The 56,949-nt window shown below is 62.1% G+C and carries 53 protein-coding genes and 1 pseudogene (2 of these 54 only partly in view); 34 read left to right on the top strand and 20 right to left on the bottom strand.

Annotated elements, in window-relative coordinates; all coding sequences use genetic code 11:
* The 9 genes from SIN04_RS14540 to SIN04_RS14500 all read left to right on the top strand — a co-directional run.
* Positions 1–2,551, top strand: the 3' portion of a protein-coding gene (locus SIN04_RS14540; protein ID WP_341264008.1) for a nitrate reductase subunit alpha. The gene continues 1,193 nt to the left of window position 1, outside the view; only the last 2,551 of its 3,744 coding nucleotides appear in the window; the start codon falls outside the window, past its left edge; the stop codon is at positions 2,549–2,551.
* Positions 2,548–4,062, top strand: coding sequence for a nitrate reductase subunit beta (gene narH, locus SIN04_RS14535; RefSeq protein WP_341264007.1), 1,515 nt, complete (start codon positions 2,548–2,550; stop codon positions 4,060–4,062). Before SIN04_RS14540 ends, narH begins: the two co-directional genes overlap by 4 nt.
* Positions 4,062–4,742 carry a nitrate reductase molybdenum cofactor assembly chaperone gene (narJ, locus tag SIN04_RS14530; RefSeq protein ID WP_134490306.1) on the top strand — a complete coding sequence of 227 codons (681 nt, stop codon included), beginning with the start codon at positions 4,062–4,064 and terminating at the stop codon, positions 4,740–4,742. The genes narH and narJ overlap by 1 nt, the downstream gene beginning before the upstream one ends.
* A gap of 12 nt (positions 4,743–4,754) precedes the next feature.
* Positions 4,755–5,549 carry a respiratory nitrate reductase subunit gamma gene (gene narI / locus SIN04_RS14525; protein ID WP_134490304.1) on the top strand — a complete coding sequence of 265 codons (795 nt, stop codon included), beginning with the start codon at positions 4,755–4,757 and terminating at the stop codon, positions 5,547–5,549.
* Between the two features lie 3 nt (positions 5,550–5,552).
* Positions 5,553–6,344 carry a peptidylprolyl isomerase gene (locus SIN04_RS14520; RefSeq protein WP_134490302.1) on the top strand — a complete coding sequence of 264 codons (792 nt, stop codon included), beginning with the start codon at positions 5,553–5,555 and terminating at the stop codon, positions 6,342–6,344.
* 9 nt (positions 6,345–6,353) lie between these two features.
* A complete protein-coding gene (locus SIN04_RS14515) occupies positions 6,354–6,677 on the top strand; it encodes a hypothetical protein (protein WP_134490300.1) in 324 nt (107 codons plus the stop codon).
* Positions 6,678–6,982: 305 nt separating this feature from the next.
* Positions 6,983–8,572, top strand: a complete 1,590-nt coding sequence (locus tag SIN04_RS14510; RefSeq protein WP_244605822.1) for a carboxylesterase/lipase family protein — start codon at positions 6,983–6,985, stop codon at positions 8,570–8,572.
* Between the two features lie 399 nt (positions 8,573–8,971).
* Complete coding sequence (locus tag SIN04_RS14505) at positions 8,972–9,547, top strand: hypothetical protein (protein WP_134490296.1); 576 nt, start codon at positions 8,972–8,974, stop codon at positions 9,545–9,547.
* Between the two features lie 185 nt (positions 9,548–9,732).
* On the top strand, positions 9,733–9,981 hold the full coding sequence (locus tag SIN04_RS14500) for a hypothetical protein (protein ID WP_134490294.1): 249 nt from the start codon (positions 9,733–9,735) through the stop codon (positions 9,979–9,981).
* A gap of 81 nt (positions 9,982–10,062) precedes the next feature.
* Here the strand turns inward: SIN04_RS14500 and SIN04_RS14495 are convergent, their stop codons facing one another.
* Positions 10,063–10,455, bottom strand: a complete 393-nt coding sequence (locus tag SIN04_RS14495; RefSeq protein WP_244605821.1) for a GtrA family protein — start codon at positions 10,453–10,455, stop codon at positions 10,063–10,065.
* 120 nt (positions 10,456–10,575) lie between these two features.
* Here SIN04_RS14495 and SIN04_RS14490 point away from each other — a divergent pair, with 120 nt between their 5' ends.
* From SIN04_RS14490 to SIN04_RS14480, 3 genes are all read left to right on the top strand, one after another.
* Positions 10,576–11,073, top strand: a complete 498-nt coding sequence (locus SIN04_RS14490; protein ID WP_134490292.1) for a DUF992 domain-containing protein — start codon at positions 10,576–10,578, stop codon at positions 11,071–11,073.
* A gap of 94 nt (positions 11,074–11,167) precedes the next feature.
* Positions 11,168–12,166 carry a thioredoxin-disulfide reductase gene (trxB, locus tag SIN04_RS14485; RefSeq protein WP_134490290.1) on the top strand — a complete coding sequence of 333 codons (999 nt, stop codon included), beginning with the start codon at positions 11,168–11,170 and terminating at the stop codon, positions 12,164–12,166.
* A 129-nt stretch (positions 12,167–12,295) separates the two neighbouring features.
* Entirely contained in the window at positions 12,296–12,643 is a 348-nt protein-coding gene (locus SIN04_RS14480) for a ComEA family DNA-binding protein (protein ID WP_134490288.1), read from the top strand.
* An 18-nt stretch (positions 12,644–12,661) separates the two neighbouring features.
* Here SIN04_RS14480 and SIN04_RS14475 read toward each other — a convergent pair whose 3' ends face one another.
* Together SIN04_RS14475 and SIN04_RS14470 are read right to left on the bottom strand one after the other, a co-directional pair.
* On the bottom strand, positions 12,662–13,303 hold the full coding sequence (locus tag SIN04_RS14475) for a hypothetical protein (RefSeq protein WP_134490286.1): 642 nt from the start codon (positions 13,301–13,303) through the stop codon (positions 12,662–12,664).
* A 12-nt stretch (positions 13,304–13,315) separates the two neighbouring features.
* On the bottom strand, positions 13,316–13,705 hold the full coding sequence (locus SIN04_RS14470; RefSeq protein WP_134490284.1) for a peptidoglycan-binding domain-containing protein: 390 nt from the start codon (positions 13,703–13,705) through the stop codon (positions 13,316–13,318).
* 237 nt (positions 13,706–13,942) lie between these two features.
* Between SIN04_RS14470 and SIN04_RS14465 the strand changes: the two genes are divergently transcribed.
* Complete coding sequence (locus tag SIN04_RS14465; protein ID WP_134490282.1) at positions 13,943–15,442, top strand: phosphomannomutase/phosphoglucomutase; 1,500 nt, start codon at positions 13,943–13,945, stop codon at positions 15,440–15,442.
* Between the two features lie 55 nt (positions 15,443–15,497).
* On the opposite strand, the gene SIN04_RS14460 is transcribed toward SIN04_RS14465, so the two are convergent.
* From SIN04_RS14460 to dgcA, 3 genes are all read right to left on the bottom strand, one after another.
* On the bottom strand, positions 15,498–18,005 hold the full coding sequence (locus SIN04_RS14460; RefSeq protein ID WP_134490280.1) for a glycosyl hydrolase family 28-related protein: 2,508 nt from the start codon (positions 18,003–18,005) through the stop codon (positions 15,498–15,500).
* A 331-nt stretch (positions 18,006–18,336) separates the two neighbouring features.
* The gene (locus SIN04_RS14455) at positions 18,337–20,736 is read right to left on the bottom strand and encodes a glycosyl hydrolase family 28-related protein (protein WP_166795945.1); all 2,400 of its coding nucleotides are present in this window, start codon (positions 20,734–20,736) and stop codon (positions 18,337–18,339) included.
* A 360-nt stretch (positions 20,737–21,096) separates the two neighbouring features.
* Positions 21,097–22,077: an N-acetyl-D-Glu racemase DgcA gene (dgcA, locus tag SIN04_RS14450; RefSeq protein WP_341264006.1), complete on the bottom strand. Its 981-nt coding sequence runs from the start codon at positions 22,075–22,077 to the stop codon at positions 21,097–21,099.
* 137 nt (positions 22,078–22,214) lie between these two features.
* On the opposite strand from dgcA, the gene SIN04_RS14445 reads away from it, so the two are divergent.
* Positions 22,215–23,042, top strand: a complete 828-nt coding sequence (locus SIN04_RS14445) for a DUF4239 domain-containing protein (protein WP_134490274.1) — start codon at positions 22,215–22,217, stop codon at positions 23,040–23,042.
* Between the two features lie 33 nt (positions 23,043–23,075).
* Here the strand turns inward: SIN04_RS14445 and copD are convergent, their stop codons facing one another.
* The 4 genes from copD to SIN04_RS14425 form a co-directional block, all read right to left on the bottom strand.
* Positions 23,076–24,014 (bottom strand): copper homeostasis membrane protein CopD, encoded by a 939-nt coding sequence (gene copD / locus SIN04_RS14440; RefSeq protein WP_134490272.1) that lies wholly within the window; start codon positions 24,012–24,014, stop codon positions 23,076–23,078.
* Positions 24,015–24,053: 39 nt separating this feature from the next.
* On the bottom strand, positions 24,054–24,425 hold the full coding sequence (gene copC / locus SIN04_RS14435) for a copper homeostasis periplasmic binding protein CopC (RefSeq protein ID WP_134490270.1): 372 nt from the start codon (positions 24,423–24,425) through the stop codon (positions 24,054–24,056).
* A gap of 109 nt (positions 24,426–24,534) precedes the next feature.
* Complete coding sequence (locus SIN04_RS14430) at positions 24,535–25,557, bottom strand: hypothetical protein (protein ID WP_134490268.1); 1,023 nt, start codon at positions 25,555–25,557, stop codon at positions 24,535–24,537.
* A gap of 73 nt (positions 25,558–25,630) precedes the next feature.
* Positions 25,631–26,107, bottom strand: coding sequence for a DUF2946 family protein (locus SIN04_RS14425; protein WP_134490266.1), 477 nt, complete (start codon positions 26,105–26,107; stop codon positions 25,631–25,633).
* Between the two features lie 307 nt (positions 26,108–26,414).
* Between SIN04_RS14425 and SIN04_RS14420 the strand changes: the two genes are divergently transcribed.
* From SIN04_RS14420 to SIN04_RS14400, 5 genes are all read left to right on the top strand, one after another.
* Positions 26,415–27,554: an ABC transporter permease gene (locus tag SIN04_RS14420; RefSeq protein ID WP_134492548.1), complete on the top strand. Its 1,140-nt coding sequence runs from the start codon at positions 26,415–26,417 to the stop codon at positions 27,552–27,554.
* A gap of 9 nt (positions 27,555–27,563) precedes the next feature.
* Entirely contained in the window at positions 27,564–28,439 is an 876-nt protein-coding gene (locus SIN04_RS14415) for an ABC transporter ATP-binding protein (RefSeq protein ID WP_134490264.1), read from the top strand.
* A gap of 126 nt (positions 28,440–28,565) precedes the next feature.
* Positions 28,566–29,639 (top strand): MlaD family protein, encoded by a 1,074-nt coding sequence (locus tag SIN04_RS14410; RefSeq protein ID WP_134490262.1) that lies wholly within the window; start codon positions 28,566–28,568, stop codon positions 29,637–29,639.
* 258 nt (positions 29,640–29,897) lie between these two features.
* Positions 29,898–30,449: an ABC-type transport auxiliary lipoprotein family protein gene (locus tag SIN04_RS14405; protein WP_134490260.1), complete on the top strand. Its 552-nt coding sequence runs from the start codon at positions 29,898–29,900 to the stop codon at positions 30,447–30,449.
* 48 nt (positions 30,450–30,497) lie between these two features.
* Positions 30,498–30,890 carry a HEPN family nuclease gene (locus SIN04_RS14400; RefSeq protein ID WP_134490258.1) on the top strand — a complete coding sequence of 131 codons (393 nt, stop codon included), beginning with the start codon at positions 30,498–30,500 and terminating at the stop codon, positions 30,888–30,890.
* Between the two features lie 113 nt (positions 30,891–31,003).
* Here the strand turns inward: SIN04_RS14400 and SIN04_RS14395 are convergent, their stop codons facing one another.
* The gene (locus SIN04_RS14395; protein WP_134490256.1) at positions 31,004–31,993 is read right to left on the bottom strand and encodes a cation diffusion facilitator family transporter; all 990 of its coding nucleotides are present in this window, start codon (positions 31,991–31,993) and stop codon (positions 31,004–31,006) included.
* Between the two features lie 215 nt (positions 31,994–32,208).
* Here SIN04_RS14395 and SIN04_RS14390 point away from each other — a divergent pair, with 215 nt between their 5' ends.
* From SIN04_RS14390 to rplT, 7 genes are all read left to right on the top strand, one after another.
* Entirely contained in the window at positions 32,209–33,570 is a 1,362-nt protein-coding gene (locus SIN04_RS14390; protein ID WP_341264005.1) for an MATE family efflux transporter, read from the top strand.
* Positions 33,571–33,619: 49 nt separating this feature from the next.
* Positions 33,620–34,483, top strand: a complete 864-nt coding sequence (locus tag SIN04_RS14385; RefSeq protein WP_166795944.1) for a DUF937 domain-containing protein — start codon at positions 33,620–33,622, stop codon at positions 34,481–34,483.
* Between the two features lie 300 nt (positions 34,484–34,783).
* Entirely contained in the window at positions 34,784–36,181 is a 1,398-nt protein-coding gene (locus SIN04_RS14380) for a glutamate--cysteine ligase (protein ID WP_134490252.1), read from the top strand.
* A gap of 390 nt (positions 36,182–36,571) precedes the next feature.
* Positions 36,572–36,901 (top strand): SWIB/MDM2 domain-containing protein, encoded by a 330-nt coding sequence (locus tag SIN04_RS14375; protein WP_134490250.1) that lies wholly within the window; start codon positions 36,572–36,574, stop codon positions 36,899–36,901.
* Positions 36,902–37,098: 197 nt separating this feature from the next.
* Positions 37,099–38,043: an aldo/keto reductase family protein gene (locus tag SIN04_RS14370; RefSeq protein WP_134490248.1), complete on the top strand. Its 945-nt coding sequence runs from the start codon at positions 37,099–37,101 to the stop codon at positions 38,041–38,043.
* Positions 38,044–38,277: 234 nt separating this feature from the next.
* Entirely contained in the window at positions 38,278–38,478 is a 201-nt protein-coding gene (gene rpmI / locus SIN04_RS14365; protein WP_134490246.1) for a 50S ribosomal protein L35, read from the top strand.
* A 52-nt stretch (positions 38,479–38,530) separates the two neighbouring features.
* The gene (rplT, locus tag SIN04_RS14360) at positions 38,531–38,896 is read left to right on the top strand and encodes a 50S ribosomal protein L20 (RefSeq protein WP_341264004.1); all 366 of its coding nucleotides are present in this window, start codon (positions 38,531–38,533) and stop codon (positions 38,894–38,896) included.
* Positions 38,897–38,967: 71 nt separating this feature from the next.
* On the opposite strand, the gene SIN04_RS14355 is transcribed toward rplT, so the two are convergent.
* Both SIN04_RS14355 and pheT read right to left on the bottom strand, forming a co-directional pair.
* Positions 38,968–39,384 carry a hypothetical protein gene (locus SIN04_RS14355; protein ID WP_341264003.1) on the bottom strand — a complete coding sequence of 139 codons (417 nt, stop codon included), beginning with the start codon at positions 39,382–39,384 and terminating at the stop codon, positions 38,968–38,970.
* Positions 39,385–39,388: 4 nt separating this feature from the next.
* Positions 39,389–41,821 (bottom strand): phenylalanine--tRNA ligase subunit beta, encoded by a 2,433-nt coding sequence (gene pheT / locus SIN04_RS14350; RefSeq protein ID WP_134490244.1) that lies wholly within the window; start codon positions 41,819–41,821, stop codon positions 39,389–39,391.
* Between the two features lie 249 nt (positions 41,822–42,070).
* On the opposite strand from pheT, the gene SIN04_RS14345 reads away from it, so the two are divergent.
* The 5 genes from SIN04_RS14345 to SIN04_RS14325 all read left to right on the top strand — a co-directional run bounded on the left by SIN04_RS14345 (position 42,071) and on the right by SIN04_RS14325 (position 45,639).
* A complete protein-coding gene (locus SIN04_RS14345) occupies positions 42,071–42,514 on the top strand; it encodes a hypothetical protein (RefSeq protein ID WP_341264002.1) in 444 nt (147 codons plus the stop codon).
* A 145-nt stretch (positions 42,515–42,659) separates the two neighbouring features.
* Positions 42,660–43,169, top strand: a complete 510-nt coding sequence (locus tag SIN04_RS14340) for a TerB family tellurite resistance protein (protein ID WP_134490240.1) — start codon at positions 42,660–42,662, stop codon at positions 43,167–43,169.
* Between the two features lie 152 nt (positions 43,170–43,321).
* Positions 43,322–44,125 (top strand): SDR family NAD(P)-dependent oxidoreductase, encoded by an 804-nt coding sequence (locus SIN04_RS14335; protein ID WP_134490238.1) that lies wholly within the window; start codon positions 43,322–43,324, stop codon positions 44,123–44,125.
* 29 nt (positions 44,126–44,154) lie between these two features.
* Entirely contained in the window at positions 44,155–44,880 is a 726-nt protein-coding gene (locus tag SIN04_RS14330; protein WP_134490236.1) for a glutamine amidotransferase, read from the top strand.
* Between the two features lie 309 nt (positions 44,881–45,189).
* On the top strand, positions 45,190–45,639 hold the full coding sequence (locus tag SIN04_RS14325) for a DUF3597 domain-containing protein (RefSeq protein ID WP_134490234.1): 450 nt from the start codon (positions 45,190–45,192) through the stop codon (positions 45,637–45,639).
* 166 nt (positions 45,640–45,805) lie between these two features.
* On the opposite strand, the gene SIN04_RS14320 is transcribed toward SIN04_RS14325, so the two are convergent.
* From SIN04_RS14320 to dapF, 4 genes are all read right to left on the bottom strand, one after another.
* Positions 45,806–46,756 (bottom strand): tyrosine recombinase, encoded by a 951-nt coding sequence (locus tag SIN04_RS14320; protein ID WP_134490232.1) that lies wholly within the window; start codon positions 46,754–46,756, stop codon positions 45,806–45,808.
* 224 nt (positions 46,757–46,980) lie between these two features.
* Entirely contained in the window at positions 46,981–47,124 is a 144-nt protein-coding gene (locus tag SIN04_RS14315) for a histidine kinase (RefSeq protein ID WP_134490230.1), read from the bottom strand.
* A 21-nt stretch (positions 47,125–47,145) separates the two neighbouring features.
* Entirely contained in the window at positions 47,146–48,405 is a 1,260-nt protein-coding gene (gene mtaB, locus SIN04_RS14310) for a tRNA (N(6)-L-threonylcarbamoyladenosine(37)-C(2))-methylthiotransferase MtaB (protein WP_244605985.1), read from the bottom strand.
* 56 nt (positions 48,406–48,461) lie between these two features.
* Complete coding sequence (gene dapF / locus SIN04_RS14305; protein ID WP_134490226.1) at positions 48,462–49,334, bottom strand: diaminopimelate epimerase; 873 nt, start codon at positions 49,332–49,334, stop codon at positions 48,462–48,464.
* 178 nt (positions 49,335–49,512) lie between these two features.
* Here dapF and SIN04_RS14300 point away from each other — a divergent pair, with 178 nt between their 5' ends.
* Complete coding sequence (locus SIN04_RS14300) at positions 49,513–50,238, top strand: GyrI-like domain-containing protein (RefSeq protein ID WP_134490224.1); 726 nt, start codon at positions 49,513–49,515, stop codon at positions 50,236–50,238.
* A gap of 200 nt (positions 50,239–50,438) precedes the next feature.
* On the opposite strand, the gene SIN04_RS14295 is transcribed toward SIN04_RS14300, so the two are convergent.
* From SIN04_RS14295 to SIN04_RS14285, 3 genes and pseudogenes are all read right to left on the bottom strand, one after another.
* On the bottom strand, positions 50,439–51,686 hold the full coding sequence (locus SIN04_RS14295) for a cupin domain-containing protein (RefSeq protein ID WP_134490222.1): 1,248 nt from the start codon (positions 51,684–51,686) through the stop codon (positions 50,439–50,441).
* 275 nt (positions 51,687–51,961) lie between these two features.
* A pseudogene (locus tag SIN04_RS14290) lies at positions 51,962–52,196 on the bottom strand (helix-turn-helix domain-containing protein); the annotation flags it as partial.
* A 51-nt stretch (positions 52,197–52,247) separates the two neighbouring features.
* Positions 52,248–52,679, bottom strand: coding sequence for a hypothetical protein (locus tag SIN04_RS14285; RefSeq protein ID WP_166795943.1), 432 nt, complete (start codon positions 52,677–52,679; stop codon positions 52,248–52,250).
* Between the two features lie 243 nt (positions 52,680–52,922).
* On the opposite strand from SIN04_RS14285, the gene SIN04_RS14280 reads away from it, so the two are divergent.
* Both SIN04_RS14280 and SIN04_RS14275 read left to right on the top strand, forming a co-directional pair.
* Positions 52,923–56,279 (top strand): ATP-binding protein, encoded by a 3,357-nt coding sequence (locus tag SIN04_RS14280; RefSeq protein ID WP_134490220.1) that lies wholly within the window; start codon positions 52,923–52,925, stop codon positions 56,277–56,279.
* Positions 56,272–56,949: the 5' portion of a response regulator gene (locus SIN04_RS14275; RefSeq protein ID WP_134490218.1), read on the top strand. It continues 237 nt past the right edge of the window; 678 of the gene's 915 nt are visible here — the first part of the coding sequence; the start codon lies at positions 56,272–56,274; its stop codon lies off the right edge, out of view. The genes SIN04_RS14280 and SIN04_RS14275 overlap by 8 nt, the downstream gene beginning before the upstream one ends.

The raw sequence follows: 56,949 nt of genomic DNA, 5'->3' as shown, positions 1-56,949 counted from the left end.
CAAATGGAACCTGGAACAGCGGCGCAGCGATGGCGCGGACGCCTCGCTACAGCTCAGCCTGATTGACGGTGGCGCTACGGAAGAGGTGGCGTTTCCCTATTTCGGCGGCGCCGCGACCAATGGCTTCGTTGCGACTGAACACCCAGATATCGTGACACGCACCGTTCCGGTACGCACCCTGTCGCTGAAGGACGGGGCGACGCCGGTCGCGACCGTGTTCGATCTTCTGTGCGCCAATTACGGCCTGGATCGAGGCTTGGGGGGCGGCGGCGTGGCCTCGGACTACGACCAGGACGAGCCATACACGCCGGCCTGGGCGGAGCACGTGACCGGCGTGCCGCGCGCCCACATCATCCATGTTGCGCGCGAATTCGCCGCCAACGCCGAAATCACCAACGGCCGTTCCATGGTGATCCTCGGCGCCGGGGTGAACCATTGGTACCACATGGATATGACCTACCGCGGCATCATCAATCTTCTGGTGCTGTGCGGCTGCGTCGGCCAGTCTGGCGGCGGCTGGGCTCATTACGTGGGGCAGGAGAAACTGCGGCCGCAGACCGGCTGGCTGCCTGTCACCTTTGCGCTCGACTGGAGCCGCCCGCCGCGGCACATGAACGGCACGTCGTTCTTCTATGCACACACCGACCAGTGGCGTTACGAGACGCTGAAGGTCTCGGAAATTCTATCGCCGACGGCGCCGGATGGCGACTGGTCGGGATCGATGATCGACTACAATGTGCGCGCCGAACGCATGGGCTGGCTGCCGTCGGCGCCGCAGCTCAAGCAGAACCCGCTGACCATCGCCACGCGCGCGAAGGAAGCGGGCCTGGAGCCGAAAGACTATGTGACCAAGGCCCTGCGCTCCGGCGAGCTTGAGATGTCCTGCCACGATCCGGATGATCCTGCGAACTGGCCGCGCAACATGTTCGTGTGGCGCTCCAACCTGCTGGGATCGTCGGGCAAGGGGCACGAATATTTCCTCAAGCACCTGTTGGGCGCCAGCAACGGCGTGCTGGGCAAGGATCTCGGCGTCGAAGGCCGCGAGAAGCCGCAGGATGTGAAATGGCGCGATAAGGCTCCCGAAGGAAAACTGGACCTTCTGGTGACCCTGGATTTCCGCATGTCCACCACCTGCGTTTATTCCGACATCGTTCTGCCGACGGCCACCTGGTACGAGAAGAACGACCTGAACACGTCGGACATGCACCCGTTCATTCACCCGCTGACCGCTGCGGTGGACCCGGCTTGGGAGTCGCGCACCGACTGGGACATCTACAAGGGCCTTGCCCAGACATTCTCCGATATCTGCCCGGAAGTACTGGGCCGTGAGACCGACGTCGTGCTGACGCCGATACAGCACGACACGCCGGGCGAACTGGCGCAGCCCTACGGCGTGACCGACTGGATGCGCGACGGCGCCGACCCGGTTCCTGGCCGGACGATGCCGTCGGTGGCGGTGGTCGAACGCGACTATCCGAACCTGCATGCGCAATTCACCGCCATCGGACCGCTGCTGAAAGCGTCCGGCAACGGTGGCAAGGGAATCGCCTGGGATGCAGCGCACGAAATCGATTTCCTCGCTACCCTGAACGGTACGGTTCGCGCCGGAGTGGCATCGGGGCAGCCCCGCCTTGAAACCGATGTCGATGCCATCGAGGCCATCCTGAGTCTGGCGCCGGAGACCAATGGTGAGGTTGCCGTGAAGGCCTGGGAAGCGCTTGGCCAGATGACCGGGCGCGACCACACCCATCTTGCGCGGTCGAAGGAGGACGAGAAGATCCGCTTCCGCGATATCGTCGCGCAGCCGCGAAAGATCATCTCGTCACCGACCTGGTCGGGAATAGAAAGCGAGACAGTCTGCTACAACGCAGGCTACACCAATGTCCACGAGCTGATCCCCTGGCGCACCCTGACCGGGCGCCAGCAGCTTTACCAGGATCATCTATGGATGCGCGCCTTCGGAGAGGCGCTGGTCACGTGGCGGCCGCCGGTGGACACCAAAGGGACGGCGGCGATCCGTGGCAAGCACGACAACGGCAATCCGGAGATCGTGCTGAACTTCGTTACCCCGCACCAGAAATGGGGCATCCATAGCACCTACACAGACAATTTGTTGATGCTGACCCTGAGCCGCGGCGGCCCGTGCATCTGGATCAGTGAGACGGACGCGCAACAAGTCGGCATAGCCGACAATGACTGGGTCGAAGCCTACAACACCAATGGCGCGCTGGTGGCGCGGGCGGTGGTCTCGCAGCGGGTCAATCCCGGCATGGTGATGATGTACCATGCCCAGGAGAAGATCGTGAACATGCCGGGCAGCGAGGTGACTGGCCAGCGCGGCGGCATCCACAACTCGGTCACTCGCGTGGTGCTCAAGCCCACGCACATGATCGGCGGCTATGCACAACTGAGTTTCGGCCTGAACTACTACGGCACGGTCGGCTCCAACCGCGACGAGTTCATCATCATCCGGCGCATGGACAAGGTGGACTGGCTGGACGGCGCCCCCGTCACGCAGCAGTCATCCCGCCAGAAAGAGGTCGTGTCATGAAAATCCGAGCGCAGATCGCGATGGTGCTGAACCTCGACAAATGCATCGGCTGTCACACCTGCTCGGTCACCTGCAAGAACGTGTGGACCAGCCGCGAGGGGATGGAATACGCGTGGTTCAACAATGTCGAGACCAAACCCGGTGTTGGCTATCCGAAGGACTGGGAAAACCAGAAGCGCTGGAAGGGCGGCTGGACGCGCCGGAAGAACGGCAAGATTGAGCCGCGCATCGGCGGCAAATGGCGCATCCTGTCCAACATCTTCGCCAATCCAGACCTGCCTGAAATTGACGATTACTACGAGCCGTTCACGTTCGATTATGGACACCTGCAGACCGCGCCCGAGGGCAAGGTCATGCCGACCGCCCGCCCACGTTCGCTGATCACCGGCGAACGGATGGAGAAGATCGAATGGGGTCCGAATTGGGAGGAGATCCTGGGCGGCGAATTCGCCAACCGTTCGAAGGACAGTAATTTCGAGGGTGTGCAGAAAGAAATCTACGGCGCCTTTGAGAACACCTTCATGATGTATCTGCCGCGCCTGTGTGAACATTGCCTCAATCCGGCCTGTGCCGCCGTCTGCCCGTCCGGCGCCATCTACAAGCGCGAGGAGGACGGCATCGTCCTGATCGATCAGGACAAATGCCGCGGCTGGCGCATGTGCGTTTCTGGCTGCCCCTACAAGAAGATCTATTACAACTGGTCGTCGGGCAAGTCTGAGAAATGCATCTTCTGCTACCCCCGCATCGAGGCCGGGCAGCCAACGGTGTGCTCGGAGACCTGCGTTGGCCGCATTCGCTATCTCGGCGTCATTCTTTACGACGCCGACCGCATCGAGGAAGCGGCCTCGGTCCCGGACGAAGGCGATCTCTACGAGGCGCAGCTCAAGGTGTTTCTCGATCCGCACGATCCCGCCGTGCAGGAACAGGCCCGGCGTGACGGCATTCCGGAGGCCTGGCTGGAGGGTGCGCGGAAGTCGCCGATCTGGAAAATGGCGATGGAGTGGAAGATCGCCTTCCCGCTGCATCCCGAATACCGCACCCTGCCGATGGTCTGGTACGTGCCCCCGCTGTCGCCGATCCAGGCCGCCGCCGCGAAAGGCGATCTCGGCACCATCGGCGGCATGCCTGATGTGAAGTCGCTGCGCATCCCTGTGGAATACCTGGCCAACCTGCTGACCGCTGGCCGGACCGAACCGATCACGGCCGCCCTGGAGCGAATGCTGGCCATGCGCGCCTATATGCGCGCCAAGACGGTGGACGGCCTGATCATCGACTCGATCGCCGAGCGTGTGGGGCTGTCGGGCCAGGACATTGAGGACATGTACCAGCTCATGGCCATCGCCAACTACGAGCACCGATTCGTCATTCCCACCGCCCATCGCGAGACCGGTGAGGATCCTTTCCAAATGCGCGGCTCCTGCGGCTTCTCGTTCGGCGAGGGCTGTTCCGGAAAGACCGGCTTCGGCCTGTTTGATTCGAAGAAGCCGAAGACCCCGATGGAGGTGGTGTGATGGCCCGCACCTATCGCGCCCTCGCGGCTCTGATCGCCTATCCCACCGAGGCGCTGCAAGCCGCGACGGGCGAGATCGCCGCGGTGTTGGCCGAGGAAGATCTGGTGCTGGCGCCGCGGCGCGCCGCCATCGGCGATCTGCTGACCGAACTGGCCGGGCGCGACATCTATGAGTTGCAGGAGCGGTATTTCGCGCTCTTCGATCGCAGCCGCACGCTGTCGCTGCATCTGTTCGAGCATGTGCATGGTGAAAGCCGCGATCGCGGGCAGGCGATGGCGGACCTGATCGCGCTTTACCGCGGTCATGGATTCGAACCGACTGCCAGCGAGTTGCCCGACTTCCTGCCGCTGTTCCTTGAATTCCTGTCATTGCTTCCAGGACATGAAGCGCAGGCGCTGCTAGCCGAGCCGGCTGGCATTCTTCGGCTCCTCGCGGAACGGCTTGTCACACGCAAGAGCGCCTATGCAGCGGTGTTCCAGGCGCTCGCCACGCTGGCCAACGCACCCACGATCGACGGACCGGATACCGCCGCCGAAGACCCCGACGATCTCGTGGCGCTGGACGCGGCATGGGAGGAGGCAGCGGTCCATTTCGGACCCGGCGAACAGATCGACAGTTGCGGGACGGATCGTCTGCGGACGCGGCTTCGTGCAGCGACCCGTGACGCCGCAGCCGTCTGAGGAGATGGAACGATGAGCGATTATCTGAACAGCGCCCTCTATGGCTGGTATCCCTATGTGTGCCTGACCGTGTTCGCTCTTGGCAGCCTGGTGCGCTTCGACACCGCGCAATACACGTGGCGCAGCGGGTCGAGTCAGTTGCTGCGGAAGCGGCAGTTCCGCTGGGGCTCCAACCTGTTTCACGTCGGCATCCTGGTCGTCATCGGAGGCCATTTCGCCGGCTTCCTGATGCCCGACTGGGCGGTGGACTGGCTGATCAGCCCGGCCCAGCATGAGCTGCTGGCCATGGTGGTGGGCGGCCTCGCCGGCCTGATCGCGATCGTCGGACTGTCGTTGCTGATCCACCGGCGATTGACCGACCCGCGCATCCGCGCCACCAGCCGGCGATGGGATATCGCGATCATCCTGATGCTGTGGGCGCAGCTTGCCCTCGGCCTGCTGACTGTTCCGGTCTCGGCGCTACATATGGATGGCGCGCTGTTCCTGACCTTGGTCGCCTACATCAAGGGAATCGTGCTGCTGCATCCTGGCGTGGCCGATCTGCTCCTCGGCACGCCGTTGATCTACAGGCTGCATATCCTGCTGGGCTTCACCATCTTCCTGGTCTCTCCGTTCACCCGCCTGGTGCATATATGGAGCGCCCCGGTCTGGTATTTCGGCCGCCCCGGATTCCAGGTCGTGCGCAGCCGGGAGAGCGTCGGAAATCGGTCCCGGGATCAGTCGCTCACAGTGGTCGATCTGGTGACGCGCGCCGATTCGGCAAAGCCGGCTGGCGCGAAGTTTCCGCAATCCGTCAGGGGGAACTGAACCATGCAAACCGTCACGGTGAACGACGTTGCGATCCCGCACGCGACCATCGCAAGGGAAGTGCAGAACCACCAGGCAGAGTCGCCCGCCGTCGCGTGGGAACAGGCGACCCGGGCCCTGGTCATTCGCGAATTGCTACTCCAACGTGCGCGTGCGCTGGATCTTGTGGCCGATCCGCGTACCGAGGACGGCGCGCGGGAGACCGACGAAGAATCGCTGATCCGGTTGCTGCTGGAACGTGAGGTCATCACGCCAAAGGCCGATGACGCCGTCTGCCGCCGCTACTACGACAGCAACCCGGCGCGTTTCCGCAGCCCGGATCTGTTCGAGCCGGCGCATATCCTGTTCAAGGCTCGCCGCGACGATACCGATGCCTACGCTAAGGCCGAGGCCCAGGCTGCCGCGGTCCTCGCGGATCTCCAGCAGCACCCGGGCAGGTTCGACAGCCTGGCGCGCAGCCTGTCCGACTGCTCGTCCGCGACGGAAGGTGGGCGGCTGGGACAGATCGTGCGGGGCGAGACGACCCCCGAGTTCGAGACATTTCTGGTTGCCATGGAACCTGGCCAAATCTGCCCAACCCTGGTGCGCACGCGCTATGGCATGCACGTTCTCCGTCTGGACCGCAGGATCGCGGGCGAGACTTTGCCGTTCGACGCCGTCCGTACCCAGATCGCCACCTATCTGGAAGAGCGCACATGGCGCCGCGCGGTTGCGCAATATATCGCGCTGGTGGCGGGGCAGGCGCGGATCGCCGGGTTTGATCTGCCGGCCGCCACCTCGCCGCTCGTGCAATAGGAGGCGAGCATGCTCGGCAACATTCTGGGCGCCCTGACGGATGCCATCTCGGCCGAGGAAGCCCTGGCTGCCGTCGGCGACCCTGGCTTGGTAGAGCGCGTTTGGCTGGGCGCCGCGGCCGAAGGTGTCGGCGTCGGCGAATTCGTGGCCAGCACGGTCCGCCAAATGCTCGACTATGCGGAGGAGGATATGTGGCTGGATCTTCTCGGCCGCATGTCAGGCTCGCCGCGACCCGGCGTCGCGGCATTAGAGGCCATGCTGGTCCGCGCCTTTCCCGAACCAGCCATCAGCCGCTCGCGCGCCGGCTTACCGCGTTCTTCGTCAGAAGGGTAAAATTTCCTTCACAACAATAACAATCGCGTGATACCAGAGGGACAGGTAAAGGAGCCTGACTGTAGCTGCACAATAGAACGAGAGCCAAATTATAATAAAGATCTGACTTTCGTGGAATACAGCGCCGGGTCTCCATCCTTATGTTTCCGCGGGCCAAAGAAATGGTCCATGAACAAGACGAAACATAAGGGGGAAACATGTTCAAGCTGTCGAAGCTATGGCGAAGCGCGCCCTTACGCGCCGATACGTCACGAAGATCAAGGAAAATCAATCTCGGCCTCAGCCTCATATTTGCGGCTGGAGCGATGTGCGCGTCCTGGCACGGCGCAGCCGCCGCGCCCGGTCCGATCGTCACCACCAAGGAAGGAAGGGTCCAGGGCTTCGTCCAAAATGGCGTCGCCCAGTTCCTCGGTGTTCCTTTCGCCGAGCCGCCAGTCGGCAATCTGCGCTGGAGGCCGCCGCGCAAGCATGCGCCCTGGACCAGCGTTCTAAAGGCGACGTCCTACGCTCCCATCTGCGCGCAGATCACGACGCTCGGCGTGTTCGCGGGCCCCGCGAACAACAACGAGGACTGCCTTTATCTGAACGTCTTTACGCCGAACCTTGATCCTTCCGCGAGGCTTCCGGTCGTCTTCTGGATTCACGGCGGCGGCAATTTCGACGGCGAAACTCCCGGCTATGACGGGAGCAAGCTGGCCGCGCAAGGCCACACGGTTGTGGTCTCCGTTGAGTACCGGTTGAACCTTATGGGCTGGCTCGCGCATCCCGCATTGGATGCCGAAGGTCATCTCTTCGGCAACTACGGCATCCTTGACCAGCAGCTCGCGCTGAAATGGGTGAAGCACAACATCGCTCAGTTCGGCGGCGACAAGAACAACGTCACAGTCGGCGGCCAGTCCGCGGGCGCGGTCGACACCGGCATCGCCATGGTATCGCCGCTGGCCGCGGGCCTGTTCCACCGCGCCATCTGCGAAAGCTTCTGCCCCAGCACGGTGCCGACCTTGGCGTCAGCAGAGGCGACTGGCGTCGCCTTCTCGGTCGCGGCCGGCTGCGGCTCCGGCACGGACGCGGCCACCGCCAAATGTCTGCGCAGCCTGACCGCGGCGCAGGTTGAGGCGCTTGCAGGAACCGCGAGCGCCACAAGTCAATACATAGTTGGCCCCATGCAGGACGGCACGGTCATACCCGAGCAGCCGATCACCGCCTTTGCCAACGGCCATTTCAACCATGTGCCCCTGATCAACGGGAACGTGGAGGATGAGCAGAACTTCAGTCTCGCCATTACGGAGTACTTCTCCGGACCGCCGCGCACACCGCCGACCGCGGCGCAATATTTGAACTACGTCAACACCACCTTTGTCCCGCCGCGTTATCCGGCCGGGTCGGCGGCGAAGGTTCTGGTCCGCTACCCGCTCAGCGCTTTCGCGACCCCGCAACTGGCCTGGGATAGGGTGGGGACAGACGTGGGAATATGCGGTCAACGGCGCATCGACAGAGTCCTGGCTCCGCAGATACCGGTCTATGCGTATGAATTCTCCGACCAGACGGCGCCGTTCTACTTCCCGAAAATGCCTGGGTTCCTCTCTCTCGCCTACCACACCGCCGACATCCAGTATCTGTTCCCGTTGTGGCATGGCGGACCGGACGGAATTCAGCATCCGCTCAACAACAAGCAGGAGGATCTCTCCGACCAGCTCGTAGCCGCCTGGACGAATTTCGCCTGGACCGGCAACCCGAACGGGCTCGGCAACTACCCCTGGCCGCGCTACACGAACAACGCGGTCAAGCCGGCCTGGCTGATCGAGGATCTCCCCGTCCTGTCGACGCTGACGGACACGCAGTACTCGGCGCTCCGTAAATGCAATTTCTGGGATTCGCTCACTGTGACCAACTGAGCCAGTGTGAGTTTTGGCCATACGCGTCAAACCGGCAAGGCTGACGCCTAAACAACAGTAAGGCGGACGCCTAAACAATAAAGGTGACGGCCATGGTCATGGCCGTCACCTCGTCACATCGTTCCTCTCCACGCCCAGCGGTGTCGATAGGATTAGTCATTTGCCTTCCCACCGGGGGTGCCGTATCCTCAAAAGCGGTCGCACCACGTAGTCAAGTCGGCGGCAATTGACGGCCCTGGAATCGATGGCTCTGGTCAACTGACAGGGTAGAAAATGAAATCGCGCGGATGGGCCATTCTCATTGCGGCTGTAGGGCCTTTTTACGCCGGCGGCGCCAACTGCCAAGCGCTCGGCCCGAGCAGGCAAGGAGCTGGCCTGGCGCAAGATGAGCAAAGCGCCATGGCGGGGGGGCCTGCCGGAGCGCAGCTCGCCGATTCAGGGTCCCTGCGCGAAGCCGCCGTGACGCCCGTCCCACGGCCGCGGTTCAATGGCAATCCGCTTTGGGCGACTCCGCTGGAATCTTTGCGCATGACCCGTGAGCGGCCCCTTTTTTCGGCCTCGCGCCGTCCTCCCCCTCCGATCGCCGCGGCGGCGCCAAAGGTTGTCGCTCCGACGTCAGCCGAATCAGCGGCGTCGTCGGAAAACCCAGGGATCACTCTCGTCGGCGTCGTGCATGGGGCCGACGTCGATCTGGGCGTTTTCGTCGACGACACAGATAAATCTCTCCTCCGGCTTCGCGTTGGCCAATCCATCCGCGGTTGGGTCGTTCATAACGTTGACGTTAGAACGACAACGCTAAAAAAAGCCGACGAGCAAGTGAAGCTGGAGCTTCCTGCGCGCAGCACGGAGACGGCCGGCTCGCCGCCTGCCGTGACGGTAGAGACGGCCGCCTCGCCGCAGCCCCGCACAGCCGCTGTGGCCCAAAGGAGTGCGGTCGGACGATTCAAACAATTCGCGACGGCCGGCCGGCCATAGGTCATCGCGAAGCCAAGAGAAGCTCGGGGTAAGCCAAATGCCCGCCGTTCCTGGGCATGGAAAGACAGCGATGGGCCACCGCGGCGGCCAGCGATTTTGGGCAAAACCAAAATGAACTCTTGGGCGGCTTGCGCGTTCTTTTTTCGGTGAAACGCGCGGACGCCTGATGGGCGTTGGAGAGTTCAATGAAAGAGCTTGGGAAAGTCGTCGTCGGTGCGGCGGTCGCCTGCGCCTTTTCGAGCGGGGCCATCGCTCAAGTTCGCACCTTCGGGCCAGCGGCTCCCTACCTCGTGACGGGCCGAAGCGTCAGCGTGCCGCCCTATGAGCATCACGCTCAAAAACCCTACGAACAGGCGGGCGCGCAAGGGCGATTGGACTCTGGAACCGGCGCCGGCCAGACCGAGACGCCGAGCGGCGAGACGCCGTCCCGGTAGGTCTTGCCCGCCGTCAATCCCGCGCGGGGAAAGCGATTGCAACGGGCGCCCGGGCATTGCCGGGCGCCGCTCGGGCGCGTGTCAGACAAACGTCCATAATCTGTGCGCCAGAAACGTCCACAGCACGACGATGCCCGTGGTCGCGACCTGGGCCGGCAGATAAGGCGCGCCACCGACCTTCACAAACAGCGTCATGAACAGATAGGTTAGCGCCGCCGCCCCAACGGCGACCAGCGCGAAGCGCCCGCCCGCGCGCCGATGCGGCAGGTCCGAACGAAATGTGTGGCGTCGATTCAGCGCATAAGAGACGATCGCGCCCGCGATGCTTCCGGCCAGGGCCGCCGGAGGCGCCGCCGCATGGGCCAGCTCGACCAGTCCGATCAAGATTGAATAATGGACGCTCGTGGCGACGAGGCCGACGCCGGTGAAAGATGAAAACTGGCGCAAAAGCTGAGGCATCGCTATAGATCGCATCTCCGCTGGAATCGTTCGAATCCAGCGGGATTGTCGTGTCTTAATGATTGCCGCGCTTTGCGGCGTTGGTCCGGCCGCACCCGAACGCGGATTTGGCTGGATCGTCAAGGAGGAAATCCAATGAACGCAATTTTTCGGCCGAGGCTGGCCGCATGGCTTGCTGGCGCCGCCATGATCGGCATGATGGCCGGCGGAGCCGAAGCGCGTCCGCGCGCTGGACTGCTCGAATGCAATGTTTCGTCTGGCATTGGCTTCATCGTCACCTCGAATCGGGCTTTGTCCTGCGTCCTCACTCCGCGCCGCGGCCCGCGGCAATATTATGTCGGAACCATTCGCAATTTCGGCCTTGACCTCGGCTTCACGTCTGGCGGCCGGTTTGCCTGGGCTGTGTTCACCGCGGGCAGCGCCCTGCCGCCATTTGCGTTGGCGGGCGAATTCGTCGGCGCGAGCGGCGGCGCCTCGTTCGGCGGCGGCGTCACCGCCAATGTCCTCGTCGGCGGCAACAACAGGTCGATCAGCCTTCAGCCTCTCTCGCTTGGCGTGCAGGCCGGCGTCAATCTTTCGGCCGGAGTTGGCGCCCTCTCTCTCGAACCGAGCGCCCCGCCGCCCGGTCGCTGATCCCCGGGCGAAGGCCCAAGGTTGCGGCCGGGGCTTCGGCTGAATAGATTTCAAATCTGGCCGCCCCGACCGCTCAACCGTCGAGAAGATTTTCATGTCTGCTTCCCCCTCCAGAGGGACCCCGCATGCTCAAGGGTCCTCGCACGCGAAAGTGATCATCATAGGGTCGGGTCCCGCCGGCTATACGGCGGCGATTTACGCTGCGCGCGCGCTGCTGGAGCCCGTGCTGATCGCCGGTTTTGAGGCTGGCGGCCAGCTGATGATCACAACGGACGTCGAAAATTATCCCGGTTTCGCCGAGCCTATTCAGGGTCCCTGGCTGATGGAGCAGATGAAGGCTCAGGCGGAGAATGTCGGAACCCACATGATCTCGGACCATATTGTCAAGGTCGAGCTTGGTCATCATCCTTTTCGTCTTTTCGGAGACAGCGGAGAGGCTTACGTCTGCGACGCCCTGATCATCGCGACGGGCGCCAAGGCCAAGTGGCTGGGCCTGCCCTCGGAAGACAAGTTCAAGGGCTATGGCGTTTCGGCCTGCGCCACCTGCGACGGATTTTTCTATCGCGGCAAGGACGTGATCGTCGTCGGAGGCGGCAATTCGGCGGTCGAGGAGGCGCTCTATCTCAGCCATCTCGCTTCCAAGGTGACGGTGGTGCATCGCGGCTCCGCCTTCAGGGCCGAGCGGATCTTGCAGGAGCGGCTGTTAAAGCGGCCGAACGTCGAAGTTGTTTGGGACCATGTCGTGCATGAGATCCACGGCTCGGAAGAACCTTTGGGCGTCACCCATGTCAGCCTGAAAAACGTCAAGACGGAGGCTGTCCGCGTTGATGATACGCATGGCGTCTTCGTCGCCATCGGCCATAAGCCGGCCTCCGATCTGTTCAGGGGCCAGCTCGACATCAAGCCGAACGGCTATATCAGGACAGAGCCGAATTCGACGGCGACGAGCGTGCCGGGCGTTTTTGCCGCGGGCGACGTCACGGACGATATCTACCGCCAGGCGGTGACGGCGGCCGGAATGGGCTGCATGGCCGCGCTTGAAGTCGAGCGCTGGCTTGCCGCCGAGAATCACCGGCGCGTCGCGGCGGAATAAATCGATTTTCCGACTGGGCCGAAGGCTGGCGTTGCGGATTTTGAAATTCAGCTCATTCTCTTGTGAAAAGAGCGAATCGCCGGTTTCAACGGCGTTTCTTCCGGGATGCGACTACTTTGAGGGACCGCCATGAGCTTCTGCCGTAAATCTATCCTCGCTTTATCATTCTGGGCCGCCGCCAGTCTCGCCGGCGCCGCTTTCGCGCAAACGGCTCAGCCGGCGGCCCCGGCCAAGGCGCCCCCGGCGGCGCCCAGTTCATCCATGTCGAAGGCGGCTCCGGCTCCCGCCGCGCTGCTCGACATCAATTCGGCGAGCGAGGCGGACCTTCAAGCCCTGCCCGGCATCGGCGACAAACGCGCCGCCGACATCATCAAAAACAGGCCCTACAAGGGCAAGGACGAGCTGGTGCAGAAAAAGATCATCCCGGCCGCGGTCTACGCCAAGATCAAGAGCCAGATCATCGCCAAGCAGAAGTAACGATGGGCTCTTAAGAGCTCATTCGTCGCGGCTCAATATGCGATCTATGCCCTTCGCCATTTGAAGGGCGAAATAAGCGTAGCTGTCGGCGTTGCGGATGGCGAATTGGACCGGCAGCTTCTTATATTTGTCTGGATCATCCGATTCAGCTCCAGAGCGGTCGCGGTAAGCAAAATCCTGGAACGCGTCGCTGACGAAATGTGCGGATTCATGGACAAGGCAATGAACCTGGCTTAACGCCCCTATGGAGAGATAATAGGGCGTTATCCGGAACGTCCCGTCCCTTTTCTGCGGCACAAAGGCGGGCGCCATCCCGGTATCTTCGTCGCCGCCGCCAGCGGGCGCATCAGTAAAGGCCGATGAGGCTTTGCCGAGCGCGGACAAGATATCGAAATAGCGGAAACGGATTTCGATCAATATTCGGAGCGTCGGATCGGCCTCGTCGACGAAAGGCAGCAATGACAGAAGCTGATCGAGCGTGCTTGGAGCCGGCCCCAGCTCAACATGGAAGTGCGTTTGCAGAGCCTTGAACTGACTGAGATTGGCGATTTCCGAACGGCGTCCGTTGAAGCCGATGACGGCGTTCAGCGCGTTGATCGAGGCGCCGACCCAGCGCTGAGCCTCCGGGACATTGCCGAGAGCCTTCTCCTTTGGCGTCATGGTCGCTGAGCCTTAAAGAGGCGGAATCGTATTGGCGCTGGCCGAACGGTTCTCGTCGCGGTTGCAAAGACGGCTGCTTTCGCTTTTTTCGAACTTCAACATCTCTTGGTCGAGAGAGGCGATGGTCATTTTTCCAACGATGTTGTCGGCCTGTGTCTGGTAGCTGTGATTGATGATCGAGCGCTTTTCTTTATACGCCTTTATGGCCGCCGCCGTGGACGAGCCATAGGAAGACTGCTCGGTCTCGCCGGAATCGATCTTGGCGTCATCCAGCAGCATCAGGGCGGACTGTATTTTCAGAACATGTGCGCCGGAGGCGCCAAGCAAAACATGCGCGGAGTCCTGCCTCGCCGCCGCTTCAAGTTTGGCGTCGCCCCTAAAAAGCTTCGATTCCAGACTCATGCAGGCTCCCGACGGACTGGCGACGATGGAGGTTATCTTATACGCTCAAGGCAAGGGCGTCCCTCTAAGGCAAGCCCGTTCTATCGTCAGCTTCTGGCGCTTTTCCAGGCTAGCAGTCTGCGCCGCCATGTCGTCGTTCGTCAATCGTCACAGTCCTCTCTTATGAGAGGGATGATAATCCCTCCGCGGGATTGTCGTTTCCACGCGAAAGCGGCGCCCGTCGCAAAGGATCAACGGATGTTTCCAAAGCCTGAGCCCCAATTGTTCCCGAACACGCTCGCCTATGAGACGACGCCGATGGTGAAGCCCACCGGCTTTCGCGAATATGACGCGCGCTGGCTGTTCGAAAAAGAAATCAACCTGATGGGCGTTCAGGCTTTGGGGCTTGGCCTTGGCGCGCTTTTGCATGAGATGGGCGTCAGGCCCGAACTCGTCACCGGACATGATTTCCGGTCCTATTCTTCATCGATCAAGCTGGCGCTCATCACCGGCCTGATGGCTGCGGGCGTAAAGGTCCATGACATCGGCCTTGCGCTCTCGCCGATGGCCTATTTCGCCCAGTTCGAGCTCGACGTTCCGGCCGTCGCGATGGTCACCGCCTCGCACAATGACAATGGCTGGACCGGCGTCAAGATGGGCGCCCAAAGGCCGGTCACCTTCGGTCCCGACGAAATGGGCCGGTTGAAAGAGATCGTGCTCTCGGGCAAATTCCGCTATGCGGATGGCGGCTCTTATCGCTTTGTCGAGAATTTCCCCGCCCGCTACATCGCGGACCTCACCAACCGGCCGAAACTGACGCGCAAGCTCAAGGTCGTCGCCGCCTGCGGCAATGGCACGGCGGGAGCCTTCGCGCCCGAGGTTCTGGAAAAGCTCGGCTGCGAGGTCATTCCGCTCGACACGGAGCTCGATTTCACTTTCCCGCGCTATAACCCGAACCCCGAAGACCTCGAAATGCTGCACGCCATGGCGGCTAAAGTGCTCGAGACGGGCGCCGACGTCGGCCTTGGCTTTGACGGCGATGGCGACCGCTGCGGCGTCGTCGACAACAAGGGCGACGAAATTTTCGCCGACAAGATCGGCGTCATGCTGGCGCGGGACCTCTCGAAGCTTTATCCGCAGGCGACTTTCGTCGTCGATGTGAAGTCGACAGGGCTTTTTGCGACCGACCCCGAACTTTTGAGCCGCGGCGTCAAGGCTGATTACTGGAAAACGGGGCATTCCCACATCAAACGCCGGGTGAGCGACCTCGGCGCGCTCGCGGGCTTTGAAAAATCCGGCCATTTCTTTTTCAATGCGCCGGTTGGGCGCGGCTATGACGATGGCCTTCTCACCGCCATTCATGTGCTCGACATGCTGGACCGCAACCCGCAAAAATCGATGGCCGAACTCTATGAAGCTCTGCCCAAAACCTGGGGCTCGCCCACCATGTCGCCCCATTGCGACGATGAAAAGAAATATGGCGTCGTCGACAGGACGCTGGAGCGGCTGCGGTCGATGCAGCAGCAGGGTGCGGCGCTGACAGGGCAGAAAATCCGCGACCTCGTGACCGTCAATGGCGTGCGCGTCACGGTCGAGGACGGAACCTGGGGTCTTGTTCGCGCTTCCTCGAACAAGCCCGAACTCGTCGTCGTCGTGGAGAGTCCGGTTTCCGAGCTTAGAATGCGGGAAATGTTCGCCGCTGTGGACGCCATCCTGCGGGAAAGCCCGGAGGTCGGCGCCTATAATCAGACGATCTGACGCCCGGAGGAGAGGCGCCGGCTTTATCGCGGGCGGGCGCGTTTCTGATGGCGGGTCAATCGTTGCCGACAACGGTCCCGACCGAGGCTGTCTGCGAGCTATTGGTCATCGTGAGATCGGCGAGGGATTTTGCCGCGACGCCCGGCCACGCCACGTTGAGCGCATTCCAGATGGTGGCGTTGACTATTCCGGTGCTGAGCGTGTAGTCCGCCGGGCAGTTGATACAGCTATTGCCCTGGAAGACCGCCCCGATGATCGCCCCCTGGTGTTGGTCGTTGTAGACTTGGCCGCCGTAATTCTGGAAGGACGTATAGGCTTGATAGCCTTCATGGAAGAAATAGTAGAGCCCGCTGGCGCGCGCGCTTATACGGTTGTTTCGTATCTCCGCGCTCAACACGCTTTTGCCCCAGAAATCCGCATTGTTGATCATCACGAAGTTGAGCGCGATGTAGGAAGGAAATACGCCGCTTGTGTCTGTCAGGATATTTCCTTTTATTTCCAGATTTGCTGCAGTGTCGAAGGCGGGCTCCGTGAATGACGTCGAAAGCTGCTCGTGGGAAACGAGGTAGATTCCGCCGTTGTTTGTGAGCTGGTTGCCGATGACAGACACGTTGAGATAGGCGCCGTGGTACATGGCGATGCCGACGGGATTGCCGGTCGCCGTATTGTTGCTGATCAACGTATTCTCATAAGCTGGCACGGTGATGGAGAAATGATCGCCGGGCGCTGGGATGACGTCAAAGGGTTTGTCGAGCGTGAATGTATTGTTGTTCTGCGCCATGATATGGCGCCATTGGCCGGCGCCGGCGCCGCTGACGATGACCGCCATTGAATTGGGATAGATCTTCCAGGCGCAGGTCCCCGAACATTTGGAATTATCGGTCACACTCTGGCTATCGGCGGCCGTGACCGTTCCCCAGTCCTGCCGCACATTCTGTCCGCCCGCCTCGTTGAGGATGGTTTCGCCGTCATTGTGATTGGTCAAAATTACGCCGTCGGACACGTCGAAGAGATTGTTCTGCACGACGATGTTCTTGCCGAAATTGATCGTCAGCTGGCGCCCCATGACCCGCGCGACCTTTTGGCCGGCCCGGACCGGCTGATTGATATAGGGCCATGACCATGAAGCCTGCGCAGGGCCGGCGATGAGCGTGTCTGTCGCGCCGCGCGTGAAATGATTGTTCTCGATGATGGCGTTGACGAGATCATTCATCGAGTTCTGGTCCGTCGACCATTTGACGATATTGTTCAGGAAGTGAAGGTTGCTCAGCTGTGAAAAATATAAGGGCCCGACGCCGCCGGTTTTCTGGGCGACGCTCCCGTTTTGGTAGTTCACCCCCTGCGTGAAGATGGAATTCAGGATCGCCACCCGGTCCCCCGTGAGGTAGATCGGAGCGCCGGAGCCAAGATTCCAAACCACCCGTTGAATGAAGAACCTGCTGATGGGCCGGCCCCACGTGCCGATATTGGTAATGGGGTTGCTGGACAGATCGACGTTCTGGATCGTCAGATCAGCAAATCCCGACATGCCGCCCGTATCGACGATAAAGCCGGCCGGCGCGGCGGGTCCGAAGGTGATTTTCGTCAAGAAGGAGCTTTGGCCCTGCAGCACGACGCCTGGCTTGAGGTCGATTCTCATCGATCCCAGATTGTATGTCCCTGCCGGGAGATAGACGACGCCGCCATAGGCTGCCGCTTTATTGATCGCGCCCTGGATCGCCGCCCCGTCGCTGGCGACGCCGTCGCCTTTGGCGTGGACCCCGAGACTCGGATCCGTCTTGACGTTGAAAAAGTGGTGGTCGGCCTGGTTCGTCCCCGTAGTCCCCGCCTGGTAGCCGGGGCCGTCCTGATAGACGAAATCATAGGCCCAGGGCTGGCCGATGAGGAAATGATCGATTCCGGGCGCGTGCCCCTGAATGGAGTCGTCGAGGAGGGCCGTCGCATAACCGTTGAAGACGCTCACCTTGTAGCTGTGGCCGGCGATAACGCCCAGGGGCGGCTGAACGTCGAGGACGTAAGGGGAGCTCGTCGGCAGGTTGACGACCGCCTTCAGCGTCGCGTTCGTCTGCTGGTCGATGAAAGTGGCGGTGGGGACGAGGCCGTTGACATAAAGATTGCGGCCAAAGATGCGGACATGCGCGCCGGGAGCAATCTCGGCATTGTCGAAATGCAGCGGCTTTGGCGCATTGAGGTAGATATGGGGACTCGTTGCTGAGCCGTTCGCAATCCACACCTCATAGAGATCGAAGGGGATAGTCCGCGGCGCCGCGACGACGACGGTCCCGTCGTCGGCCGTCTTTGTCGCCAGCGTGATCGCCGCCGCCTGGTGCGAAGCTTTCAGAAAAACCTGCGGCGTGGTTCCAAAGCCGCTGCCGCCCAGGCTGATGACATCGCCCGGATTGGCGGTGAACGGTTGATTGATGATCACCGGATCGGCCGAAGCGGCAACCGCGGCGAAGCTCCAGCAATAGGCGGCATAGGCCAGCAGCCGGACGTGCTTACGGCGCCGTTTCCGCAGAGGCATGCTTAAAATAAAAGTAGAAATCATGGAAAATATAGTCATATCCTGCCTCCATTCGCAGAAAATTAGACTAAATATTCAATGTACAATCAAATATAAGTCTATATCCGAGTGAGTGGCCATGAGACATGACATCTATTTCGGTCGTATCTATCCGAACGAAGTGTATTGATGGATATTGTCGCGCAAATTGTACGCGGTTTGGAGCTTACGCTACGAAAGCGGAGCCATGACGTTGGGGAGCTTTCGGACAATGAGGGGAGGCGCCGGCGGCTTTGAATCCGCGCCGGGGCGGGAGGGAGGTCTGGCTTGCCTCCCGCTTCACCAGCGTCGCGGACCCGCATGGCGCGGGGCCGCGGCGGTCGGTTGAGACTCAATCGTGGCCGACCAGCGTTCTGATCGACGCAGCGGCCCCGGAGCCGAGCATGGGGGTGTCTTTTAGAAAAGTCGATGTGACGCCGGGGCTGTTTGAGGTCGCCGCGTTCCAGATGGTCGTGTCGGTTGCGCCGGTTCCAAGACTGTAGTTCACCGTGCAATTCGCGCAGCTATTGCCCTGGAACACCGTCCCGAAGAATGCTCCGCCCTGTTGTTCGATATAGGCCGCCGGATAGGCCTGATAGAATGAGAAGGCTTGATAGCCTTCGGCGAAAAAATAATAGGGAGTGCCGGTGTGCGCCGCGATGCTGTTGTTCCTTATTTCGGCGCCCATCACGTTCCTGCCCCAGAAGGAACTTGGATTGATCATGAGATAGCCGAGCGCGATATAGGAGGGCCAGGCGCCGGTCGTATTCGTCAGGGTATTGCCGTTTATCTCCATATTTCTGGTGGCGTCGAGGCCGGGTTCCGAGCGCGTTGACGAGAGCTGTTGCTCCGCCATCAGATAAATGCCGCCATTGTTGGTCAGCTGGTTGCCGGTGACGGCGACATTGAGATAGGCGCCGTGATACATTGCGATGCCGACGGGATTCCCCGTCGCCGTATTATTGCTGATAATCGCGTTCTCGTAAGCCGGGACGGCGATAGAGAAGCGGTCGCCGGCCGCCGGAGCGACGTTAAAGGGCGCATCGACCGTGAATGTGTTGCCGGCGTGCGCGGTGATGTGCCGCCATTGGCCGGCGCCGGCGCCGCTGACGATGATCAGCATTGAATTCGGATGAACCAGCCAGGCGCAGGCGCCGGAGCATTTCGAGTTGTCGGTGACGCTGATGTTGTTGGCCGTGGTGACGGTTCCCCAGTCCTCCCGCATGTCTTGTCCGCCCGCCTCATTGAGGATGGTTTCGCCGTCATTGTGATTGACGATGAGAACGCCGTCCGACACGTCGAAGAGATTGTTTTGCACCACGACGTTCTTGCCGAAGTTGATCGACAGCTGGCGTCCGTCGACCCGCGCAACCGTCTGCCCCGCGACGACCGGCTGATTGGTGAAGGGGAATGTCCACGAAGCTTGCGCCGGGCCGGCGACGATGGTGTCCGAGGCGCTGCGCGTGAAATGGTTGTTTTCGATGATGGCGTTGACGAGATCACTCATCGAATTCTGGTTGGTCGCCCATTTAACTGCGTTGTTTTTGAACTGAAGATTGCTCAGCTGTGAGAAATACAAAGGTCCAAGGCCGCCGGTTTTCTGGGCGACGCTCCCGGTTTGATAATTGATCGCCTGCGTAAAGGTGGAGTTCAGGATTGCAATGCGATCGCCCCTGAGAAAGATCGGCGCGCCGGAGCCAAGGTTCCAGTTGACGCGTTGAATGAAGAACTTGCTGATCGGCTGGCCCCACGTGCCGATGTTCGTGATGGGCTTGCTGGAAAGATCGACATTCTGGATCGTCAGATCAGCAAATCCCGACATGCCGCCTGTATCGACGATGAATCCGGCCGGCGCGGCGGGCCCGAAAATGATTTTCGTGTTCGAGGCGCTTTCACCCTGCAGCACGACGCCAGGCTTAAGGTCGACCCTGACCGATCCGATATTGTACGTCCCGGCCGGGAGGTAGACGACGCCCCGATGGGCGGCCGCCGTATTGATCGCCCCCTGAATCGCCGCGCCGTCATTGGTCACGCCGTCGCCCTTGGCGAGGATTGCGAGGCTCGGATCCGTCCTGATGTTGAAGACGTGATGATCCGCCTGGTTCGTGCCCTTTACGCCTGCCTGGTAGCCTGGCCCGTCCTGGTAGACGAAATCATAGGCCCAGGGTTGCCCGATGAGGAAATGATCCGTGCCGGAGGCATGCGCGACGATGGAGGCGGCGCTGAGCGTCGACGCATAGCCGTTCGACACATTGACCTGGTAACTATGGCCGGGAATGACTCCGAGGGAGGGCGTCACGTCGAGGCTGTAAGCGCTGCTGGTTGAGGTTGTGACCGTGGCGATCGCCGGCGCTTTGGTCGCCACGTCAACCAGTGTGACCGTCGGCGGAATATTGTTGACGTAGAGATTGCGCCCAAAGATCCGGAAATGCGCCCCCGTGGCGATCTCGGCATTGTCGAAATGCATCGGCTTCGGCGCGTTCAAAAAGACATGGTTGCTCGCTGTCGCGCCATTGGTGATCCAGACCTCATAGACATCGAACAACGCAGCTTTCGGCGCCTGTACGACAACGGTTCCATCGTCGGCCGTCTTCGTCGCCAGCAGGGTGGGGATCAACTGTTTCAAGGGCTTCATGTAGACCTGCGGCGCGGCGCCAAATCCGCTCCCTTGCAGACTGATCACGTCTCCGGGCCGCGCCGAGAACGGCTGGTTGATGATCACGGGAGCGGCCAGCGCGGCGGCGGCGCTCAACGCCCAGCAGCAGGCGGCATAAGACGCGCGCGCAACTGGCCTAAAGAATTTTACGCGATTTTCGTGTGAAATGCAACTTGCAATAGATAATCTGTCAATCATGAGTATTCTCCAAAATAACGCGGAGCGTCAACTTGGCTGTTGAATTGATGATTTCAACTTTTGCGGGGGGGGGGATATCTGCGGAACTAAATTGACGATTATTAGTTTATATCACAGATAATAATTTGTGGAGCCTATTTAAGAAATAAATTTTCCACAATTCATGTTTGCCTCGATAGCAAACAATATAAAGAATGCAATATATCAGGCACAGCATGCCCGTTGTGTCAGCGTAATACTTTGCTCTGCTTAATAACATCAGCCCCAGAGCGCGGGCGGCGCGGGGCGAATAAGCGAGCCCTCGTAGACGAGGCCGTCCGGCCGGTCTCGCGCCAGCAGCAGGGGGCCATCAAGATCGACGAAGAGGGCGCGGCCGGCGACAAGCAGCGCGGGCGCCATGGCGAGCGACGTCGCGACCATGCAGCCGATGAAGACGCCAAAGCCGATCGCTTCCGCCTGCGCCGTCATGGCCAGCATCTCGGTCAGGCCGCCTGTCTTGTCGAGCTTGATATTGACGGCGTCATAGCGCTCGCGAAGGTCCAGGAGTCCGTGCCGCGCATGGGCGCTTTCATCGGCGCAAACAGGAATAATGCGCTCGATCCTGCCAAGCGCGGCGTCGCGCCCGGCGGGCAGCGGCTGCTCGACCAGCGCGACACCGGCCCTGGCGCAGGCCGCGAGGTAGCCCGGAAGATCGGAGTCCGTCCACGCCTCGTTGGCGTCAACGATCAGCACCGCTTTGGGCGCGGCGGCGCGGACGGCCGCGATCCGCGCTGGATCGCCCTCGCCCGCGAGCTTGATCTTCAACAGCGGCCGCGCGCTCGCCCTTTCCGCCGCCGCCGCCATTTCGTCAGGGGTTCCGACTGAAATGGTGAAGGCCGTCGTCACCGTGACCGGCTCCGGCAGGCCGGCCAGCGCATAGGCCGGCCGGCCGCTCTGCTTCGCGGCGAGATCCCACAGCGCGCAGTCGAGCGCGTTGCGCGCCGCGCCCGCGGGCAGAAGCGCCTGCAGCTCATCGCGGTCCGCGCCGGCCTCGATCGCCGCCCGGACAGATTCGATCTGCGAAAGAACGGATGCGACGGTTTCGCCGTAGCGCGCGTAGGGCGTGCACTCGCCGCGCCCTCTCGCCCCGGCGTCTTCGAGCACGGCGAGGACGACCGCCGCCTCGGTCTTTTGCCCCCGGGAAATGACGAATTTCCCCGCGATGGGAAAACGCTCGACCGCAACGCTGAGTTTTCGCATGGCCGCCTGATCGCAGAATCGGGCGGGCGAAGCAACCGGCCAACGCGGCCGGCCTCAAGCCGTCGCGGCTCATTGCCAAAATCCGCCGGCGCCCGCACTGTTCGTCCCGGCAAGCCCCTCTCCAGCAAAGCGCCCTCATGATCGACGCCTGGCTCACCCTATCTCTGCCTTACATGGTTTTCGCCGTGGCCGGATTTTACACCGCTACGGCGGCTTTTCTCTTCTGGCTGAGTTTTGGCCGCTTAACGCGCAGATGGATGCTTTCATTCAATGGCGCGATCGCCGAGCTGTTCAGCGCCATCATGGTGATCTTCGGCATTCAGATCGGTTTTGTCGCCAGCGATATCTGGGACCGCAACCGGCGCGCGTCGGCGGCTGTTGAGACGGAGAGCGCCAGTCTCACCATGCTCAACGCGCTCGCCTCGGCCAGCGGCTTGCCGGCAGACGGCATTCGCCAGGCCATCCGTGTTTATGTGATGGCCGTCACTGGAAAGGAGTGGCCGAGCATGGCGGCGAGCGGCATGGGCGCCCCAGAGGCCGAAGATGCGCTGGGAGGCCTGCTTCGGACGGTCGCCGCGACGCAGCACAATTCCGGCGACGCGAGCGCGAAATTCGATGCGTTGCTACTCGACATGGCGCTCAAAGTTCAGGCCGCCCGCGCCGATCGTCTCGTGCTCAGCGCTCCTTATTCGGAGAGCATCAAATGGGCCTGCGTTCTGATCCTCGCGCTTACGGGACAGATCAGCATCGCCATGCTGCACCTCGATCGGCCGCGCCCGCACCTTGCCGCAATGGTCATTTTCACCTCGAGCCTCGTCCTGATCATCGTCTTGATCGCCGCCAATGAAGGGCCGTTCCAGCCGCCGCTCGCCATCTCGAGCGATCCGATCGCGCGGGTTCTGGAGCTTCTGCCGAAGCAAAGCGGGGAGCCGCCGGCGCCGGCGCCGCCTTCGAAGGCGATTTGAAGGCCCTTCAGCGAGGGCGGGCGCGAGTTCTCGTCATTGCGGCGGCGGCGTGACGCCAAGCGCGGCGGCGGCTCCGAGCACAGCAATGCCGAGAGCGAGTTCGGCGCCGACGCTTGTGCGCAGCCGCGCCGCCTCCGAAGGGCTTTGAGAGGAGGCTCGGCGCAATCTCGCCGCGCCGACAAAGCGATTGAACGCCGCAAGAGCGAGCATCAAGGCGACGAGCGCCAGCTTGGCGAACAGGGTTTCGCCATAGGGCGTGTCGAGCAGCCTGCCAAATGACGCGCCGACGCGAAAACAAAGATTTGCCAGTCCGGCGAGAACGATCAGCACGACGGCGAGGAAGCCCATCGTCGAAAAGCGGTCGAGAATCTTCAAGCTTCCGCTGCCTGGATCTTCTCCGCGCTCCTCGGCGAGGGCGAAAAGCAGCGGCGCAAGGCCGCCGACCCAGGCGCCGGCGGCAAGCACATGCGCGCTATAAGCGACGATCATAGCGTCGCCGCGAAGGCCGTTGTCCCCCTGCGCGGCATGGCCGAGCCACGCCTGGCTGACGAGAAGAGCCGCGCCGATGGCGGCGAGGGCGGCGAGGAAGCCGCGTTGCGGCCGGCGCAGGGTGACGACGCCAAGCGCCGCGGCGAGCAGCACGAGGCGCAGACCCGAAACCGCGCCGAAATTCGTCTCGAAGAAAAACAGCCGCCAGACCTCAAAATCCCGGAGGCTGGCCCATTCGGGCGCCGGCGACGAACTGGTCATATTGACGACGATCCCGGCAAGCCAGGCGAGCCCCGAGAGCGCCGCCGCCAGCGCGGCGAGGCGAAGCAGACGAAGCGTCGCCGCGAAAGCTCCGGGCAGGCGAACCGGCCCCGGCGCCGCGCCGCCGCCAGCGTAAAGCCAGAACAGCGCCGAGCCGAACAGCGCCGAGACCGAGACGAACTGAACCCAGCGCGCGATGACGAGGAACTGGAAAATCGTCATTGCGTCTCAATTCCCGGCGCAAGTTGCGGCGCGTCTTGCTTAAGGGGCGATGGTAAAGGCATAGGAGCCATCGGTGCGATGGGTGTCGACCGAAACCACATGCCAGGTGACTTTATATACGCCTGGCTTGAGCGGCTGGTTGAGCCGCACGTGAAGGACGCTCGGGTCGGCGGGGTCAGGCGTCGCCTTGCCCGCCGCCACGGGGGCTCCCTGCGCCGTCGCAATCTGCACGCTGGCGAAGGCCGGCGCGAGCGCCTCGGAAAAGGCGAGCCTCACTTCGGCCGGCGAGGCCGAAACGGTGGAGCCGACGGCTGGAACCGCTCGATCGAGGAAAGCATGCGCGAACGCATGCGGCGCGGCAAGGCCGCAGGCGAAGAAAGCGGCGAGACTGATCGTCAGAAAACGTTGCATGGCGTCCTCGTCTAAACGTCATTCAAGCGAAGCGTGCGCCGGTTTGCCTGAATGACTGTGATAAAATTAAAGAAGTGACGTCCGGCCTCTTGCGAAATCGGATCATGATTCAATGAAGGTTGGCGATGCGGGGCTGAGGCGGGCCGAACAACGGTTTGCCGAGCGAATCCGGCAGGATGTCATCGAGAAAGAAGTCGAGCACGGCGACCGCCCCCACATGCTTGCCGCTGGCCCGGTTGATCGGAAGCTGAGCCATGACCCCGATCTCGAAAGATTGGCCGATATAATAAATGGAAGGGCCGACCACTCCGGTCGTCGCATGCGTCCAGTTTCCTGGCGCGGAAGGACCAACGTTTGACACCGGCGAACTGAAGACGCCCTCAAACGCCGGGATCAGGCGTTTGAAAAGATCCGAGACTTCGTAAACGAAAGAGTTCGCGTAGAGCAGGCTGTATTGCAGCGTTGCGCCATAGGTCAGGACGCTCGGCGTCTGGTCGAGGCCAATGATGTTATTGCCATAGGCGTCCTGCGTCAGAAACGCGCTGACCGGATGGGTCGGAATATTGTAGTCCATTTCGCCGGTGATCGCGAATGGACGCAGCCAGTCGACCGGAGCGTCGCCGAAGCCCTTGCCGACGTAAATTTTAGGCGTGATCGTCGTGTAGGGATCGGAGGGAAGCGATGAATTCTGGCCGCTCCCCGTGTGTCCCCATTCGACATTGGCCGCCCCCGCGATGATGAACTCATGCTCGGGGTTCTGGTAGAAAACATATTTGACTTGGGTCTCGAAGTTCGCCCATCCTCCGGCGCTGGGGTTTTTCTGCCACGTATAGCCGCCGGAGCCGATGTAGACGGCAAGGTCCGCCGTGATCGTTTTCGAGTATTCCCAGCCGAGCGTGTACGAAATCGGTCCTGCCGTTCCGTCGTAATTCGCGGCGGCCATATAGCCGAAGGTCGGCAGCGCCAGTTCATCGTTGACGCCGGGATCGTCGATGGTGAGCGTTGCCGGAAACACCCGGTTGCCGACGATGGTATGCGCGAGCGCGGGACTGACGCAGGCGGGACTGAAGCTGGTGAAAATGGCCGCGGCGCCGAGCGCGCGCATGAAGGCCAGGCAAGCCTTGTGAGACATGGATTTTTCTCGATCTAAAAAGAAGAACAGCGGGCGTCTCCCGGAAGCGGGACAGCGCCGGGCGAAATGCTCGTCAGATCAGATGAGGAGGCGCGCGGGGCCGTCCCGCCAGCGCGCGCGGCGCCGAGAGCGCCGGCGCATTTGTTGAGGCGAAGAGTGTTTCGATCACGCGCGCCGGATAGGCGGCGAGCGTTATCTCGCGCGATGGCTCGAGCGCCGCGCCATCGAGGAATTGGCAACAGGGACAATCGTCATGATGGCTATGGCCCGGCGCCTGATCGCCAGGACCCTCGTCCTTCGCGCTGGCATGCGCGCAAAGAGCCACATGAGCCGGAGGCCCAAGCGCCGCTTCGAGGCTGAGGCTCTGCGCGGCGAAACGCTCCGCTGAACAGCAAAGGTTGAGTGGGGCGAGCACCACAGCCAGAAGGGCCGCGAGCGCGAGAAAGCGGGCGGCGGCGCGCTGAAAGCCTCCGGGCAGGCCGCGAAACACCATTCGCGCGGCATCGCCCCGGCGCGGATGGGTCAAACGGCTCGCTTGCAAAAGAGGCACTTTCGCCCTTTAAGGTTTTATATCGATATTTACTCTATGACCCATGGCGCGGGTTTCGCAAAGCCGGGCAAACGCGCGCGGGGCAGCTTCCGCGGTTTGGACCGGCTGCGCCGATCCCTCGGGGGCGATTTGTGCCTGCCTGTGACATTGTCGCCACAGAATGGAGACCGGCGGGAAATTGCAAGAACCTCGCGGGCTGCCGCACAAAAGTGCTAAGGCGTTCGCCTCGACTTCGCCGCGGCCGGCGCGCAGCGAGCATTCCACGCGAGATCTGGCGCGACGAGCGCGCGTGCGGCGGGACTGAATGATGGATGTTGCAGAAGGTCCGACATTTTCGAGCGAGCGGTCGGGCGACGCCGTGCGGCTTCGCCTCGCCGGACACTGGACGCTCGACGCTTGCACCGGAATCGAAAAGGGCGCCGGCGCCCTTGTGAGCGAGGCCGGCGCCGCCCGGCGGGCGATCATCGACCTTGCGGGCGTGCAGCGTCTCGACACCGCGGGAGCGTGGCTGATCGACAAGACGCGTCAGGAACTGAGCGCGAAGGGCGTCGACGCGGAATTCCAGTCGATCAGCCCGGAATTCGGCATTTTGCTGAAAGAAGCCCATTTCCGGACTTTCGACGCGCCCCCGCGCCGCAAGGGCTCCTATCTAATGACGATCTTCGCCGACGTCGGCGAGAGCGTCGTCATCGCCGGCCGTGATCTCTTCAACGGCGTCGAATTTCTCGGCGAGGTCGTCGCCGCGATGGGCAAGAGCCTGTTCAATCCGGCTCATTTCCGCGCGACGTCCGTCGTCTCTCACCTCGAGACGATCGCTTTTCGCGGCGTTCCAATCGTCGTCCTCATCAATTTCCTTGTCGGCGCGATCGTCGCCCAGCAGGGCATCTTCCAGCTGCGGCGCTTCGGCGCGACGATTCTGGTCGTCGATCTCATCGGCATCCTGATCCTGCGCGAACTTGGCGTCCTTTTGACGTCGATCATGATCGCCGGCCGGTCGGGGTCCGCGATCACGGCGGAACTCGGCTCCATGAAGATGCGCGAGGAGATCGACGCTCTCGTCGTGATGGGCCTGAGGCCGATCGAAGTGCTGATCGTGCCGCGCATCCTCGCGCTCATCATCAGCCTGCCGCTGCTGACGTTTCTCGCCGATATGTCGGCCGTCGCCGGCGGCATTCTCGTAAGCTGGGTCTATGGCGGCATCACGCCGAAAAGTTTCATCGCGCTGCTGCCGGCGGCGATCGCCGTGCATACCTTCCTCAGCGGCATCATCAAGGCGCCTTTCATGGGCCTCGTCATCGGCCTCATCGCCTGCGTCGAAGGCCTCGCCGTCGAGGGCTCCGCCGAATCCCTCGGACGCCAGGTGACCGCCTCGGTCGTCAAGTCGATTTTCATGGTCATCGTGGTCGACGGCATCTTCGCTGTCTTCTTCGCCGCCGTCCGGTTCTAGGCGGCGCGGATGCAAAAAAATCTGCCTTCGCCTGTGAAAAAGCCTTTCACGCTGTTGCGGCGCGGCTCGGCGCGGGTTACGCGCGGCGCGGCCCCCGAGATTGCGATCAGCGTCCGCGACCTCATTGTCGGCTTTGGCGACAATCTCGTCCTCAATGGTCTCGACCTTGACGTCCGCCGCGGCGAAGTGCTTGGCTTCGTTGGCGGCTCCGGGACAGGCAAATCGGTTTTGACCCGCGCCATTCTGGGGCTGACCCCAAAGCGCGCCGGCCGCATCGAATTGTTCGGCTCAGACATCGATCACGTCTCGCGCGCCGAATATGACGCGCTCGAACGGCGCATCGGCGTCATGTTTCAGGGCGGCGCGCTGTTTTCCGGCCTGACCGTGAAGCAGAACGTGCAGGTGCCGATGCGCGAACATCTGAAGCTCTCGCCGCGGCTTGCCGACGAACTCGCCATGCTCAAGATCGAGCTGGTCGGGCTGAGTCTTGACGCGGCGGACAAATTTCCGTCTGAATTGTCTGGCGGCATGATCAAGCGGGCGGCGCTGGCGCGGGCTTTGGCGCTTGATCCCGAACTTTTATTTCTTGATGAGCCGACTTCGGGACTGGATCCGATTGGCGCCGCCGAATTCGACGATCTGATTTCGACATTGCAGAAGACCCTCGGCCTCACGGTCTTCATGGTGACGCATGATCTCGATAGTCTTTATTCCATCTGCGACCGGATCGCCGCGCTGGCTGACGAGAAAGTGATCGCGACCGGGCCGATCGAAACCATGCTCGCCTCCGACCATCCGTGGCTGCAGGCCTATTTCCACGGCAAAAGGGCGCGCCAGTTCGACCCTTCCGTGATCAAGCGGGGGGCCAACGGCGCCGGCCTCTAAAGCGTGATCCCCGAAAAGTCGCCGACGTTTTGGATTAGATCATGCGTTGAAACAAAGAGATAAGGAGCATGATGATGTCCTTTCGGAATCGTCATGCCTGAAAGCGTGAACAGGATGAGCCGATAGATGGAAACCCGCGCGAATTATGCCTTGATCGGCGTTTTCACCCTGGCTGTGATCGCGTCCGCCTTTGGCTTCGTCCTCTGGGTTTCGGGCGGCGACAAGCCGGGCGCCGAGCGGGCCTACAAGATCGTATTCGCCGGATCGGTTTCGGGGCTTTTGCGCGGCGCGCCGGTTCTGTTCAACGGCGTCCGGGTCGGCGACGTGACGAATGTCGATTTCATGCCGAACGATCCGAGCCATGTTTACGCCATCGTGGAGGTGGACGGACGCGTGCCGATCCACACCGACACCAAGGCGCGGCTCGAGTCGACGGGCCTCACGGGCGTTGCATCCGTCGAGCTCTCGGGCGGAACTGAGGCGGCGCCGAAGCTTCAGTCCGGCCCCGACGGCGGCCCCCCGGTGATCATGGCGGAGCGTTCCGATTTCCAGGATCTGATCGAAAGCGCGCGCAAGATCGCGGGGCAGGCGACCGAATTTCTCGACCGGACCAATAAGGTGCTGGATGACAACACGGGCTCGATCACGGCCTCGGTGAAGAACATTCAGAAATTCTCGGATGCGCTCGCATCCAATTCCGACGGCATCAAGGATTTCATGTCCTCGATCGCGGACGTCGGCAAGGCGATCAAGCCGCTCACGGTGAAGCTGGAGGCCCTGAGCAGCGACGCCGACAATGTCGTCAAAGCGGTCGATCCGGCGCAGGTGAAAACCATCATTTCGGACTTCGCCGCCATGTCGGGCAAGCTCAACTCCGCCGCCGACAAAGTCGACGGCGTTCTGACCAATCTTAACGGATTTTTGGCGACCGGCGACAACAAGGGCGTTTTCGCGGAGGTCGCCGCCACGGCGAAATCGATCCGCAAGCTCGCCGACGACATCGACAGCCGATGGAAGGATATTGGCGCGAACCTCACGCGCTTCACCGGCTCGGGCCTGCGCGAATATGAGGCTTTGGCGGTCGACGGCCGCAAAACGCTCGATCAGGTCAATCAGGCGATTCGTTCAATCGAGCAGAATCCGCAGCAGTTCATCTTCGGCAGGAAGCAGCAGATCCCCGAATATACAGGCGCTCGTTAACCACTTGCGCCAATGATGGTTCGCGTCGCGGCGCTTTGGCCGCCACATGGCTTGATTTTTGGAAGCCTCTTTGATGCAACGTGGTTTTAGAGCATGAGCCCGAAAAGTTGCGAACTTTTTGGGTCCCGTGCGCAAGCAATATGCTTTGGAGCAATGCGTCGATTCTTGATCCGATTTCGGCCGCGAAGGGCGGGAGCCGCGACGGGTGGCCTCGCGCTTTCACGAGAGGGGGGTGGGCGCCCCCGTCGCCGTGGATCGATGGCGGTTGCCTGCGCGTCGGCGGGTTTTGTCGCCGCCTGCGCCTCGGCTCCGCTCGCGACCTATGATCTTGGCGCGGCCGACGGCGGCTTTTCCGCGCGGCGGGAGCGGCCCGGTCAAATCGCCATCTATGAGCCAACAGCGCTGCCGCCGGTCGATTCGAACCGGATCGTCGTGCGCATGGGGCAGGATCAGATCGCTTATCTCAGCGGCGCGAAATGGACGGATCAATTGCCTTCGCTCGTTCAGGCGCGGCTGATCGCGACGTTTCAGAACGCCCATATCGGCGTCGCGCGTCTCGGCATGCTGGCCGATTATAGCCTGCGCGCCGACATTCGCCGCTTCGAGTTCGACACCGGCCGCATGCAGGTCTTCGTCGAAATAGCGGCGCAGCTCACGGCCTCCTCGACCGGCCGCATCGTCGGCGGCAAGGTCTTTTCGGCCAGCGCGCCGGCGCCGCGAGACGATGGCGGGACTGTGACGAGAGCGCTGGATTCAGCGCTTGGCGACGTCATGCGGCAAATCGTGATCTGGGCTGCGCCGCGGATTTGAACAACTTCTGCAAGCCGCGTAACCCGCAATTACAAAGGTAGCGACATCGTGGACTATGAAAGCTTACTTTATGATTTCGCGGATCGAACGCGTCACAATTTGGAGGTGATCCAACAAGCTAAAGAAAAAGGGGAATGCGTCTACGAGGTGACGCAGCTTATCAACTCGTTACTTGGGCTACTGGTTCTTCCAAATGAACGTTTCACCGACATTATTCCAAAGACCCCTTTAAGTGAGCTTGTTGAGCAAGGATGGCCTGTTCCAAGCGTGAGCGGCGAATTTCGGGAAGCAACAGATCTTCGCGAACTCGTGAGATATTTGCGTAATGCGATATCGCACTTTAATATTGATTTTCATACAGACAGTAAGAGTGCGCTTTCAGGAATTACGGTGTGGAATTGTGAAACGAAGACTAAAAAAAGGTATGGGAAGTTAGTTTAGAGTTAAGTCAACTTCGACAAATAGTGTTGCTGTTTGTCGAACTAATTTTAAAGAATCATGCTGTTAAAACGCACCAAACTCGTCAATCTTAATGCCAATGCGGCCCTTAAGTATTAGACCACCTCGTCGGGCGCGAGGGCGCAGGCCGTATCCTCGTCGGTCTCGATCTGCAAGGTCACGTGGCCGATGCGATAGCGCTCATGCAGGCGTTCCGCCGTCTTCATCAGAAATTCATCGCCCGGATGGCCCGCGGGCATGCACAGATGACAGGTCAGCGCCGTGTCGCTCGTGCTCATCGACCAGATATGCAGATCATGCAGCCCTGCGACGCCGGGCAGGCCGACGAGAAAGCCGCGGACGTCGGCGGGAACGATTCGCTCCGGCGCCGCGCCAAGCGACATGGCGACGCTTTCGCGCAAGAGGCTCCAGGTTCCGGCGATGATGACGGCGTTGATGATGAGGCTGGTCAAAGGATCGAGCCAGAGCTGACCGGTCAGAAGGATCAGGAGACCGGCGACGATGACGCCGGCCGAGACCGCCGCGTCCGCCGCCATGTGCAAAAAAGCGCCCCGGATATTGAGGTCATCCTTGCGGCCAGAGGCGAACAGCGCCGCCGTCAGCCCGTTGATGACCATGCCCATCGCCGCGACGATCATCATCGTTTTGGCGGCGACAGGCTCTGGCTCGAAGAAGCGGCGGATCGCCTCATAGCTGAGCGCGCCGACGACGAGAAGAAGGAAAGCGCTGTTGAACAAGGCCGCGAGGATCGACGTTGCCTTGAGCCCATAGCTGAAGCGTGGAGAAGGCGCCCGCGCGGATAAAATTGCGGCGGCGAAAGCGACGCCAAGGCCCAGCACGTCGGACAGATTGTGCCCGGCGTCGGCGATCAGCGCGACGGAGCCCGAAATGATGCCGTAAACGAGCTCAAGCGCGACGATGAGCATGTTGAGCGCGATGCCGATGACAAAGCGCGGCCCGAAGCTCGCCGGCGCATGAGAATGGGCATGGCCTTTATGCGAATGAGCCCCGGCGTGGGAGTGCGCGTCCGCCGCCGCTTGGCGGTGCTCGTGGGCGTCGCCGCCGTCCTGATGAGAAAGGCTCATAGTCTTCTGCATTCTCCAATCGCTGCGTCTGCCTAGCATGGCGTCCTTGACGATTTAAGGACAAAACGGAGCGCGGCAAAGACTGTCTGCGAGGCCGGAGCTTTCCTCCCCCTCGATTTGAAGCAATAAGGTTGCGCGGCGCGAATCCATATGGAAATGCCAAACCCGGCTCTCGACGGGGGATTGTTGGCGAGGGCGACAAAACAAGTGCGCATATGACTCTGAGTTCAGAAACTTCAAAGCCGTCCGCCATCTTCACCGAGGGCTCGACGATGCGGCACGTGCTCGCCATGACGGGCGCCGCCTCCATTGGCTTGATGTCGATCTTCGTCGTCGATCTGCTGTCGCTTCTTTATGTCTCGCGGCTCGGCGACCCCGATCTCACGGCGGCCGTCGGTTTTGCGACACAGGTGCTGTTCTTTTCGGTTTCGATCAATATCGGCCTCGCCATCGCCATCGGCGCCCTCGTCTCGCGCGCGATCGGGGCGGGACAGCGGCCGGCGGCGCGGCGCCTCGCGGCGTCGGGGCTGGTTCACGTTTTTGTTATCTCGGCGCTTGTGAGTTGCGCCGCCCTGCCGTTTCGTCGCGACATTCTGGAGTTGCTCGGCGCCAGCGGCGAGGCGCTCGACGTCGCTTCGACCTATCTCCTCTTCACCCTGCCGGCGACCGTCGGGCTTGGCCTTGGCATGGCGCTGGCCGGGCTGTTGCGCGCCGTCGGCGACGCGCGCCAGGCCATGTATGTGACCCTGTCCGGCGCCGTCGCCACGGCGATCCTCGACCCGATCTTTATTTTTGGCCTGGGGCTTGGCGTCGAAGGCGCGGCGATTGTCACAATTTTTTCGCGCATCATCTTCGTCGTCGTCGGACTCATCGGAGCCGTTTACAAACATGATCTTATCGCCCTGCCGCGGGGCGGGGCGGCAATCTCGGACGCGCCCGCGCTGATGCGCATCGCGATCCCGGCGATTTTGACCAATGTGGCGGCGCCGGCGGCGAACGCCTATTCGATGCGCATTTTTGCGCATTTCGGCGAGCCCGTCGTCGCCGCTTTCGCCATCATGGACCGGATTACGCCGGTCGCATTCGGCGTGCTCTTCGCTCTTTCGGGATCGGTCGGGCCGATCATGGGCCAGAACCTCGGCGCGCGCCTTTATGACCGCATCCGGCAAATCCTGACCAATAGCTTCGCCTTCGCCGCTGTTTATGTGGTCGCCGTCGCTTTGATCCTCAGCCAGGCGTCGCCGCTCATCATCGGCGTTTTCGCTGCGCGCGGTCAGACGGCGGAGCTGTTGAACTTCTTTTGCCTGACCTGCGGCGGCCTGTGGTTCTTTCTCGGCGGCATTTTCGTCGCCAACGCCTCTTTCAACAATCTCGGCTTTCCGGTGCTCTCGACCCTTTTCAACTGGGGCCGCGCCACAGTCGGCACCATTCCTTTCGTCACCATCGGGGCGGCGCGTTTTGGACCGGAGGGCGGGTTCATCGGCCTCATCGCGGGCGCAACTCTTTTTGGCGTATTCGCCGTCGTCATGGCATATTTTGTCACAGCAAGGCTCGCCAGAGACTCAAAGGACGGCTAGCATCAAGGCGCGATGATCCGGCGTCCCGCGGGGCGCAGAAAGGATGCCGATGTTCAATCTCTACGAGATTTTGCAGAATGCCCAGAACGGGCAGGCCGTCGATAATCTGGCGAAGCAGTTCAATATCTCGCCGGAGCAGGCGGACGCGGCCGTCAAGGCGCTGATGCCCGAAATATCGAGCGCCTTCCTGAAACGATCGGCGGAGCCGGCGGCCTTTGGCTCCATTCTTGGCGCGCTCGGCGACACTCAGCATATCGCCGCTTTCGCTGACGCGGCCGCCGCGCAGACGCGCGAGACGACGCAAAAAGGCGTCGAGGTGATGGGCCAGTTGTTCGGCTCCGCCGCGACGAGCGCCGAAATCGCGCAGCATGCCGCCAGCGTCGCGGGTCTCTCGCCCGCGCTGCTCCAGCAGATGCTGCCGGTGATCGCCTCGATGGTGATGGGCGGCCTGAGCAAAGGCCTCGCCAATCAGGGCCTCGGCGGTCTTTTCGGGCAGCTCGCCGACGCCGCCGGACAAGGCGGCCTTGCGACGATCCTCGGCAGCCTGCTCGGCGGCGCTCCGGCGGCGCAGGCCAATACGCAAACAGGCGCGGGCGCCGGCCCGCAAGCCAATCCAAACGCGGCCGGAACCGGCACCGCCGGGGGACTCGGCGGCCTCGCCGGCATGTTCGGAACGATCCTCGGCAGCTTCCTTGGCGGCCAGCAGCCTGGCAATGCGCCGCCCACGGGCGGAGCGGCCCCGGGCCTGCCGCACGGCTTTGACGCCAGCGCGATTCAGGCGGGGCTTGAAGCGCTGACCAAAATGCTGCAGCCCGGCACGGCGCCGCCGGCGCCCAATCAGCCGTCGCAAGGCCAGCAATCCGGGCTCGAGAATGAGATCGATTCGATCCTCGATGGAAAAAAACGCTCCTGAAGCCGGCTGCGGCTCAGGCATCGACCTTGGGCGTGAAATTTAAGGAAAATCGCCCGCGATCCCTTGTTTTCGTGCTCATTTTGCCGCGAGTTGACTGCTTCGGCAGAAGATGTCGGAGCGCCGCCAGCCTCAATTCGCACGCCAGGGCGCGCGCGGAGACGATGGCCGCGTTGCGCTGCGCCGCGGAGCCGCTTATGTAGCTCTGCCACGCCCGGGGCGAGGATCGATTTCCCACGATCTTCCTGAGGCGCCTCGGCGTGATCGGGCCCGCTTATGCGGCGCAAATGGATAGTTGAGCCAATGGCACGCGACGTTTCGGATTCCACGCCTATCACGTCGCGCGATGAACTCGTCGCCTGGTTCGAGGCCGGTTCGACGCCGCCGGAGCGCTTCGCCATCGGCACCGAGCACGAAAAAATCCCGTTCTATCGCGCCTGCCATTCCGCTGTGCCCTATGAAGGCAGGCCGACCGACTGTCCACCCGCCTCAAGCTTTGCCGGCGTTCGCGGCTTGCTGGAAGGGATGCGCGCAAAGCTCGGCTGGGAGGCGATCTGCGACGGCGCCCATATCATCGGCCTTTATGACGAATGGGGCGGCGGCGCGATCTCGCTCGAACCGGGCGGCCAATTCGAACTTTCGGGGGCGCCGCTCGCCACTATTCATCAGACGGAGGCGGAGCTCGACAGGCATTTTGCCGTCCTGCAAGGCGTCGCGGCGGCCTTTGGCATCGGCTTCCTCTCGCTTGGCATGAATCCGAAGTGGCGGCTCAGCGAAATTCCGACGATGCCGAAGCAGCGCTACGCCATAATGGCGAATTACATGCCGAAAGTCGGCGAGCGCGGGCTCGACATGATGTTTCGCACCTCGACCGTGCAGGCCAATCTCGATTTTTCGAGCGAGGCCGATATGGTCCAGAAGCTTCGCGTTTCGCTCGCGCTGCAACCCGTCGCCACCGCGCTTTTCGCCAATTCGCCTTTCACCGAAGGGAAATTGAACGGCTTTCTCTCGGCGCGCTCCGAAATCTGGCGGCATACAGACGCGGCGCGCACCGGCACGCTGGCCTTCGCCTTCGAGCCGGGCATGGGCTTCGAGCGCTATGTGGATTACGCGCTCGACGTGCCCATGTATTTCGTCAAGCGAGGCGAGACCTATATCGACGTCGCGGGGGCGAGTTTTCGTGATCTGCTCGCGGGCAAGCTCGCCGCCTGTCCCGGCGAACAGGCGACGCTATCAGACTGGGCCAATCATCTGTCGACGATTTTTCCCGAGGTGCGGCTGAAGCGCTATCTCGAGATGCGCGGGGCCGACGCCGGGCCGCGGCCGATGCTGACCGCGCTGCCGGCGCTCTTTGCCGGCCTCTTTTATGATTCCGCGGCGCTCGATCAGGCGCATCAGCTGATCAAACCGTGGACCGCCGATGATCGCGAGAAGCTGCGCGCGGATACTCCGCGCCTTGGGCTCGACGCGAAAATCGCCGGCCGTCCGCTCCGCGACGTCGCGCGCGACGTTTTGAGTCTGGCGCGCGTGGGCCTCAAGCGGCGCGCGCGTCTCGACGAGCAGGGCCGCGATGAGGCTTATTTTCTTGATCCCCTCGATGTGATCGCCGAGGGCCGGACGGAGGCCGAACGGCTGATCGACCTGTTCAAGACAGAATGGGGCGGCAGCGTCGAGCCGGCTTTCGAGCAATGCGCCTACTGAGCGCTTCGGATTGATCCTTCGGAAGATGCCGGTTGGCGCCGTCGCGGAGCCCTTTCGTGGTCCAAAACGCCTCGTTTTCCCCAGGACTTTTGCCTCGTTTTAACGATCCCGCGTGATTTCATTCAACATGGCGGACTCTGGATTTGATCAAGGCGCCGCAGCGAAACGCATTCAGATCAAAGCCCTTGCATTCGGCCCCGGAAGCCGGAGCAAGCGCCGCGCGAGCGCTCCCCAGCCGTTCCGCGGCGACAAAACTTTGGTTCCTCGCTTGACGGAGCGCGAAGGTTGGGGTTCCGTCAGTCGAGCATGTGAGAAAAGAGTCGGAATCAGCGTCCAAGGCTGGATTTCTCGCTGAAAATTCCTCGCTGAATAATATGGAAGGTCGACGGGATGACGAGTTCAAGCAAGAAAGCCGCTCCGGCGAAGAGCGCCACGACGGCCAAAGCCGCGCCTAAGGCGGCGGCGAAAGAACCGAAGGCGGCGAGCGCGTTCGCAAAGCCCCTGCAGCCCTCGAAGGAGCTTGCCGAGGTCGTCGGCTCGGCGCCCCTGCCGCGCACCGAAGTCGTGAGCAAAGTGTGGGAATATATCAAGAAGCATAAATTGCAGAACGAAGCGAACAAGCGCGAGATTCTCGCCGATGACAAGCTGAAAGCCGTGTTCGGCAGAGACAAAGTCACGATGTTCGAGATGAACAAATATCTCGCGCAGCATTTGAAGTAGGGTTCTCGCGCCAGGGAACGGCCGGCCCGGCGCCGGTCCCGGCCTCGTGGCAGAGCTTGAGGAGAGCCGCTGTTTTCCGGTTCGGCCTCAGGCAGCGCCGCCGCGCCCCGGCTAACCACGCGAGCGAAAAACCGATCGGTTCGCCTTGAAGCCAACCGCCGCCTGCGGAGCCTTATCGTCGTTCGAGGAGGTCTGCGATGAAATATCGTCGGCTTGGCGGCAGCGATCTCAACGTATCGGTGATTTCGCTCGGGTCCTGGCTGACCTATTCTGGCGGCGTTGAAAAAGCGGACGCGATCGCCTGCGTCCGCAAGGCGCTCGACCTCGGCGTCAATTTCATCGACACCGCCAATGTGTACGGGCGCGGCGCGGCGGAGTCTTTACTGGGCGAGGCGCTTCAGGGGGTCGAGCGAGGCTCCTATTTGTTGGCCACCAAAGTCTTTGGCGCGATGAGCGATACCGACGAGGGCCTCTCGCGCAGGCAGATTTTCAAACAGATCGACGCTTCGCTCGCTCGCCTCAAAACCGATTACGTCGATCTTTACCAATGCCATCGCTATGACGAAGACACGCCGCTCGAAGAAACGATGCAGGCTTTGACCGAGGTCGTCCGGCTTGGCAAGGCGCGCTATATCGGCTTCAGCGAATGGCCGCTCGACAAGATCGAAGCGGCGGCGGTGCTGAAGGGCGTTGCGCGTTTCGTCTCCAGTCAGCCGCAATATTCTTTGCTCTGGCCCTATCCGCAGACCGATATTTTTCCGCGCTGCGCGGATCTCGGCATCACCCAGATCGTCTGGTCGCCTCTGGCGCAGGGGGTTCTGACGGGTAAATACAGCCCCAAGGCGCCGCCGCCGCCGCGTTCACGCGCCACCAGCAAGACAATGGGCTCGATGCTGCCGAAACGGTGGCTCGAGGCGCCCGTGCTGGAGGCGGTGCTCGAGGTCAAGCGCGTCGCCGAGGAGGCGGGGGTCAGTCTCGCTCAATTCGCGCTCGCCTGGGCGCTGCGCCAAAAAAACGTCTCCTCCGCCATCATCGGCGCGAGCCGGCCCGAGCAGGTCGCCGAGAATGTCGTGGCGGCGGATATTGCGATCGCTGAGGATTATTTCTTCCGCGCCGAGGAGATTTTGGAGCCCGTCCGCTAGCTCTAACTGATTGACGGGAGACGGATTCAAAGTCATCCGACTCTACGCATTCATCAAAGCGTCGCCAAAAGCCATTGCTTTTCGCCGCGCTTTCTTTATAAAACGCCGCTTCGAACCGACCGGCTCAAAGGGCTGCCGTGGCGGTTCGTTCGCTCGTTCGGAAACGAACGGGAGTGGGGCGATCCCACTCGATCAAACACATTGCGGGGTTGAGCCCCGACGGAGACGAGCAAAATGCCCAAACTGAAGACGAAATCAGGCGCGAAAAAGCGCTTCAAGATCACCGGCACCGGCAAAGTGCTTTATGCGCAATCCGGCAAGCGTCATGGCATGATCAAGCGGACGAACAAGCAGATCCGGAATCTGCGCGGCACCAATGTTCTGTTCAAGAGCGATGGCGACAACATCATCAAGTATTTTCTGCCGAACGGCTGAAAACCGCCCCATCGCCTGTCAGTTTTTCATTTAGCCAGTCCGGAGATTTATCATGGCTCGCGTCAAACGCGGCGTCACCTCGCACGCCAAACACAAGAAAACGCTCGAAGCGGCGAAGGGCTTTTATGGCCGCCGCAAGAATACGATCCGCGCCGCCAAGGCCGCCGTCGATCGTTCCATGCAATATGCGACGCGCGATCGCCGCGCCAAGAAGCGCGTCTTCCGGGCTTTGTGGATCCAGCGCCTCAACGCCGCGGTGCGCGAATTGGGGATCACCTATTCCCGCTTCATCGATGGTCTCGCCAAGGCCGGCATCGAGATCGACCGCAAAGTGCTTTCCGAACTCGCCATCACCCAGCCCGAAGCTTTCAAGGCGATCGTCGAGCAGGCCAAGGGCGCACTGCCGGCGCAGGGTTGAGACGCTTTTAGGAACTAAAAAAGAGGGGGCGCAAGGCCCCCTTTTTTGTGTCCTTCGCAGGGCTGCACGCTTCAGCGCGTCTTGGCGCGACCTGAAATCACGTTGAAGGCGAGCGTCTTGCCCTTGTGATGCGTCTCGGAGGCGCTGCTGTGCGAGCGCCCGTGGTAGTGTCCGTAATGGTGATAATGCCGCGTCGCATGGCTGCGGTAATGGCGCCCGTGCGACGTGCGCCGCTCCTTCGCCGGAACCGAGGCTTCGGGGTTCGCCGTCTCGACGACGTCCGCCGCCCCGCCGGAGTCCCCATCGCCGCCGAAATCCCTGGCCGAGGCGCTATGGCCCCGCGGCACCGGGCCGAACAGGGCGAGGCATTGATTATAGGCGTCGGCCGCCTGGATCTTCTCGCAGTCGCTGATCGAACTCGGCGCCGCCATCGCGGGCAGCGCGAGCCCGAGGATCGCCGCAAACGCTATCGCTGGAAGAATCCGCAAATCTTTATCCTCTCAAGGTCGCGCCCGTTTTTTGCGCCACGTCCGCGATGATCCTCGACGCGACCGCCTCGATTTCCGATTCGGTCAGCGTTTTATCGCGCGGCTGCAAAGTCACGGATATTGCGACAGATTTCTTGCCTTCAGCTATCCCGGCGCCTTCATAGACGTCAAACACCTCGGCGTCGGCCACAAGTGTCCTGTTGCTCGCCAGCGCCGCCTTAAGGATCTCGCCGGCGAGGACGGTCCGATCGACGACAAAGGCGAAATCGCGCTGCAAAGGCATGAATTCCGACAGTTCAAGCTTTGATTTTGTCTTTGTCGGCTTCGATTTTGTCACTGGTATGTCATTCAGCAGGACTTCAAAGGCCGTAATCGGCCCTTCCGCGCCCATTTTTTCCAGAACGCGCGGATGAATTTCGCCAAATGCGCCGATTTTGTTTTTCGGCCCGAACTGCAGGGTCGCCGACCGGCCGGGGTGCAGCCAATCCGGGCCGCCCGGCACGATTTGCAGCGCCGTCGCCGGCACGCCGAGCGCGGAAAGGAGCGCGAGGACATCGGCCTTGGCGTCGAAAACATCCGCCTTCGCGGTTGACGCCGACCACTGGCGTCCCGCCCCGCTTGTCTTGTTCGAACCCTGGCGGATCGCGGCGGCGGCGATCTTTTGATCCGCCTCGCCTTCGCCCTTGAAAATCTGGCCGACTTCGAAGAGGGCGACGTCGCCGTGGCCACGGTCGGCGTTGCGTTGCGCCGCCGCGATCAGCCCCGGCAGCAGGCTAGGCCGCATGTCGGACAGGTCCGCGGCGATAGGGTTCGCCAGCGTGAGCGCAGGCTCGCCGCCGCCAAAGGCTTCCGCGCGCGCATGGGAGATAAAGGACCAGGTGACCGCCTCCACAAGCCCGGCGGCGGCGAGCGCGCGCTTTGCGGTTTTGACGCGTCTTTGCAGCGGCGTCAGCACGGGGGCCTGCACGGCCTCGCGCTCGCGCGCGAATGGGCGCGCCATGACGCGGTCGAGGCCTGCGATGCGCACGATTTCCTCGACGAGATCGGCCGGCCCTTCAATGTCCGGCCGCCAGGAGGGCGCCTTGACGACGAAGCGGTCGCTATTGCCGGGGGAATAGCTGAGCTCGAAGCCGAGATGTTCGAGGATGCCGGCGATTTCGGAAGGCGGCAATTCCAGCCCGGTGAGACGCACGACTTCGCCGAGGAAAAAGACGATGCGCTTGTCGGGCTGCGGAATTTTGCCGGCGACGCTGGATTGTGAGGGCTCGCCGCCGCAAAATTCGAGCACGAATCGCGTTGCGAGATCAAGGCCGGGCAGCGTGAATGCCGGATCGATCCCGCGTTCGAAGCGATAGCGCGCGTCGGAGACGATGCCGAGCCTGCGGCCCGTGCGGGCGATGTTCACCGGGTCCCACAAGGCCGCTTCAATGAAAACGTCGGTCGTCGTCTCGTCGCAGCCGGACGCCGCCCCGCCCATGATCCCGGCGAGCGACAGCACGCCCCCCTCATCGGCGATGACGACCATCTCGCCGTCCAGCGCATAGGTTCGGCCATCGAGGGCTTCAAGGCTCTCGCCAGACCTTGCCCGGCGGACGGCAAGATCGCCGCGCACCTTATTGGCGTCGAAAACATGCAGCGGACGGGCGCGGTCGAAGCTGAGATAATTCGTAATGTCGACAAGCGCGTTGATGGGGCGAAGCCCGATCGCCGCGAGCCGCTTTTGCAGCCAGGCCGGGCTTGCCCCATTGCGCACGCCGCGCACGAGGCGCAGCGCGAAGGCCGGCGCGAGATGGGCGTCCTGCGGTGAAAGATCGAGTCGCGGCGTCACGGGACAAGGGAAGGCGCCCTCGATCGGCGTGATCGCGCGGCCCTTAAACCGGCCAAGCCCGGCTGCGGAAAGATCGCGCGCGATCCCCTCGACGCCCATGGCGTCCGGGCGGTTGGGCAACAGGTTGATTTCGATGACGGGATCGGCCAGTCCCGCGAAGGCGGCGAAATGCTGGCCGATGGGCGCGCCCTCCGCCAACTCCATAATGCCGTCATGCTCGCCGGAAAGGCCGAGTTCTTCGCCCGAACACAACATGCCGTTCGATTCGACGCCGCGAATGACGCCTTTGCTCAAGGTGAGTTTCTTCGCCGGAATGACGGCGCCGGGCGGCGCGAAGACCGTCTTGAGGCCGGCACGCGCGTTTGGCGCGCCGCAGACGACCTGCACATGGCTGTCGCCGCCGACGTCGACGAGACAGACCTGCAGCCGGTCGGCGTTGGGATGCGGCTTCGCCTCGATCACCGAGGCTATGACGAAATCTTGAAGCGCGGCGGCGGGGTCGTCGACGCGCTCGACCTCGAGGCCGATCTTGGTCAGCGTTTCGACGATCTCGTTCAGAGGGGCGTCGGTTTCGATATGGTCCTTGAGCCAGGAAAGCGTGAACTTCATTGCGGTTCCAGAGGGCAGAACGTCGGGGAGGCGCGCGCGCCACGGCGCACCGGCATGGGCAAGCGTTGGAAGCCTATTCGCCTTTCTCTAGTGGCTTTCTTCGCGAAGGGGAAATTTTCTCACCGCGCCGGCGCAATCTCCGTCCTGGAGGGGAAGCCTCAAGGCTTGCGATGAAGCGGATTTGTAGGCAAAGGTTGAGGCGCGTCGCGTGGTTTGGACCGCAGCCACGCAAGAGGAGGGACGGCGCATATGATCGCTAGCATGATTGGCCGCATCGCAAGAGGCATGGGAAGCAAAAGCGGGCGGCCGCCGGCCGCATTGCCGCCAATCGTCTTGGCATCATGCTGCCTGTCATTTGGCCTTGCCTGGGGCTTGTCTTCTCCGGTCCGCGCCGCCGATTACGCCGCCGGGCCGGCGCTGGCCGCGCCCGAGGGCGGCGTCGCCTGCTCCATCGGTCAGCCCTTCTGGATTCCGAGCGGCCCGACGGCGGAAACCCTGCCGTGGCCGTCGGTCTATTACGGCCATTTTTCCGGCGGAAGGCCTTATGTCGACGCGTTTGGCCGCACCATCGTCGATTGGCGCGACGAACATGTCTGCTTCCCGACGAGCGCGCAATGCCGCGCCTGGGTGAAAGCTTCCTACCGCACGTATCACCAGCCGGAAGGCTATCGCGGCTGTCTGTTGCTGCGTTAGGACCGCTGCGTCCGAGCAGAATCTCTTAAGTCTTTGTTTTGACTCATATGTGGGTCTGAAAGGCCGGCAAGTTTCCGGCGTCATGCTCCAGGCAGAGTCAGGCGAAGACGCGGCGGCCGCCCTTCAGGCTTTGCGGAGACAGTCGATGTTTGATGCGTTGAAGACGTTTATCGCCGAGATCAGCGGCGCGGCCTCGCCGTCGAAGTCCTTCAATGAGGATGACTATCGTCTCGCCGCCGTCGCTCTCCTGGTGCATGTCGCGGCCGTCGACGGGGAGACGGACGATAAGGAGCGGCGCCGGCTGAAGACGCTGATCGAGGAGCGCTTCGGGCTCGACGATTCTGCGACCGTGCTTTTGATCGAGCGCGCCGAACAGAGCGACCGCGACGCCGTGGATTTCTATCAGTTCACGAGCGTGCTGAAGCGCACGCTCGACGAGGACGGCCGGCTGAAAATCGTCGAGATGATGTGGGATATTGCTTTCGCCGACGGCGAAGTGCATGAATTCGAGGATAACACCATCTGGCGCGTCGCCGAACTGCTTGGCGTTTCGACGCGCGACCGCGTTCTCATGCGTCAGCGCGTTGCTGTCGAGATCGAGGCCGAAGCCGCCCCAAAGGGGCCCTGGTCAAAGGCGGACGACAAGAAAACGTGAGTTCGACGCCCGCTGGACGAAGGATAGACGACGCGCCAGCTCGGGCTAAAAAAATCGCCGGGGGCGAGCGGCGGTAAGCCTCCATTCAGGAAGAACGCGGTAGGCTCGGTCTGGCTGAGGGCGCAATTACGCGAAACAGCAAAAGGGCAGGCATGAGCGAGGATCCTGGCGGCGGCGAACGCCGCGTGACCTTGATCACCGGCGCCTCGGGCGGCATCGGCGCCGATCTCGCCCGCGTTTTCGCGCGGCGTGGCCACGATCTCGCGCTGGTGGCGCGCAGCGCCGACAAGCTTCATCTGCTCGCCGATGAAATCGAGTCCTCTTCCGGCAGGCGCCCCCTGATCCTGACCTTCGACCTGACGAAGCCGGATGCGGCCGAACGCATCGCCGCGGATCTCGACGCGGCTCGCGCCAGCCCGGAGATTCTCGTCAATAATGCCGGTTTCGGCCTCATCGGCGATGTGATGGAGCTGGATGGCGACGAGCAGTTACGCATCATCGACCTGAACGTCCGGTCCCTCGTCGATATAACGTCACGCCTGCTGCCGCAGATCCGCACCAGCCGCGGAAAGATCTTGAACGTCGCCTCGATTGCCGGCTTTTTTCCCGGCGGCCCGGGAATGACCATCTATTACGCGTCCAAGGCCTTCGTTCTTTCGTTTTCACGCGGACTGGCGCAAGAATTGCGTAACGATGGCGTGATAGTATCAGCCCTCTGCCCTGGCGCGACCCCGACCGGCTTTCAGGAGCGGGCTGGTTTCGGACCGCACATCCTCAGAGGCGTTCCGATGACAAAGTCAATCGAGGTAGCGGAGGCGGGCTACAGGGGATTGATGGCCGGCAAACGCGAAATCATCCCCGGCTGGTTCAATAAACTGGGCGCAGCGGTCTTGCCCTTCGCGCCAAAAGACGTGATCTTAATGTTGATTTCGCGCGTGCAGCAAAAACGTCGTTGATGTTGATTCTATTTTAGAACTTGCGAGCAATGCCCATCGGACAGGAATCATCAGGCAGGGTTCTCATCATCCTGCATCAGGAATGTTCAACGCCCGGCCGCGTCGGGCGCCTCCTGCGTGACGCCGGCCTGCATCTCGACATCAGGCGCCCGCGCTTTGGCGATCCGCTGCCCCAAACCCTCGCGGACCATGATGGCGTCATCATTTTTGGCGGCCCGATGAGCGCCAATGACGATGATGACTGGATCCGCCGGGAAATCGATTGGATCAAGGTGCCGCTCAAGGAGGAAAAGCCGTTCCTCGGTATCTGTCTCGGCGCGCAAATGTTGGCCCGCCACCTTGGCCATCGCGTTTGTCCGCATCCGCAAGGACGGGTGGAGGTCGGGTATTATCCGATTGATCCGACGGAGCATGGCCATAAACTGTGCGATTGCCGCTTTCCGACGCGCGTCTATCAATGGCATCGCGAAGGGTTCGACCTGCCGAATGGGGCGACGCTTCTGGCGAAAGGCCACGACTTCGAGGCGCAGGCTTTCCGCTACGGACCGGCCGCCTACGGGTTTCAGTTTCATCCCGAAGTCACCTTGCCGATGATCTGCCGATGGTCGGCGCGCGCGCAGGAGCGTCTCAATCGCCCCGGAGCGCGTCCGTTGCATCGCCATCTCGAAGGATGGCTCCGCCATGACCGCGCCATCGCGCGCTGGTCCAGCGCATTCCTGCAAAGCTGGCTCGCCGGAGGCGGGCTCGCGTGCTGAGGCATTAGCCGGGCGCCCGGTCGCGCGATTTCATCAAGTCGTCGCGCCAGCGGCCTAGAATGCGTGAAGGAGCGTCCGAGGCGAGGCTGGCGCTGGACCTCGCCGGTCTTTTTGTCCTAGCATTGATTTGGTCGCCGGCTTCGTTTTGCGATCAATGAGCCGTTTATCGCGGAGAAACAGCGTCGATGCGGCTGGCGCCTCTACCGGCGCCCTGCATCGCTCGTCCGGCAATGAGACGATACGGAAACGTCGCGTCTGAATTTTTGCCTCCTCTACGCCTTTGGCCAATCATAAAGAGGAACGTCTTCCATGAGCATCTTCGGCAATATCGTATCCAAGCTTTTCGGCCATTCCACAGCTCATGCGGCGGAGAGCCCGGCGGCTGCAACGCCGGCGTCGCCCGCCGGAACCACCCCCGCAGCCGGGGCGGCGCCTGCGGCGTCCGCGCCCGCGACAGCTCCCGCCACCGGAACCGCGTCCACGCCTACTGCGTCTTTGCACGAGGTGGACGTCACCTCGATCCTCGACGGCCTCGTCGTCAAACATGGGCAAAAGCTCGACTGGCGTCATTCGATCGTCGATCTTCTGAAAGCGCTCGACCTCGACAGCAGCCTTTCAGCGCGCAAGGAACTGGCCGGTGAGCTGCATTACACCGGCAGCACCGACGACACCGCGACCATGAACGTGTGGCTGATCAAGCAGGTGATCGCCAAAATCGCTGCGAATGGCGGCAAGGTGCCCGCCGACCTCGTGCATTAAAGCATGGCCCCGAAAAGTTGCAGACTTTTCGGATAAGGCCATGCGTTGAAGGAGACCATGGCCCCGAAAAGTTGCAGACTTTTCGGATAAGGCCATGCGTTGAAGGAGACCATACCCCGAAAAGTTGCAGACTTTTCGGCCCCGAAAAGCTTGCGGCTCTTCTGGGCTAATCCTCGTCATCGGCAAGCGGGTGCAGATCCCGCACCATGGATTTCAGCCGCTCGTCGAGCACATGGGTGTAGATTTGCGTCGTCGAAATATCGGCATGTCCGAGCAGTTCCTGCACGACGCGCAGGTCAGCGCCGTTTTGCAGGAGATGACTGGCGAAGGCGTGGCGCAGCACATGCGGGCTGATGCGCGCGGAGGCGATGCCGGCGGCGGCGGCGCAGCTTTTGAGGTCCCGCGCAAACGCCTGCCGGGTCAGATGCCCGCTCTCGCTGTCGGCCGGGAAAAGCCACGGGCCCGCCGCGGCGCCGGGCTGCGTTTTTTCGAGAAGGGCGCGATAGGCTGAAATCGCCGCGCGCGCGGCGCTCGAGATCGGCGCCAGCCGGTCGCGCCCGCCCTTGCCTCGAATGGGGATCAGCGGCTCCCTGCCGCGCGCGATGCTTTTCGGCAGCGAGACGAGTTCGGAGACGCGCAGCCCCGTCGCGTAGAGAAGTTCGATGAGGCTGGCGGTGCGCAGCGCGCGCAGACGTTCGCCGGCGGGACGCGCTCCATCGTCAAGACCCTCTTTCGACACGGCGATGAGATGATCGACCTCGGCGATCGAGAGCGTTTTCGGCAGACCCCTGCCGCGCCGCGGCCCTTCGATGATGGCGGCGGGATCATCGCGGCGCAGCCCCTCTCCGACGAGAAAGCGGTGGAGCTGGCGAATGGAGGACAGTTTGCGCCCGCTCGACGCGGCGGTGAGGCCGCGCTTGTCGAGCCATGTCAGAAAGGCGCGAATGTCGTCGCTCGTCGCCTCGAGCGGCGTTTTGCCGGAGGCGCCAAGGCGCGCCGCATAATCTGCAAGGTCGCGGGCGTAGGCCTCGATCGTGTTCTTCGCGCCGCCGCGTTCGGCGGCGATCATCTCGAGAAAGCTTTCGATGAGGCGGGAAGATGCGCGCTTATCCGCCATGCGGCGTCCTTGTCTGAACCTGCGCGAAGGGAGCCCTTCTGCTTGCTCCGCGTTCCAGGCTATCCGGCGATATTGCGGCGGCCAATCCTGTTCCGGGCACAATAGCGCATGGTTTGGAGCATGATGCAGAAAAGAGGTAGACTTTTCGGACCCGCATCATGCGTGATAACACAGGCCGAAAGAGCGGAATGCGTTCCCCTTTGATAGACGGCGCCCGCGCCGCTCTATCTGTTCAGCCGCGCGGGGGGAATCGTCTGGTTGATCTGGCGCGTCACCGGCTGGACGAAAGTCACCAGCGCGACCATCCCGGCGAAAACGATTCCGGCGAGAACACCGAGCACGAAAAGAAAACGAAAAAGACTGGGCAACACGATCCTCCGCAGGCGGTGTTATGGGCAGAGGGCAGTGTCATAGGCAAGCGCGGGCGGGCTCAATTCCACGGTTACGCCGGCAGGCGTCGCGGCGCCTCGAACGCGCACGCCGGAAAGCGCCTTGCCCTCGTCGCGCTCGATTGCGACGTCAATCATCAATGAGGGCGCCGCGTCGCCCGTCCTGACGCAAGTGAAGTCCGCGGCGCGGCCGAGGCCGCCGCGCTCCGTCAGCACGCGCAAAACCTTGCCGATCTGCGCGGCGTGATGCCGGCGCAACGCCGCCTCGCCTGCGATGCGCAAGCGCTTTGCCCGCTCTTTGACCAGCGCGGGCGCGACGGGCGGCATTTTAGCCGCGGGCGTCCCCGGCCGGGCGGAAAATGGAAAGACATGGAGATAGGTCAGGCCGCAATCCTCGATGAGGCGAAGCGTGTTTTCAAACATGGCCTCGGTTTCGGTCGGAAAGCCAGCGATCAGATCGGCGCCGAAAACCATATTGGGCCGCAGGCGCCGCAGCTCCGCGCAAAACGCGATCGCATCGAGGCGCGTGTGCCGGCGCTTCATCCGCTTCAGGATCATATCGTCGCCGGCCTGCAGCGACAGATGAAGATGCGGCGCGAGGCGCGGCTCACTGGCGAAGGCCTCGATCAGATCGGCGTCGGCCTCGATGCAGTCGATCGAGGAGAGCCGCAGCCGTTCAAGGCGGGGAACGGCGCGAAGGATCGACCTGACAAGGCCGCCGAGTTTGATTTCGTCGCCGAGGTCCGCGCCATAAGAGGTGAGATCGACGCCGGTCAGCACGATCTCGCGAAAGCCTTTGTCGGTCAGTCGCCGGACGGCGGACAATATCGTCTCCGGCGGCGATGAGCGCGATGGGCCGCGCCCGAACGGAATGACGCAGAAGGTGCAGCGGTGATCGCAGCCTGTCTGCACAGCGAGAAAGGCGCGCGTATGATCCTCGACGCCTTCGCTCGGAGCCTTCGGCGGCGGACCGGCCTGCATGATGTCCGACACGCTTACGCGCCCGGACGTTGCCGGCGCCCATGTTGCGGGATCGGTCTTTTCGGCGTTGCCGACGACGCGCGCGACCTCCGGCATCTCGGCGAAACGCAAGGGGTCGATCTGCGCGGCGCAGCCGGTGACGATGATCCGCGCGCCCGGCCGCTCGCGCTTGACGCGGCGGATCGCCTGACGCGCCTGGCGCGTCGCCTCCGCCGTCACGGCGCATGTATTGACGATGACGAGGCCGTCCTGTCCGGCTTCCTCGGCCGCGCGCCGCATGGCGTCGGATTCGACGAGGTTCAGACGGCAGCCGAAGGTTAAAACCTCGACGCCCGTCACGCCGCGGCGTCCGCGAAAAGCCCGGGATCGAGCTCGGTTTCAAATTCGAACTCGACGGGGCCCGCCATCACCACCATATCGTCGCTCTCGCGCCAGACAATATCGAGATCGCCGCCCGGCAAGGAGACGGTCGCCCGCCGCCCTGTCAAATTTTTGCGCGCGGCGGCGACGAGCGCTGCGCAGGCGGCGGAGCCGCAGGCGCGGGTGAGGCCGGCGCCGCGTTCCCAGACCTTGAGTTCGATATGATCGCGGGAGACGATTCGGGCGAGCGAAATATTGGCCCGCTCCGGGAAGATCGGATCATGTTCCAGCGCGGGGCCAATGACGGCGAGATCATAGGTCGCAAAATTCTCGACAAAGAAAATCGCGTGCGGATTGCCCATGCTGACGACAGAAGGATTTTGCAGGAGCGGCGCGCCGGGCGGACCAAAGGCGAGGTCGATCGCGGTCGTGTCCTCAGCGGGTTTCGCCAGCGGAATATCGGCCCAGGCGAGGCGAGGCGCGCCCATCTCGACTTCAAAACGCCATTCACCGAGACGCCGGCAGGCGAGACGGCCCGCCGCCGTTTCTATGAAAATTTCGTCACGCGTGTCATCGCGAAAGAGGGTCCAGGCGACGCAGCGGGCGCCGTTGCCGCAGGCGCCTGCCTCGGAGCCATCGGCGTTGAGAATCGTGACATAGGCCTCAGCACCCTCCGAGCGCGGGTCACTGAGCGCCATCAGCTGATCGAAGGCAAGCCCCTTGCTTCGCGCAATCGCCCGCGCTTCGGGCGCGCTGACTCCAAAGCCCGCGCCGCGCAGGTCGACGACGAGGATCTCGTTGCCGAGGCCGTTCATCTTGGTTACCAGCCGGTTGGCGAGAGGACTCATATTGGCGCGTCATTTTTCCGTGTGCAGGCCACCATATAAGGATTTTCCTCGTGAACGACCATTGTTTTGTCGCGCGGAGGCGTTCTTAATCGTCGAGCCGCTTGGCGTTGCTTGCCGCACTGTTTAAGACGTGGGGCGGTAGGGGGCGGGCAGGCTTGGCGGCATATTGGAGCGGCAGATGAGATTTGGCGAAATCAGAAAACCGATAGCTTTGCGCCTGGCTTTCAGTCTCGCGTTCGCCTTGCTCCTTGGCCTCTTCGCCAGCGCGCCGGGGCCCGCCTGCGCCGAAGCGGGCTCCGCCGCGACGCCCTCGCAACAGGAGGCCCCGGCCAGTCCGCCCGCGCCAGACGCGGCGGCTCCTGATAAAGCGGCGCCGGCGCCGGAAGCAACCGTGCCGGAGCCCGACCAGCAGGGGGCCGCCCCGGGCGTTCCGAGCGACGCCACGGCGGAGACGGTGGATGTGCCTCCGCGTCCGGTCGCGCTCCTCCTCGGCGATGCCGAATGGGCGGATGGGTTCAAGGCCATCACAACCGCGATCGGCAAAGTGCAGGACGCCATCAAGGCCGCCGGGCTGAAGCAGGCCGGACCGCCCTTCGCGGTTTTCCTCTCGACGGACGACACCAGCTTCCACTTTGAGGCGATGGTTCCGCTCGCTGAAAAGCCCGGGGACAAAAGCGACCTTCCCGACGGCGTCAAGCTCGGCGAATCGCCTTACGGCAAGGCGATCAAGTTCCTGCACCGCGGCGCTTATGACGACATCGACTCCACCTATGACCTCATCACCGCCTATCTCGACGAGAAGGGGCTCGAGGCCAGGAATCTCTTTATCGAGGAATATCTCACCGACACAAAGGAGAGCGACGACGCCAGCCTTAAGGCGGATATTTACGTCTTTCTGAAGTGAGGGCAGCCGCGCTCCGTTCGCGATAAGGCCGGAGCGCGCGGCGAGCGCTGCGGAGGGGGCTCTCTGCTTTCGTCAATAAGCCGGAAGCATGTCGCCCGAACCCCGGTTTCCGCTTTTCGGCATAGGGCTCCAGGCGGCGCGACGGCGCCGCGAACGGCGCCGTCGTCGTTTCGTTTCAGGCGGCAGGGATCGCCGCGCGGTCAACCCGCTTCAAGGCCGAGCTGTCCTTGCGGAAATTTGGCGATTTCGGCCGGATCGACGTTGAGGTGCTGAGCGACAAGCTCCGGCGGCGTACGCCTCAGCCAGTCGGAAACATCGACTTCCTGATAAACCGGAGCCTTGAAGATGGTCAAAAACTGCAGCTCGCCGGCGCCGGTGTTCTGAATGTAGTGGGCCTGGCTTTTCGGCACATATCCGACGTCGCCGGCTCTGAAATCGGCGGTCTGGGCGCGCGGTCCAGCATCATAGACCGTCATGCGGCCTTCGCCCTTGATCCAATATTGCCACTCGTCGGCGTTTGGATGCCAATGCATGCGCCGCAGCGCTCCGGGCTTTAGGGTTTCGAGCGCTGCGGTAATCGTCGTCGATACCTTGAACGTCCGGCTGTCCGCCAGATGGATGACGCCGGAGCGATTTTCCTTCACGGGCTTCGATCCGCTCAAGGAGAATGTGAAGGGGTTTGGCGGCGCCTCGCCGGAATTGACGGCGGCCTGATCAGCGGCGAGGGAGCCCGGCTCCTTGCCCTGAAAGATCCAGAGATCGTGCAAGGGAATCGATTTGAAAGTCTCGGCGGGGACGCCGAAATTCTGGGCCAGAATGTCGGGCGGCGTATGCGCCATCAGATCGGTCAACAGGAGCGTATTGAATTCGGAAGCCTTCCCGTCGTCGAAGACGATGAGGAATTCGCATCCATCGGGACCAAGGCCCTGCAGCGAATGCGGTTGCCCGGCGGGGAAATACCAGATCTCGCCTTCCTTCACGTCCTGTACATAGGCTCGTCCCAGTTCATCGAGGACGGTGACGCGGCAGGAGCCGTTGGTGATGAGGCCCCATTCAGCCGCAAGGTGCCAGTGAAGCTCGCGGATGCCGCCGGGACCAAGCCGCATGTTGACGCCCGATATTTCCTTGGAAATTGGAAAATTTTCCGCCGTCACTTCCCGGGCCCAGCCGCCGGCCTGAATGCGCTTGTGGGCGTTATTGAAAGAGGACCAGAACATCGGCATGTCGCCGATGTCGGTCGCAGGCGGATTCTGAAACGAGGGAAACTGACTTTCGAGGGCAGGATTTTGGGGGCCGGGATCGGAAATCGCGCCCGGCGTCGAATTGATCGCGCCCTCGGCGGGCTCGTCCGGATTGCCGAAGGCGGCGGCGTTCGCCCCCGCCGCCGCGGCGACGGCGCCGCCAACGGCGCTGAGGGCGAGGAGCATACGGCGAGACAGGTGATCCATGTTGGAAGCTCCGGTTTGGTCGGCTGAAGGCAGGGGCCTGCGAGGAAGGTTCCATCATGTCAGGCGCCGCCCGAAGGCGCCATATCAAGGCTGTGATGTGCGGCGCAGCCTGAGCGATTGAGCGGGGGGAAGAGGCCGCAAGTCTTCCATTCCGGGAACGGACGCCGAAACTGTAGCCGCAGTCACGCCGAAACTGTAGCCGCTGTTACGCGTGGCGCGGGATTTTGGCCTGTTGCAGGAGATTGGATGCTCCGGGCGACCGCCAACCGCGCATGTCAATCCGAGACAGGTTCGAGCCGATTGGCGCGGGCGGCTTCCCCCTCGTTGTGTGGCGGGGAAGCCGAGCTCCGGCCATGGCTATATCGCCGCGGCGAACAGCCCATGACCCTCTTGAAGGCTGTGCTGAAGGCGCTTTCGGATGCATAGCCGAGCGACAGGGCAATGACGGAAAATGGGACCGCTGGAATTCGCCAGCCTGTCCCCGAGCGCATCGACAGGGGTCAAACTCAGATCGCTTGCCCCGCGGGCGGGAGCGGTTCGCCGTTTCCGCCTGATCTTCAATCAAATTTCATCGAAGCCATCGAACGTTTCTTGAACGATGGCCTCGATGCGCTCGATCTCATCGTTCTTCAATGGCGCAAATTCCCGTTCGCGCCTTTTTTTCGAAAGCGTACCTTTATTCTGCCGGATGAAAAGGAGGAGATCGTCAGCAAGGCGGTCCGGCATTTCAACCGTATCCATGATCAGTCGCCGCGCTTCGTCGTGGCGGCGCAGATAGTCTATTTCACGCGGCAGGTCATACTCGACGGTTCTCTTGACGCAGTCGTACAGAAATTCCGCCGCTTCCGTGCTATCGAAATACCGGTACAGATCGGCGGTATCGTTCAGAACTTCGACATTGCGGTCAGGCGTTGGTCTCCACTCGATAAAGTCCATGAATGGACCCGAATGAGATTGCAGTGTCGTCCGGTAATCGTCGATCCGGTCGAGCATGACGGTCGAGACTGGGAACACCATGCGGTGCCTGCTGGAAGTCGGCGCGCTGGCCTCGATCTTGCTTCTTCGGATCGGCGCGCATCGGAGGTCAACCAACGCTTCCGCTGCGGATAAAAAAGCGCAAGGTTGTCGCCGCGTTTGAAGGCTGTCGCAGCGTTTGAAGCCGGGTCCGGCCCGCGCCGGTCGAGCGCAATGGCAGGTCGAAAACAGCCGAGGCGGGGTGGTTTTCTCTTGACCTCTATGAAGTCCATACAGCGCATTGTCCCGCGGCGGCGTCAGTATAATCAATGGGTCGCTAATGAAACCCTTGAGGATTACGCGCTGCGCTTCACGCCCGTGCGCGCCCGCAAAAGCATGTTCCGCGTGGCCAACACGGCCCTTGGCGCCATTTCCTTTCTCGCCTGCGAGGCGATCGGCGGCGCGGTCACACTGACTTTCGGCTTCTCCAACGCCGTGGCCGCGATCATTGCGGTCAGCGCGCTGATGTTCGCGTGCGGCGTGCCCATCGCCTATTACGCCGTCAAATTCGGAGTCGATATCGACCTTCTGACCCGTGGCGCGGGCTTCGGCTATCTCGGCTCGACCCTCACCTCGCTGGTCTACGCCTCATTCACGTTTCTTCTGTTTGCGATCGAGGCCAGCATCATGTCGGCGGCGCTGCAGATGTGTTTCGGCATTCCGCTGCCGATCGCGCATATCGTCAGCTCATTGATCGTCATCCCCATCGCAGCGCATGGCATCCGCCGCATCAGCCAGATGCAGCTCGCAACGCAGCCGATCTGGCTCATCCTGCAGTTTTCGCCCCTGCTTTACCTCGCGCTGAACGGCGCCGGCGCTGTCACCGGCTGGACCGCATTTCACGGCGCCACCGGAAACCCAGACGGCTCGATCAGCTTCCTGCAGTTCGGCGCCGCGGCCTCGATGCTGATGTCTCTCCTGCCGCAGATCGGCGAGCAGGTCGATTATCTGCGCTTTATGCCCGATCGCAAAAACACGAGCGCGCTCGCCTGGTGGAGCGCGGTCATCGCGGCAGGTCCCGGATGGGTCGCGATGGGCGCCTTCAAGCTCTTGATGGGCTCCTTTCTGGCCTATCTGGCGCTGACTCGCGGCGTGACGGCCGATCGCGCCGCGCAGCCGGCCGAACTCTACCATCTCGTTTTCCTCGACCTGTTTCATTCACCAACTTTGGCCCTCGCGTTGACAGGCCTTTTCGTCGTGGTCTGTCAGACGAAAATCAATGTAACCAATGCTTACGCGGGCTCGATCGCCTGGTCGAATTTCTTTTCGCGTCTGACCCACAGCCATCCGGGCCGCGTCGTGTGGCTCGTCTTCAACGTTTTGCTCGCCTTGCTGTTGATGGAAGTCGGCGTTTTCCGCGCCATCGAGAGCATACTCGCCCTCTACGCTAATTTCGCCGTCGGCTGGATCGGCGCCTTGACCGCCGATCTCGTCGTCAACAAGCCCTTGGGGTTGAGCGCGCCTCACATCGAATTCAAACGCGCGCATCTTTATGACGTCAATCCGGTCGGCGTCGGCGCGATGGCGATTTCGGTGTTCGTCTCGACGCTCGTTTTTCTTGGCGCATTTGGTCAGGCGCCTCGCCCTTTGAGCCCCTTCATCGGCCTCATCATCGCCTTTCTCGCGGCTCCTTTCATCGCCTTTGTCACGAAAGGCGGCTATGCGATCGCGCGCGCGGACACGGAGCTGGAGCAGCGTCGCGGCGAGATCTGCTGTTCAATCTGCGAAAATCCGTTCGAGCGCAGCGACATGGCCTATTGCCCGGCCTATGGCGCGCCGATCTGCTCTCTTTGCTGCACATTGGAGGCGCGCTGCCATGACATGTGCAAGCCCGGCAAGCGCTTGAACGATCAGATCGGCCGCGCCATCGACGCCCTGCTGCCGAGGCGAGCGGCGGCGTTCTTCAAGACCCGCATGGGTCAGTTTCTTGGCGTCCTGTTTCTGTTCAACGGCGTCATCGCCTATCTCCTCGCCCAGATCTATGTCGCCTACGGCGCCGTCGCCATCGCTGAGCGCCCGGTCATTGGAACGACATTATGGATTGTCTTCTGGGCGCTCCTCATTCTCTCCGGCGTCGCTGCGTGGCTGCTGGTGCTGGCTCACGAAAGCCGGCGCGCGGCGGAAGATGAATCCAAACGTCAGGCGTCGACGCTGATGGAGGAAATCGAGGCGCATAAGGATACGCACGCCGCTTTGCAGAAAGCCAAGGAAGCGGCCGAGGCGGCCAATGTCGCAAAAAGCAGATACATCGTTGGGCTAAGCCATGAGATCCGCACACCGCTGAACTCCATCTTCGGCTACGCTCAGTTGCTGGAGCGAACGCCATCGGAAACCGCGGGCGACGGCATCCGCGTCATCCGGCGCAACGCCGAGCATTTGGCGAGCCTCGTCGATGGTCTACTCGACATTTCCCGCATTGAAAGCGGCGTGCTTCGGCTCAATCGGGACAAGGTCCGGCTCGTCGAGTTCCTCGACCAGATCGTCGAAATGTTCCGCCCGCAGGCCGAAGCCAAAAACATTCGCTTCCTCTACGCGCGCCCGGATCACTTGCCGACCTATGTTCACACGGACGTCAAGCGATTACGGCAAATCCTCATCAATCTGCTCTCGAACGCGATCAAATACACCGAAGAAGGCCACGCGGCGTTACACATCCGTTACCGCAATCAGGTGGCGGAAATCGAAGTCTCCGACACGGGACTTGGCATTCGCGCCGACGATATCGAATCGATTTTCGAACCCTTCGAGCGCGGCCAGATGCCGAAGGCGCGCGCACTGCCTGGAACGGGCCTTGGCCTCACCATCGCAAAGCTGTTGACGCACGTCATGGGCGGAGAAATCTCCGTTGAGAGCGCGCCGGGCGCTGGCAGCACATTCCGCGTCCGGCTCCTGTTGTCGGAAGCGATGCATTCCGCGGACGTCGGTCCAACGCAACGCCAGATCCGCGGCTACGCCGGACCGCCGCAAAAAATCCTTTTGGTCGACGATGATTTGAACCATCTGGATTTTGTCCAGCGCGTCCTGCGTCCACTCGGCTTCATCCTGCTGGTGGCGAAGGATGGCGGCTCGGCCTTGCAACTGGCCTCGGAAATCGAGCCTGATCTCGCGATGCTCGACATTTCTATGCCTGGACCAAACGGATGGGAGGTGGCTGAAGCATTGCGGCGCAAGTCGGCGCGCCTGAAGATCATCATTATTTCAGGCAATGTGCATGATTATAGAGATGGCGGACAGAGCGGCGGCCCGCACCATGATTTCCTTGTCAAGCCGCTCGATATCCAGCAAATGCTGGAATCGATCCAGGCGCATCTTGGACTGAAATGGATCCATGATGAACCCGCTGACGCTCCGGCGGACGCCGTCGCGCTCGAGATTCCTCCCGGCGTCCATCGGCGCCTCGATGAACTGCTGCAATTGGGACGAATTGGATATGTGCGGGGGATCGGAGAAGAGCTGAAGGAGTGGGAGAGAGTTGAACCCGAAGCGGCGCCCTTTATTGCAAGCCTGCGCGCAATGGTTCAACGCTTTGATCTGAAAAAGTACATGGATACTTTGAAAGCGATCAAGCACGATGGATGAGGCGCCGAACCGCCGCGACAAAATTCTGACGGTCGACGACACGCCGGACACCCTCGCGTTTTTGACGGAGGCGCTCGAGACAGCGGGATTGACGGTTTTTGCGGCGCTCGACGGAGAGAGCGCGCTAGGCCTGCTTCACGAGATCATGCCGGACCTCGTTCTCATGGACGCCGCCATGCCGGGTATGGACGGCTTCGAGACCTGCCGCCGCATCAAGCAGGAGCCGCATTTCTCGCATCTGCCGGTCATCTTCATGACGGGCTTGAGCGAAACCGAACATGTGCTTCATGGCTTGGCCTGCGGCGGCGTCGATTACGTCACCAAGCCGATCGTCGTCGATGAATTGCTCGCGCGCATCAAGGTCCATCTCGCCAACGCCCGGATTGCCTATAGCGCGCGAACGGCGCTCGACGCCACCGGCCGCTGCCTCATCGCGACGGACGAGGCGGGCGCGCTGTTATGGTGCACGCCGCAAGCCGAGCGGATGCTCGCCGACGGGCTTTTGGATGGCCCCCGGCTCGATGGCGCAATGGCCGCGCGGCTTAGCCATCTTCGTCAGGATGCCTCGACCGGCGCCAAAAGCGTCACCTTGCAGCTTGGCGATCGAAGAATCGAATGTCTTTATTTGAGCCGCACGGGCCCCAATGAATTTCTCTATCGCCTGAATGAA

The sequence above is a fragment of the Methylocella tundrae genome, from assembly GCF_038024855.1.
GTDB lineage: Bacteria > Pseudomonadota > Alphaproteobacteria > Rhizobiales > Beijerinckiaceae > Methylocapsa > Methylocapsa tundrae.
The sequence above is the reverse complement of the archived record's forward strand: the minus strand, read 5'-3'. Positions and strand labels throughout refer to the sequence as shown.

Coding starts and splice junctions, on each gene's coding strand:
- narH (WP_341264007.1), top strand. CDS start 2,548: ATGAAAATCCGAGCGCAGATCGCGATGGTGCTGAACCTCGACAAATGC.
- SIN04_RS14390 (WP_341264005.1), top strand. CDS start 32,209: ATGACTCTGAGTTCAGAAACTTCAAAGCCGTCCGCCATCTTCACCGAG.
- SIN04_RS14415 (WP_134490264.1), top strand. CDS start 27,564: ATGCAAAAAAATCTGCCTTCGCCTGTGAAAAAGCCTTTCACGCTGTTG.
- SIN04_RS14430 (WP_134490268.1), bottom strand. CDS start 25,557: ATGTCTCACAAGGCTTGCCTGGCCTTCATGCGCGCGCTCGGCGCCGCG.
- SIN04_RS14470 (WP_134490284.1), bottom strand. CDS start 13,705: ATGAGTCTGGAATCGAAGCTTTTTAGGGGCGACGCCAAACTTGAAGCG.
- rplT (WP_341264004.1), top strand. CDS start 38,531: ATGGCTCGCGTCAAACGCGGCGTCACCTCGCACGCCAAACACAAGAAA.
- SIN04_RS14370 (WP_134490248.1), top strand. CDS start 37,099: ATGAAATATCGTCGGCTTGGCGGCAGCGATCTCAACGTATCGGTGATT.
- SIN04_RS14405 (WP_134490260.1), top strand. CDS start 29,898: ATGGCGGTTGCCTGCGCGTCGGCGGGTTTTGTCGCCGCCTGCGCCTCG.
- SIN04_RS14325 (WP_134490234.1), top strand. CDS start 45,190: ATGAGCATCTTCGGCAATATCGTATCCAAGCTTTTCGGCCATTCCACA.
- dapF (WP_134490226.1), bottom strand. CDS start 49,334: ATGAGTCCTCTCGCCAACCGGCTGGTAACCAAGATGAACGGCCTCGGC.
- SIN04_RS14510 (WP_244605822.1), top strand. CDS start 6,983: ATGTGCGCGTCCTGGCACGGCGCAGCCGCCGCGCCCGGTCCGATCGTC.
- SIN04_RS14375 (WP_134490250.1), top strand. CDS start 36,572: ATGACGAGTTCAAGCAAGAAAGCCGCTCCGGCGAAGAGCGCCACGACG.
- SIN04_RS14465 (WP_134490282.1), top strand. CDS start 13,943: ATGTTTCCAAAGCCTGAGCCCCAATTGTTCCCGAACACGCTCGCCTAT.
- trxB (WP_134490290.1), top strand. CDS start 11,168: ATGTCTGCTTCCCCCTCCAGAGGGACCCCGCATGCTCAAGGGTCCTCG.
- copC (WP_134490270.1), bottom strand. CDS start 24,425: ATGCAACGTTTTCTGACGATCAGTCTCGCCGCTTTCTTCGCCTGCGGC.
- SIN04_RS14385 (WP_166795944.1), top strand. CDS start 33,620: ATGTTCAATCTCTACGAGATTTTGCAGAATGCCCAGAACGGGCAGGCC.
- SIN04_RS14515 (WP_134490300.1), top strand. CDS start 6,354: ATGCTCGGCAACATTCTGGGCGCCCTGACGGATGCCATCTCGGCCGAG.
- SIN04_RS14330 (WP_134490236.1), top strand. CDS start 44,155: ATGCCCATCGGACAGGAATCATCAGGCAGGGTTCTCATCATCCTGCAT.
- SIN04_RS14480 (WP_134490288.1), top strand. CDS start 12,296: ATGAGCTTCTGCCGTAAATCTATCCTCGCTTTATCATTCTGGGCCGCC.
- SIN04_RS14445 (WP_134490274.1), top strand. CDS start 22,215: ATGATCGACGCCTGGCTCACCCTATCTCTGCCTTACATGGTTTTCGCC.
- dgcA (WP_341264006.1), bottom strand. CDS start 22,077: ATGCGAAAACTCAGCGTTGCGGTCGAGCGTTTTCCCATCGCGGGGAAA.
- SIN04_RS14380 (WP_134490252.1), top strand. CDS start 34,784: ATGGCACGCGACGTTTCGGATTCCACGCCTATCACGTCGCGCGATGAA.
- SIN04_RS14280 (WP_134490220.1), top strand. CDS start 52,923: ATGAAGTCCATACAGCGCATTGTCCCGCGGCGGCGTCAGTATAATCAA.
- SIN04_RS14505 (WP_134490296.1), top strand. CDS start 8,972: ATGGCGGGGGGGCCTGCCGGAGCGCAGCTCGCCGATTCAGGGTCCCTG.
- narI (WP_134490304.1), top strand. CDS start 4,755: ATGAGCGATTATCTGAACAGCGCCCTCTATGGCTGGTATCCCTATGTG.
- SIN04_RS14490 (WP_134490292.1), top strand. CDS start 10,576: ATGAACGCAATTTTTCGGCCGAGGCTGGCCGCATGGCTTGCTGGCGCC.
- SIN04_RS14295 (WP_134490222.1), bottom strand. CDS start 51,686: ATGGATCACCTGTCTCGCCGTATGCTCCTCGCCCTCAGCGCCGTTGGC.
- SIN04_RS14340 (WP_134490240.1), top strand. CDS start 42,660: ATGTTTGATGCGTTGAAGACGTTTATCGCCGAGATCAGCGGCGCGGCC.
- mtaB (WP_244605985.1), bottom strand. CDS start 48,405: ATGCGGCGCGCGGCCGAGGAAGCCGGACAGGACGGCCTCGTCATCGTC.
- SIN04_RS14395 (WP_134490256.1), bottom strand. CDS start 31,993: ATGAGCCTTTCTCATCAGGACGGCGGCGACGCCCACGAGCACCGCCAA.
- SIN04_RS14345 (WP_341264002.1), top strand. CDS start 42,071: ATGATCGCTAGCATGATTGGCCGCATCGCAAGAGGCATGGGAAGCAAA.
- SIN04_RS14335 (WP_134490238.1), top strand. CDS start 43,322: ATGAGCGAGGATCCTGGCGGCGGCGAACGCCGCGTGACCTTGATCACC.
- rpmI (WP_134490246.1), top strand. CDS start 38,278: ATGCCCAAACTGAAGACGAAATCAGGCGCGAAAAAGCGCTTCAAGATC.
- SIN04_RS14495 (WP_244605821.1), bottom strand. CDS start 10,455: ATGCGATCTATAGCGATGCCTCAGCTTTTGCGCCAGTTTTCATCTTTC.
- SIN04_RS14475 (WP_134490286.1), bottom strand. CDS start 13,303: ATGACGCCAAAGGAGAAGGCTCTCGGCAATGTCCCGGAGGCTCAGCGC.
- pheT (WP_134490244.1), bottom strand. CDS start 41,821: ATGAAGTTCACGCTTTCCTGGCTCAAGGACCATATCGAAACCGACGCC.
- SIN04_RS14520 (WP_134490302.1), top strand. CDS start 5,553: ATGCAAACCGTCACGGTGAACGACGTTGCGATCCCGCACGCGACCATC.
- narJ (WP_134490306.1), top strand. CDS start 4,062: ATGGCCCGCACCTATCGCGCCCTCGCGGCTCTGATCGCCTATCCCACC.
- SIN04_RS14460 (WP_134490280.1), bottom strand. CDS start 18,005: ATGACTATATTTTCCATGATTTCTACTTTTATTTTAAGCATGCCTCTG.
- SIN04_RS14285 (WP_166795943.1), bottom strand. CDS start 52,679: ATGCTCGACCGGATCGACGATTACCGGACGACACTGCAATCTCATTCG.
- SIN04_RS14300 (WP_134490224.1), top strand. CDS start 49,513: ATGAGATTTGGCGAAATCAGAAAACCGATAGCTTTGCGCCTGGCTTTC.
- SIN04_RS14500 (WP_134490294.1), top strand. CDS start 9,733: ATGAAAGAGCTTGGGAAAGTCGTCGTCGGTGCGGCGGTCGCCTGCGCC.
- SIN04_RS14420 (WP_134492548.1), top strand. CDS start 26,415: ATGGATGTTGCAGAAGGTCCGACATTTTCGAGCGAGCGGTCGGGCGAC.
- SIN04_RS14320 (WP_134490232.1), bottom strand. CDS start 46,756: ATGGCGGATAAGCGCGCATCTTCCCGCCTCATCGAAAGCTTTCTCGAG.
- SIN04_RS14410 (WP_134490262.1), top strand. CDS start 28,566: ATGGAAACCCGCGCGAATTATGCCTTGATCGGCGTTTTCACCCTGGCT.
- copD (WP_134490272.1), bottom strand. CDS start 24,014: ATGACGATTTTCCAGTTCCTCGTCATCGCGCGCTGGGTTCAGTTCGTC.